Source organism: Streptomyces sp. NPDC001796 (assembly GCF_042892355.1).
Taxonomy (GTDB): Bacteria; Actinomycetota; Actinomycetes; order Streptomycetales; family Streptomycetaceae; genus Streptomyces.
In genome coordinates this window covers 1-56,019 of record NZ_JBIAUC010000019.1, presented here as the reverse complement: position 1 = coordinate 56,019, position 56,019 = coordinate 1, and the positions used below count along the sequence as shown (strand labels likewise).

Sequence of the window (56,019 nt, the reverse complement as noted above, 5' to 3'; positions counted from 1 at the left end):
CCCCGGCCGCAGAAGCCGTACCCCTCCAGAGAGAGGAGGACCAGCGGCGTGAACGCGTCGTAGATCTGCGCGACGTCGACGTCGTCGGGGGTGAAGTCGGCGTGCTTCCACAGGTGCCGGGCGGCGGTCCAGGCGGGGCCGGTGAGCGGGTCGTCGTTCCAGTAGTTGACCATGCCGTGGTGCTGGGCGGGCAGCCCCTGGGCGGCGGCGTGGACGTAGACGGGCCGCTGCCGGCAGTCACGGGCACGCTCGCGGGAGACGACCACACAGGCCAACGCCCCGTCCGTCTCCAGGCAGTTGTCGAAGAGGCAGAGCGGCTCGCTGATCCAGCGGGAGCTCATGTACATGTCCCTGGTCAGTGGCCGCTCGTACATCATGGCGGTGGGATTCTGGTTGGCCCTGTTCCGGCAGGCGAGGGCGACGTTGAAGAGGTGGTCCCTGGTGGCCCCGTACCGGTGCATGTACCGGCGCGCGAGCATCCCGATCTCGTCGACGGGCCTGAGGAGCCCGAAGGGCCGGGTCCACTGGGCGGGAGTGGGAAGTTGCACCGCCGTGTTCTTCCACGGCCGGGGCCCGCTGCCACGCTTGCGGGACCGCCAGGCGACGCCGACGGTGGCCTGTCCGGTGGCGACGGCGGCGGCGAGATGGGCGACGGTCGCGCAGGAGCCGCCGCCCCCGTACCCGACCTTGCTGAAGAAGGTGAGATCCCCGAGGCCGAGGGCCTTCGCGACCTCCACCTCGTCGGTCTCCTCCATGGTGTACGAGGCCAGCGCGTCGACCTCGCCGGGCGCGATCCCGGCGTCGTCGAGGGCGGCGAGGACGGCACGGCAGGCCAGGGCCTTCTCGGACTCCGGGAGCCGCTTGGCGAACTCGGTCTGTCCGATGCCGACGACGGCGGTCGCGTCCTTGAACCCTGCCATGGCTGCACCTCCGCGGAAGTCGTGCGACGGCTGACAGGCCGTCAGGTTACAGCTAATCTGACGGTCAGTCAGCTATGGCGATCGGCTGCGCGTACCGTGGGGAGGACGCCGTGCGCGGTGACCTGGAGTGGGGCGGCATTCCGGAGCTGGTGCGGAGCGCGGCCCGTCGCTACGACGACACGGAGGCGGTCGTCGAGGGCCGTACCCGGATTTCGTACGCCGAACTGGGCGCCCGCGTCGAACGCGCGGCGGCGGCCTGCATCGCGAACGGCGTCGGCGTCGGCGACCGCGTCGGGATCTGGGCGCCGAACACGCTCGACTGGATCGTTTCCTCTCTGGGCGCCGTGTCGGCGGGCGCGGTCCTGGTGCCGCTCAACACCCGCTTCAAGGGCTCGGAGGCGGCCTACGTCCTGCACCGCGTCCGGGCGAAACTGCTGTTCGTGACCGGCGCGTTCCTCGGGACGTCGTATGTGGCGTCGCTGCGGAGGGCGGCGGGGGAGGGGCCCGGGGACGGTCCGCTGCCGGGCCTGCCGCACCTGGACCAGGTGGTGGTCCTCGCGGACGACGCCCCGGCGGACTTCCGCACCTGGAAGGACTTCCTGGCGAGCGGGGAGGGGGTGGGGGAGCCGGAGGTGCGGCGCAGGTCGTCGGCAGTGACGGGCGACCGGCCCTCGGACATCGTGTTCACCTCGGGCACGACGGGCCGCCCCAAGGGCGCGGTGATCACGCACGCGCAGACCCTGAGGGCCTACGAGACGTGGGCGGACCTGACGGGTCTGCGGCAGGGCGACCGCTACCTGATCGTCAACCCCTTCTTCCACACGTTCGGCTACAAGGCCGGGGTGCTGGCCTGCCTGATGCGGGGCGCCACGATGATCCCGCAGCCGGTGTTCACCGTGGACACGGCACTGGCGAACACGGCGGCGGAGCGGGTGACGGTCCTGCCGGGCCCGCCCACCTTGCACCAGGCGCTGCTGGACCACCCGTCACGGGCGTCCTACGACCTCGCCGCACTGCGCCTGGTGGTGACGGGGGCCGCGGTGGTGCCGCTGCGCCTGGTGGAACGGCTACGGGACGAACTCGGCGTCGAGACGGTCCTGACGGCGTACGGCCTGTCGGAGGCGAGCGGTTTCGTGACGATGTGCCGCAGGAACGACGCGCCCGAGGTGATCGGGACGACCTCGGGCCGCCCGATCCCGGGAGTGGAGGTACGGGTGGTGGACGTCCAGGGCGAACCGCTCGGCGCGGGGGTCCCCGGAGAGATCCTGGTCCGTGGCTTCAACGTCATGCAGGGCTACTTCGAGGACGAGACGGCCACGGCGGAGGCCCTGACGGCGGACGGCTGGCTGCGCACAGGAGATGTGGGCGTCCTGGACCCGGCGGGCAACCTCCGCATCACGGACCGCACCAAGGACATGTTCATCGTGGGCGGCTTCAACGCCTACCCGGCGGAGATAGAGCAACTGCTGGCCCTGCACCCGGATGTGACGGAGGCAGCGGTGATCGGGGTACCGGACGCGAGGCTGGGGGAGGTGGGGAAGGCGTACGTGGTACGCCGCCCGGGGGCGGTGCTGACGTCCGACGACCTGATCGCCTGGTCCCGTCGCGAGATGGCGAACTACAAGGTCCCGAGGGAGGTGGAGTTCGTCGAGGCCCTTCCGAGGAACGCGAGCGGGAAGGTGATGAAGGGAGAGCTGCGCGGGCGTACGCGACAGGGCCTTCGGACGACGTAGGCCCGATGGAGGGGAGAGTCTCGATCCGGGGCCTGATGATGAACGGCCGTTGCGCGCTTACCGTCAGGTCTCATGGACATCGACGGCACACTCGACGAGGCGTACGAACGGCTGCACCGGACGGGACCGGAGTTCGAAGGCTGGCTGAGCAATCACGGCCCCATGGCGGTGGAGTCCATGGTCAGACGTGGTCACGCCCGCCAGGTCCACCGCTGGTTGGACGTCTACGCCCGTCGGCTCGACGATCTGCCGCGCGGCACCTCACGCCTCACGGCCGACGACTGGCGCGCGGCGCTCGGGGATCCGCGTCGCCTCGGCGACTGGCTGGCGTTCTTCGCCCGCGAGGTGACGGAACAGCCCTGGCGTACCGTGCTGGAGACATGGTGGCCACGGCTGCTGCCGGGCATCGCGGCCGGCGCCACCCACGGCGTGATCCGCACCGGCCACGCGGTCCACGCCCTGCTGGACCACGAGGACGGGCCGCGCCTGACCGAATTGGGCCAAGCCCTCGGCTACTGGGCGGCGCGCTGGCAGCCGGTTCCGTTCACGAGCCCGTCCGGAACCGCCGATCCGGCGTCCGCGCTCGCCGCCGTCCCCCGGGTGCCCGACCAGAGCGCGGGCATCAACCACCGGCTCGACCAGCTCACCGACCTGCCCGACTGGCCCACCGCGCTGGCCGCACTGCGACCCGCCACCGAGGCCGACCAGGCCCGGGACCGGCTGGCCGACCTGACGACCGCGGCGGCCCTGCACTACCTCCCCAACGCCCACGGCTCCGCCGTCATGCTGGTCCACGCCGCGACCGCCCCGATGGCCGTCCTGCGCACCCTGCCCGCACTGCCGCCCACCCAGTGGGCGCTCAGCCTCCACGCGGCCTGGGCGGCGAGCGCCGCCGTGACCGCGGCCTACACCCCCGCCGCCCCCGCGCCCCGGCACAGCCTCCCCACGGCCCCCGAGTCGGCGGAGGAGGTGTTCGCCCTGGCCGTCCACCACGGCGACGAACACGTCATCAAACTGGCCGACACCTGCCTCGAGGTCCACCAACGCACGGGCGAAGCGGATGCGTTGGCGGCGGTGCTCCGCGCAACCGGGCTGATCGAGGAGCTGTGAGGACTGGGTGGGCCGGGGTGGGGTGGGCTGGGTTGCCCGGGGGTGGGCTGGGTTGCCCGGGGGTTGGTCTGGGGCGGCTCGGGGGTGGGCTGGGTTGCCCGGGGGTTGGTCTGGGGCGGCTCGGGGGTGGGCTGGGTTGCCCGGGAGTTGGCCTGAGCGGGCCCGGGGGTGGGGAAGTGGCTGTTGCCGAGTCAAGGGCGCTCCACTCCGCTGCGCTGCGTTCCGCGTCGGCTGCGCCGATCGACCTCCGGCCGAGCCTTGGCTCGGCCCGCGGAAGCACGACCCTGGCAAAGAAGCGGGCGGTCCGACAGCCACTTCCCCACCTCCGGGCCGTTCAGGCCGACCTCCGGGCCGTTCAGGCCGACCGAGGAAGTCGAGGATGACACGGCGGCCGGCGGGAGTGAGGAGTTCGGCCTGTGACTCCGGCGGGCCGGTGGGTGAGCTGGGGGTCGATGAACTCCAGCGACGCACCGGTCGACCAAGTGAACGTCTCGATGAGCCACAGAACGGCCGCCGAACGGTGGCTCACGACGAGCCGGGGATTGAGGAGCTGCACCGCGCGGAGCCGCATGCGGAGGTCCGGAGTGCGCCCCGGCTCCGCCCAGACGCCGTTCCGTACGTGGAGCCAGCCCTCGCTCCGAAGCACCCGCACAAGACTCCGCCGAGGCCAACCGGCTTCAACAGCATGCGAAGTGAGGAGGAGTCCCTCCTCGGCCAGTTCCTTCAGCGCCCTTCGCTCCACCCGGCCGAGATCGCAAAGTCTTGGCAGCCCCGCTGGCCCCTGTGGATAACCGCGTGGCCACGATCCGCCAACCGGTTCCGGGGGCTGGGTCCGCGTTTCAGGGCGAAGAGGAAGGCGGCCCCAGACGGAGGGGTGGAAGAGGAGTACGGGGCCCTCCTCCGGACGCTGCGAGTCGTGGACGGGGGCTACGCCGGGGAAACGGTGTGGTGCGAGTTGGGCGGTCGAAGCAATGCCAGGTGCGGGGGCGGAGGCGCGACAACGGGGCCGGGCGTGCACCCGACCCCCGTTTCCTGCGCATCCGCCACTGATTGTCCTGAACCGGATGCCGGACACGCTTCGGCCGCGACGGCTCCCCCTCCGCGCCGCCGCGGCCGATCCCCGTGTGTGAGGAAGGTCTGGTCAGGCCTTCTCGTCCGTGACGTGGACGTTGTCCGGCGTGGCGGTACCGGTGTTGGTGCCGGCCGCCGTGAGCGGTTCGCCCGTGACGTGGACGTTGTCCGGCGTGACGGTGTCGTCGCCGGCCGCCGTGAGCGGTTCGTCCGTCACGTGGACGTTGTCGGTGGTGATCTTGTCGCTCATCTCGCTGGCTCCCCTGGCAGTGTTGTGCGATGGATGGGCAGATCCGCCCGGCAACTCCCCCGAGGGCTGCCGGACGGATCTGGCTGGGCCGGTTCACCTTAGAGGGCCGACCGTTCGCCGTTCCGTCTGCCCTCCGACGCGACGGCTTGACACAGTTGAGAGTGCCAAGTGGCGATAAACGAATGATGAACGCCTGCACCCGGGCGGCGCGCCGCTGGTCAGACCACGGCGGCCGGCGTCAGCAATCCCCTGACTTCGTCTGCTTCCGGCGCGCCCAACGACTCGAAGATCTGGAGTGCCTCCGTCCAGCACACCTGGGCGCGGTCGAGCTGGCCGATGGCGTTGAGGGCCCGTCCGAGGACCGTGAGGACATTGCCACGGCGCCATTCCCCGCCGATGCCTCGCAGCAGCGTCAGCGCTGTCTCCGCGTTGGCCGCGGCCTGTGCGGGGCGTCGGGCCGCCAGGTCGAGTTCGGCCAGGCGGAACAGCGTCATGCCTTCCCACAGGCGCTGGCGGCTGTCCCGGAACACCTGCAGGGCTTGGTGCAGACACTCGGTGGCCTCGGGGAACCTTCCGCTCTGCGTGAGGGCGAGGCCCAGCGCATACCGGCCGTTGGCCCCCCTCAGGGCATGCCCCATGTCGTCGTACATCTCGGTGCCCTGCTGGGCCAGGGCCACTGCGCTTTCCGTACGGGCGGTGGCCAGATGGGTTCGGGACAGGTTGCACAGAGCACTCGCCTCGCCCGGGCGGTCTCCCACGGCGCGGAAGTTCTCGATGGCGCGTGTGAAGTGCACCTCGCTGTCCTCGTACCTGCTCTGGTACATCGCGATCGCGCCGCTGATGTTCGACGACCAGCAACTGGTGAGCGGATCGTCAGCCGCTTCGGCCAACTCCGTGGCCCGCTCGGCCTCCTGGACGGCCGCGTCGAACTTGGTGCCGGAGATGTGATGCACGAAGGCCAGGGCCATGAGCGCTCGCGCCTCGCAACGCGGGTCTCCCGCCTCCTGCGCCACATCCCGCAGGCGTGAGGCAACGGCCTCGTACTCCCTGGAGTTGGCGCCGGACTCCGCAAGGTCGACCGCCGCCCACAGGACGTCCACGGCGCGCCGTAGCATTCCTGACCGTTGCGCGGACTGCCGTACGCACGCGAGCAGCGAGACCGCCTCGGAGTACAGCCAGTCCTGTGCCGCGCGCCGGTCCGCGAACGTCAGCCCCGGGCCCTCGGCGCGCTCCAAGTGGTCCACCAGCCGGTCACCGGGCCGTTCGATCAGGTAGACCCCCGCGACAGTGGACAGATAGAAGTCCAGCAACCGCGACATCGCCGCATCCCGCTCGCTCGGCGGATGTTCGTCCCGTTCCGCGCACGCACGCGCGTAGAGACGGACCAGGTCGTGGTAGCGGTAGCGGCCCGGGGCCGCCGACTCCAGCAGGGACGTGTCCACCAGGGACTCCAGCAGGTCCTCCGTCTCCTCCAGCGGGAGGTCCAGGACCGCCGCGGCGGCCGCCAGGGAGATGTCCGGGCCGTCCGCCAGGCCCAGCAAGCGGAACGCTCGCGCCTGCGCGGGCTCCAGTTGGCCGTAGCCCAGTTCGAACGTGGCCTTCACGGCCAGGTCGCCGGCCTGGAGTTCGTCGAGGCGGCGTCGCTCGTCCGCCAGCTTCGCGGCCAGCACGGACACCGTCCAGGTCCTCCGCGCCGCCAACCGCGACGCCGCGATGCGGATCGCCAGCGGCAGGAAGCCGCACGCCGCCACCACGTCCAGCGCCGCCTCCCGCTCCGAGGCCACCCTTTCCTCGCCCACGATCTTCGTGAACAGCGCCAGCGCCTCGTCGGGCGACATCACGTCCAGGTCCACCAGGTGCGCGCCCGCCAGGTCGACCATACGGACCCGTGACGTCACCAGGGCCGCGCAGCCCTCCGTGCCGGGCAGCAGCGGGCGTACCTGGGCGGCGTCGCGCGCGTTGTCCAGCAGGACCAGCACCCGGCGGCCGTCCAGCACCGAGCGGTACAGGGCCGAGCGTTCCTCCAGCGAGTCCGGGATCGCCGAGTCCGCCGTGCCCAGGGCGCGCAGGAAGGAGCCGAGGACCGTCTCCGGTTCCGCGGCCCGCGGGCCCGCGCCCTGCAGGTCCACGTAGAGCTGGCCGTCCGGGAAGGCCGACCGGGCCTGGTGGGCCACGTGGACCGCCAGCGTCGTCTTGCCGACGCCTCCGATGCCCGCCAGCGCCGACACCGCCATCACCCGGCCCTCGGCCGACGCCAGCACCTCGCTCAGTTCGGCGACGAAGGCGGCACGGCCCGTGAAGTCCGGGACGGTGGCCGGGAGCTGCGCCGGGCGTACGGGAGCGGCGGCGGGCTCCGGCGCCGGTGCCGAGGGTTCCGCCAGGGTCGGGTCCGCCTGGAGGATGCGCTGCTGGAGTTCTTTCAGGCCGGGGCGGGGGTCCACCCCGAGTTCGTCGGCCAGCAGGCGGCGCGTGTCCGCGTAGACCGCGAGGGCCTCGGCCTGGCGGCCGGAGCGGTACAGCGCCAGCATCAGCAGTTCCCGCAGGCGCTCGCGCAGGGGGTGCGCGGCCGTCAGGGCCGTGAGTTCGGAGACCGCCTCCGCGTGGCACCCCTGTTCCAGGTCCATGTCGAGGCGGGATTCGAGGAGTTGCAGCCGCCATTCCTCCAGACGGGCCCGCTGCGCCTCCGCGTACGGGCCGGGCACCCCGGCCAGCGGCTCCCCGTCCCACAGCGCGAGCGCCTCGTTCAGGACGTGTCGGGCATGGCGCAGGTCCCCGGAGTTCTTCGCCTTCTCCGCCTCCGCGGCCAGCTCCTGGGCGGCGGCCAGGTCCAGGGAGCGGGGCTCGCCGAGCCGTACCGCGTAGCCGCCCGACTCGCTGAGCAGGACACCCGGTGAGAGCACCTTGCGCAGACGGGAGGCGTACGTGCGGACCGCGGCCAGCGCCCGCGGGGGCGGGTCGTCGCCCCACAGCGCGTCGATCAGTTCGGACGCCGTCGCCGTACGGCCCTCCCGCATCAGCAACGCGGCCAGCAGGGCGCGCTGCTGCGGCGAGCCCGTGGCCAGCAGCTCCTCCCCGCGCCAGGCGCGCACCGGTCCGAGCACCCCGAAGCGCAGTGTCGCCGAATCCTCGGGACCCCGCTGCTCAGGTACTCGCGGCACACCGTCCATCGCTGCCCCCTGGCCCCCTGCCGAAGCGTCCACAACCAAGAGGCCAGTTTGCCTTGTTCATGGCGGATGCGTCAGCCGTGGGAGACTGCGATCACAGGCCACCGTGCGGTGCGTCACAAAGTTCCCACACGCTCTCCCCATATCCCGGGCGCGGCGTCTCCCCGTATGCAGGAGCGCCCCGTCTCCCCCTGTCCGGAGCGCCCTCTGTCCGCAGTAGCTGACGTACCGTCAGATCGGCGCTACTTTGGCCGGCATGGAGACCTCAGCGACCGGCAGCGCCTTTCCGGAGATCATCTCCGTCGACGACCACACCGTGGAGCCCCCGAACGTCTGGCAGGACCGCCTCCCGGCGAAGTACCGGGGCATCGGTCCGCGCATCGTCCGCGCGCCCCTGAAGGAGATGACGTTCCTGGGCGGCAGGTTCGCCCCGGTCATGGGCGCTCCCGGCGACGAGGGTCCGCTCGGCGACTGGTGGGTGTACGAGGACCTGCACCGGCCCCTCACCCGTCTCGACACCGCCGTCGGGCACAGCAGGGACGAGATCAGGCTCGAGGTGATCACCTACGAGCAGATGCGCCCGGGCTCGTACGACGTCCCGCAGCGCCTCGCCGACATGGACGTCAACCACGTCCAGTCCGCCCTCTGCTTCCCCACCTTCCCGCGATTCTGCGGACAGACCTTCACCGAGGCCAAGGACCGCGAGCTCGGGCTGCTGTCCATCAGGGCGTACAACGACTGGATGGTGGAGGAGTGGTGCGGGCCCGAGGCGCGCGGGCGCCTCATACCCCTCACCCTCATCCCCCTCTGGGACGCCGGACTCGCCGCCGCCGAGGTGCGCCGCAACGCCGAACGCGGCGTCCGCGCCGTCGCGTTCTCCGAGATCCCGCCCCGCCTCGGCCTGCCGTCCGTCCACACCGACGACTGGGACCCCTTCCTCGCCGCCTGCGACGAGACGGGAACGGTCATCGCGATGCACATCGGGTCGAGCAGCAGGATGCCGTCCACGTCCGCAGACGCCCCGCCCGCCGTGGGCTCCACGATCACCTTCGCCAACTGCTGCTTCTCGATGGTGGACTGGCTGATGAGCGGCAAGTTCGAGCGGTTCCCGAACCTGAGGGTGATGTACGCGGAAGGGCAGATCGGCTGGATCCCGTACATCCTCGAGCGCGCGGACGTGGTCTGGGAGGAGAACCGCGGCTGGGGCGGCGTCGCCGACAAGGTCCACCGCCCGCCGTCCGAGCTGTTCGCCGAGCACGTCCACGGCTGCTTCTTCGACGACGCCTTCGGCTTGCGGAACCTGGACGCCATCGGGGTCGGCAACGTCCTGTACGAGACCGACTACCCCCACTCCGACTCCACCTGGCCCAAGTCGCGGGAGGTCGGCGAGGCGCAGATGGGGCATCTGGAGCCGGACGTCGTCGAGCGGATCGTCCGGCGCAACGCCATCGAGCTGCTGGGGCTGACGCAGGACGGTCTGTGGCCGGGCGGCAGGCGTTGAGCGGGCCCCTGCGGTACGGGCGCCTCCGGTACGGGATGCAGCTTCCCGTCCAGTCGCAGTCCACGCTCTACGCCGAGCCCTGGGAAGCCGGGGCCGGTCCGGAAGACCTGGTCGCGGTCGCCCGGGCCGCCGACGCCGCCGGGTTCGACTACGTCGCCTGCTGCGACCACGTCGCCGTCCCGCGCCGGCTGGCCCCCGCCATGGGCACGGTCTGGTACGACCCGGTGGCCACCCTCGCCCACCTGGCCGCCGTCACCGGGCGGGCGCGGCTGCTCAGCCATGTCGCGGTCGTCGGACTGCGGCATCCGCTCGTCACCGCCAAGCAGTACGCGACCCTCGACCACCTCTCCGGCGGACGGCTCGTCCTCGGGGTGGGGGCCGGGCATGTGCGGGAGGAGTTCCAGGCGCTTGGGGTGGACTTCGGGCGGCGCGGACCCCTGCTCGACGAGGCGATCGACGCGCTGCGAGCCGCCCTCGGGCCCGAGGAGTTCCCGGTCCACCACGGGAAGAAGTACGACTTCGAAGGGCTCGGGCAGCGGCCCCGGCCCGCCCAGCCGCGCATCCCCTTCTGGGTGGGCGGCTCCTCGCCCGCCGCCGTCCGCCGGGCCGCGCTCAAGGGGGACGGCTGGCTGCCGCAGGGGGATCCGCGCGAGCGGCTGCCCGCGCAGATCGCCCGGATCGGGCGGCTCCGGGAACAGGCGGGGCTCGACGGCCCCTTCACCGTCGGCGCCATCACCGAGCCCCTGTATGTCGGTGAGCCGCGTTGGGACGTCGGGTCGCGCACGATCACCGGCGCCCCGGAGGCGATCGCCGAGTCCCTGAGGGCGTACCGCGCGATGGGCGTGGACCAGATCCAGGTGCGGTTCCGCAGCCGGAGCCGCGCCGAGCTCACCGATCAGATCGCGGCGTTCGGGGCCGAGGCGGCACCCCGCCTGGACTGAGGAGGAAGCCGCATGGGCAAGCTGGACGGGCGCGTCGTCATCGTCACCGGGGCGGCGCGCGGGCAGGGCGAGCAGGAGGCGCGGCTGTTCGCGGCGGAGGGCGCACGGGTCGTCCTCGCCGACGTGCTCGACGACCGGGGGGAGGCGCTCGCCAAGGAGCTGGGGCAGTCGTACGTCCACCTGGACGTGGGGCGGGAGGCCGACTGGGCCGCCGCCGTGGCCGCCGCGAAGGGGGCGTACGGGCATATCGACGGGCTGGTCAACAACGCGGGGATCCTGCGGTTCAACGCGCTGGTCGACACGCCCCTGGACGAGTTCATGAGCGTCGTCCAGGTCAACCAGGTCGGCTGCTTCCTCGGCATCCGGGCCGTCGCTCCAGAGATCGCGGCGGCCGGCGGCGGCACCATCGTCAACACCGCCTCCTACACCGCGATGACCGGTATGGCAGCCGTGGGGGCGTACGCGGCGACCAAGCACGCCGTGCTCGGGCTCACCCGGGTCGCCGCGATCGAGCTGGCGCCGCGGGGGATACGGGTGAACGCCGTGTGCCCGGGGGCCGTCGACACCCCGATGTCCAATCCGTCCCGGCTGGACCCGGAGGCGGATCCGCAGGAGACGTCCCGCGCCCTGGACGAGCTGTACCGCCGGCTCGTACCGCTCGGCCGCGTCGGCAGGCCCGAGGAGGTGGCGCGGCTCGCGCTCTTCCTGACCTCGGAGGACTCCTCGTACGTCACCGGGCAGCCGTTCGTGATCGACGGCGGGTGGCTGGCCGGGCTCTCGATCGTCTGAGCAACTACCTGACTGACCGTCAGCTATTGACGGTCCAACGGGGCGGTGCGACAGTCGGCGGCAAACCAATCTGACGGTATGTCAGATAGATACTCGTGGGGACGGTGACCTCCGTGGAATTCGGGCTCTTCGTACAGGGATACGTCGGCAAGCGGGCCGAGACCGACCCGCTGGCCGAGCACAAGGCGCTGATGGAGGAGACCGAGTACGTCATCCAGGCGGACAGGTCCGGCTTCAAGTACGCCTGGGCGTCCGAGCACCACTTCCTGGAGGAGTACTCGCACCTCTCCGCCAACGACGTCTTCCTCGGCTACCTCGCCCACGCCACCGAGCGCATCCACCTCGGCTCCGGGATCTTCAACCCGCTCGCCCAGGTCAACCACCCGGTGAAGGTCGCCGAGAAGGTCGCGATGCTCGACCACCTCAGCGAGGGCCGCTTCGAGTTCGGCAGCGGCCGCGGCGCCGGCTCCCACGAGATCCTCGGCTTCCTGCCCGGCATCACCGACATGAACTTCACCAGGGAGATCTGGGAGGAGACCATCGCGGAATTCCCGAAGATGTGGCTCCAGGACGAGTACGCGGGCTTCCAGGGCAAGCACTGGTCGCTGCCGCCCCGCAAGGTGCTGCCCAAGCCGTACGGGAAGTCGCACCCCGCGATGTGGTACGCCGCCGGGTCCCCGTCCTCGTACGCCATGGCCGCGAAGAAGGGTCTCGGGGTGCTCGGCTTCAGTGTGCAGAAGGTGTCCGACATGGAGTGGGTGCTGGAGCAGTACAAGCGGGCGGTGGTGGACGCCGAGCCCGTCGGGGACTTCGTCAACGACAACGTGATGGTGACGAGCACCGCGATCTGCGCGCCCACGCACGAGGAGGCGATCCGCATCGCGGTCAACGGCGGACTGCACTACCTGCCGTCGCTCGTCTTCCGCTACCACGACACCTTCCCCCGCCCCGAGGGCTTCCCCGTGTGGCCGGAGACGCTCCCCGAGTACACCGAGGAATTCCTCGAACTGCTCATCGAGGAGGAGCTGCTCGTCTGCGGGGACCCGGACGAGGTGCTGCGGCAGTGCAAGAGGTGGGAGCAGGCGGGCGCCGACCAGCTCAGCTTCGGGCTGCCGGTCGGGATACCGAAGGAGGAGACGCTCCAGACGATCCGGCTGATCGGCGAGCACGTGATCCCGAAGATCGACACGGATCCGGTTCACCGGACCAGCCGATTCCGTCAGGCTGCCTGAGGGGTGCGGCGGATGCTCGATCACGTCATCAAGGGTGCGACCGTCGTGGACGGGACGGGCGCGCCCGCGTACACCGCGGACGTCGGCATACGCGACGGCCGCATCGCCACCGTCGGCACGGTCACCGAGGGCGCCCGCAGCAGCGAGGACGCCACCGGCCTGGTCCTCGCCCCCGGCTTCGTCGACCCGCACACCCACTACGACGCCCAGCTGTTCTGGGACCCTTACGCGACCCCGTCCCTGAACCACGGGGTCACCACGGTCGCGGCCGGCAACTGCGGTTTCACCCTCGCCCCGCTGAATCCGGCGCGCCCCGAGGACGCCGACTACACCCGGCGGATGATGTCGAAGGTGGAGGGCATGTCCCTGGTCGCCCTGGAGGAGGGGGCGCCCTGGAGCTGGCACTCCTTCGGGGAGTACCTGGACGCGCTCGAAGGGCGGATCGCGGTCAACGCCGGTTTCATGGCGGGGCACTGCGCGCTGCGGCGGTACGTGATGGGCCCGGACGCGATCGGCGGGCAGCCGACGGACGAGCAGCTGGGCGCCATGCTGCGGCTGTTCCACGAGGCCATGGACGCGGGCGCCTGGGGGCTGTCCACCACGCAGTCCTCCACCCACTCCGACGGTGACGGAAAGCCGGTCGCCTCCCGGCACGCACGGCCGGCGGAGCTGCTGGCGCTCGCCAAGGCGGTCGGCGAGCACGAGGGAACCCAGATCGAGGCGATCGTCGCGGGCTGCCTGGACCAGTTCAGCGACCCGGAGATCGACCTGCTGGCGGAGATGAGCGCGACGGCCGGACGGCCCCTGAACTGGAACGTCCTCACCATCGACGCGGCCGTCCCCGAACGCGTACCCCGCCAGCTCTCGGCGAGCGAGCGGGCCCGCAAGGTGGGCGGCCGGGTGGTCGCCCTCACCATGCCCGTCCTCACGCCGATGAACATGTCCCTGGGCACCTTCTGCGCCCTCAACCTGATCCCCGGCTGGGGACCGATCCTCGCCCTGCCCGTGCCCGAGCGGATCGCGAAACTGCGCGACCCCGAGGTCCGGGACGGGATGCTGCGCCGCGCCCACTCCAAGGAGGCCGGCGTCTTCCGCCGCCTCACCGACTTCGGGCGGTACGTCATCGGCGACACCTACAGCTCGCGCAACGAGGGCCTGACGGGGCGCGTCGTGAAGGACGTCGCGGCCGAGCGCCGCCAGGACCCCTTCGCGTGCCTGGTCGAGATCTGCGCGAACGACGAGCTGCGCACGGTGCTGTGGCCCATGCCCACCGACAACGACCCCGGCTCCTGGGCCCTGAGGGCCGACACCTGGCGGCACGAGGACGTCCTGCTCGGCGGCTCCGACGCGGGCGCCCACCTGGACCGGATGTGCGGGGCACCGTACACGACCCGGTTCCTCGGGGACTGTCTGCGCGGCCGGAAGCTGGTGCCGCTGGAGCAGGCCGTGAAGATGCTGTCGGACGACCCCGCGCAGCTGTTCGGGCTCCGGGAGCGCGGCCGGGTGCGGGAGGGCTTCCATGCAGACCTGGTCCTCTTCGAACCGGAGCGGATCGACGCCGGACAGGCCACCCTGGTGCACGACCTGCCGGGTGACAGCCCGCGGCTGGACTCACGGGCGATCGGGATACGGGCCGTGTGGGTCAACGGCGTCGAGGCGATCCGGGACGACGTGGTGACCGGGACCGTACCGGGGAAGGTGCTGCGCTCCGGGCGGGACACCAGGACGGTGAGCACCACGTGACCGACCGGCAGCGGCTGTTCGTCGGCGGCGCCTGGGTGGAGCCGGACGACGGCCACCACCAGGTGACCGACCCGGCGACCGAGGGGATCGTCGGGTGGGCGCCGCAGGCCTCGCGGGACCAGGTGCGGGCGGCCTGCGCCGCTGCCCGCGAGGCGTTCGGGCCGTGGTCGCTGACGCCGCCCGAGGAGCGGGCGGCGGTGCTGGCGCGGGCGGCCGACCTCATCCAGGGCCGCCTGGGGTCGTACGCCGAGCTGGCGCAGGCGGAGAGCGGCGCGACGACCGGGACGGCGCGCGGGATGCAGGTCGGGGTCGCGGTGGCGCGTTTCCGGAGGTACGCGCGGGTGGAACCGGTGGAGCAGCCGCTGCCGCCGCAGATCAACGAGGCGGGGCCGTTCGGCCCGGCGACCGTCATGGGTGCCCTGGCCGTGCGCCGGCCGGTCGGCGTGGTCGCCTGCGTCACCTCGTACAACAACCCCTGGGCGAACCCGGCCGGCAAGGTCGCGCCCGCGCTCGCGATGGGCAACACGGTGGTCGTGAAGCCGGCCCCGCAGGACCCGCTGTCGGTGTACCGCATGGCGGAGGCACTCCAGGAGGCGGGCGCGCCGCCGGGCGTGGTGAACGTGGTCGGCGGCGCGCGCCCGGAGGTGGGCGAGGCGGTCGTGGACTGCCCGGACGTCGACATGGTGAGCTTCACCGGCTCCACGGCCGTGGGGCAGCGCATCGCCGAGGTGTGCGGCCGGTCCATGAAACGGCAGCTGATGGAGCTGGGCGGCAAGGGGGCGGCGCTCGTCTTCGACGACGCGGACCTGGACGCGGCGGTGGCCGGGATCGGCACCACGTTCTCCTTCTACAGCGGCCAGATCTGCACGGCACCGACGCGGGTGCTCGCGCAACGGGGCGTGTACGACCGGCTGGTCGACCGGCTGGCGGCGTACGCCCGCCACCTGAAGGTCGGTGATCCGCGTGAGAGGGACACCGTGGTCGGCCCGCTGATCTCGGCGGCGCACCGGGACCGTGTGGAGGCGTACGTGGAGCTGGGCCGCAAGGAGGGCGCCCGGCTGGTCACCGGCGGCGAACGGCCTCCGCACGACCGCGGCTTCTACGTCGCCCCCACTCTCCTCGCGGACTGCACACCCGACATGCGGGTGGTCCGGGAGGAGATCTTCGGCCCGGTGGTCGTGGTGGTGCCCTTCGAGGGCGAGGAGGAGGGCGTCGACCTGGCCAACGCCTCCGACTACGGCCTGATCGACTACGTCTGGTCGGGCGACGTGGCCCGCGCCTTCCGCGTGGCGCGCCGGCTGCGCGCGGGCGGCGTCGGAGTGAACACGGTCGGCCGCAACATGGAGGCGCCGTTCGGCGGCTTCAAGAAGAGCGGGGTGGGGCGCGACGTGGGCTCCTACGCCCTGCACGCCTACAGCGAGTTGCAGGCGATCGTGTGGCCGGGCTGATCAGGGGTGCCCGGCGATTCCCCACCGCCTGGGGTGTTTCTGGATCAGGCCCCGCGAGCCCGGCATGATCCAAACGAGAGGCCCTAGCCGTCCAGGTCCACCCGGACCGTGAGCAGCTGCGCCCCCAAGGCCCGTACCGCCACGCTGTTCATGCGCGGCAGTTGCTTCAGGCGGGCCCGGGGGTCGTCGTCCGGGAGCAGGTGGGCCGTGCCCGTGTGCCAGCGTCCCAGGATGCGGACACGGACGCGCGGGTTCGCCCGGATGTTGCGGACGTACTGGGACTTCTCACCGTATTCCGACACCAGCCAGAAGGAGTTTCCGACGCGGCGGCCGCCCACCGGGGTCTGGCGCGGCAGCCCGGACACGCGGCCCGTCGTCTCCAGCACCGTCTGGAGCGGCAGGCGGCGCAGCACCGGGTTCATCCGGCGCTGGAACGCCGTGACGGCGCGGTACTTGCGATCGACGAAGTCCGACATCGTCCCTCGCTCTCCTTGACGGCGGGAAGGTGCTGGGCACTCCGCGCAGTCTCGCAGACCGGGGCGCAGGGCGCGCGTAGAACGGCCGCGCGCCCTACGGATGCCTCTACGCCCCGCCCAGGAAGATCGGATTGGTGAACGCGGCCAGCGCCCCCGGTACCGGTCCCGCCGCCGCCTCGTGCCGCAGCTCGGCCCGCACGTAGGCCGCGTAGGCCGGTGTCGTACGCCATTCGGCCGTGCCCGAGCCGGACACCGGCAGCGGGTCGCTCGTGAACAGCACGCCCTGGTCGGTGACGAAGCGGACCGTGCAGCGCGGGGCGCCCCGCACCTCCAGGCGGACCGTGACAGGAGTGTCGCCGTCCACCCGCAGCCGTTCGCCGATGCCCGCGTGCTCGCCGCGGCTGCCCGAGGCGGTGAAGGTCAGGGAGACGTTCTTCGACTCGGCGACGTACGAGCGGCCCGCACGGATGCCCTCCTGGATGGCCTCGCGGGTCAGGTCGTCGGCGAGGACCACCGTCTGCGGGCTGCCCACCGCGTCCGGGTCGCGGTGCGCGTCGCTGTTGCCCATCGCGGGCAGCCACCGGCCGTGGCCCTCCCGGACCGACGCCACCAGCGTGTTGTCCCACTCCGCGAGCGTCACCTCGTCGTCCGGGGTGTAGGGGCCGTTCCACACCTCCACCGCGTCCGCCTCGCCGAATCCGAACTTCCAGCCGCAGCCGACGCAGGTGGCGTGCGGATGGGCCGGGACGACCAGGCCGCCCGCCCGGCGGATCTGCTGGGCGAAGCGGGCCCAGCGGTTGTCGCGGGCCCGGTAGCGCCAGTCGACGAACGTGCCCGGGTCGGTGCCGAGCGCGACCACGTGGCCGTTGCGGGTCGTCACCTCCTCGCCCGTCATGATCAGCAGGTCGTCGCCCGCCTGGTCGGCCCAGTGGGCGTGCGAGGAGTGCGTGTTGTGGTCGGAGCTGTTGATGAAGTCCAGGCCGGCCGCCCGGGCCAGCGCCGCGATCTCGGCGGGCGTGCGGCGGCCGTCGGAGTACCAGGAGTGCAGATGGCAGTCTCCGCGGTACCAGGCGCGGCCCCGGCCCTTCGCCCGGGACGGCGGGTACACGGGCTTCGGGGTCTCGCTCTGCGCGCCGCGGGTGAGCGTGATCGTGATCTCGTATGTGAGGCCCTGCGGCGCCACCGTGTACGGGCCCAGCACGATGTGCCAGGTGCCGGGGCGGATACGCCCCGGGATGTAGCCGGGGGTCGCGTCGTCCGCGCGGACGAAGAACTCGCTGCGCGCGCCGCCGGACCAGCCGCGGAAGCCCTTGCCGCCCAGCTCGGTGCCGCGCTCGTCGAAGATGCCGACGTCCAGGCCGTTGCCCTGGGTGCCGGCCGGGACGGACGGCCTGTCGTACGTGTAGGCGACCCTGATCTCACGGACGCCCTCGGGGACGTCGACGGGCAGGTACACGAAGTCGGGGGAGCCGGTGGGCAGCGTGCCGCGCACCGTCCTCGTCTCCTGGTTGTCGGCCGCCTCGGCGGCGGGGCCCTCGGAGAAGCTCACGGTTCCCAACGTAAGCGCGGCGGCCGCACCCGTCACGAACAGTGCGCGTCTTCCCATGCCGTTGCCGTTGCCGTTGCCGTGGTCGTCCTCGCACATGCTGCTGCTCCCGACGTGTCCGATGACAGGGGTGGTGCAGGATTGGCGCACACCACTGTGGTGTTCGCCCGTGAACTCCGGTGCACCGGAAGCCGATCGGCAGCCAGGGGGCGGCGTAACAGCGGATGGCCACGGCAACCAGTGACACCCTGTGAGCGGGGAACCGCCCCACCGGTGCACGTACGCTCTGTATGACCTGATCAACGCATACGTATGCTCGAGGGATGACGACTTCCGCGACCTCCGGAACCGGCCCCACCGAGAACTCCATGCGTCGCGCCCTCAAACGCGCCCGAGACGGTGTCGCGCTCGACGTCACCGAAGCCGCGGTGCTGCTCCAGGCCCGTGGCGCGGACCTCGAGGACCTGGCGGCGTCCGCCGCCCGGGTGCGCGACGCGGGCCTCGAGGCCGCCGGCCGGCCCGGCGTCATCACCTACTCGAAGAGCGTCTTCATCCCCCTGACCCGCCTGTGCCGCGACAAGTGCCACTACTGCACCTTCGTCACCGTGCCGGGCAAGCTGCGCCGCGCCGGGCACGGGATGTTCATGTCCCCGGACGAGGTCCTCGACATCGCCCGCAAGGGCGCCGCCCTGGGCTGCAAGGAAGCCCTGATCACCCTCGGCGACAAGCCGGAGGACCGCTGGCCCGAGGCGCGCGAGTGGCTGGACGCGCACGGCTACGACGACACGATCGCCTACGTACGGGCCATCTCCATCCGGATCCTGGAGGAGACGGGCCTGCTGCCGCACCTCAACCCCGGTGTGATGTCCTGGACCGACTTCCAGCGGCTCAAGCCGGTCGCCCCGTCGATGGGCATGATGCTGGAGACGACGGCGACCCGGCTGTGGTCGGAGCCGGGCGGCCCCCACTACGGCTCCCCCGACAAGGAACCGGCGGTCCGCCTGCGGGTGCTGGAGGACGCCGGCCGCTCCTCCGTCCCCTTCACCTCCGGTCTCCTCATCGGCATCGGCGAGACCTACGAGGAGCGCGCCGAGTCGCTGTTCGCGCTGCGGAAGGTGTCCCGCGCCTACCACGGCATCCAGGAGCTGATCATCCAGAACTTCCGCGCCAAGCCGGACACGGCGATGCGCGGTATGCCGGACGCGGAACTGGACGAGCTGGTCGCCGCGGTGGCCGTGGCCCGGCACATCATGGGCCCCTCCGCCTGTCTGCAGGCACCGCCGAACCTGGTCGACGGGGAGTACGAGCGGCTCATCGGCGCCGGCATCGACGACTGGGGCGGGGTGTCGCCGCTGACCATCGACCATGTGAACCCCGAGCGGCCCTGGCCGCAGATCGAGCGGCTGCGGGAGCGTTCCGCGGCGGCGGGTTTCGTACTACGCGAACGCCTGTGCGTGTACCCGGAGTTCGTGCGGCGCGGGGAGCCCTGGCTGGACCCGCGGCTGCGCCCGCACGTGGCGGCACTGGCGGACCCGGAGACGGGCCTGGCGCGTGAGGACGCCGTGGTCGAGGGGCACCCCTGGCAGGAGCCCGAGGAGGTGTTCGTCGCGGCCGGACGCACCGACCTGCACCGCACGATCGACAGCGACGGCCGTACGGGCGACCGGCGGGACGACTTCGACGAGGTGTACGGCGACTGGGAGGCGCTGCGGGAGGCGGCGGCGCCCGGTATGGCACCGCAGCGCATCGACGCCGACGTACGGACGGCGCTGCGCACGGCCGCCGACGACCCGACGCGGCTCACCGACGACGAGGCCCTGGCGCTGCTGCACGCGGACGGCCCGGCGCTGGACGCGCTCACCCGCATCGCGGACGACGTGCGCAAGTCGGCGGTCGGCGACGACGTGACGTACATCGTCACCCGGAACATCAACTTCACGAACGTCTGCTACACCGGCTGCCGTTTCTGCGCGTTCGCGCAGCGCCGCACGGACGCCGACGCCTACACGCTCTCCCTGGAGCAGGTCGCGGACCGCGCCCAGCAGGCCTGGGACGTGGGCGCGGTCGAGGTCTGCATGCAGGGCGGCATCCACCCGGACCTGCCCGGGACGGCGTACTTCGACATCGCGAAGGCGGTGAAGTCCCGTGTCCCCGGCATGCATGTGCACGCCTTCTCCCCGATGGAGGTGGTCAACGGGGCGACCCGCACCGGCATGTCGATCCGCGAGTGGCTGACGGCGGCGAAGGAAGCGGGCCTCGACACGATCCCCGGCACGGCGGCGGAGATCCTGGACGACGAGGTCCGCTGGATCCTGACGAAGGGCAAGCTGCCGACGGCGACCTGGATCGAGGTGGTCACGACGGCGCACGAACTGGGCATCCGCTCCTCGTCGACGATGATGTACGGCCACGTCGACCAGCCCCGCCACTGGCTGGGCCATCTGCGCACCCTCGCCGGCATCCAGCAGCGGACGGGCGGCTTCACGGAGTTCGTCACCCTGCCCTTCATCCACACCAACGCCCCGGTGTACCTGGCGGGCATCTCCCGCCCCGGCCCGACGATGCGGGACAACCGCGCGGTCACGGCGATGGCACGTCTGCTGCTGCACCCGCACATCCCCAACATCCAGACGAGCTGGGTCAAGTTGGGCACGGAGGGTGCGGCGGAGATGCTCCGCTCCGGCGCGAACGACCTGGGCGGCACCCTGATGGAGGAGACGATCTCCCGCATGGCGGGCTCCTCCTACGGCTCGTACAAGTCGATCAGGGATCTGGTGGCGGTCGCGGAGGCCGCGGGTCGCCCGGCCAGGCCGCGCACGACGGTCTACGGCGAGGTCCCGGAGGAGCGGCAGCGGGCGGCGGAGGCATCCGACGGGCATCTGCCGGAGTTGCTGCCGGTGCTGGAGAACTGAGCGCCCCGGCACGTCACGTGCCGGGGGCCTCGCCGACGACCGCTCAGTCCGCGTCCCGAGTCGCCCCCGGCAGGTGCGTCACCAGCAGCACCACCCCGGTCAGGACGATGACCCGGATGGCCGCGTCCAGGCCGTTCCAGGTCTTGGACTGCCACATCGCGAACCACTCGCCGCCTATCGCGACGAACCCGGCGCCGAAGAGCAGCAGGAGCATCAGCAGGCCGACGTCCGAGAACCACCGGGCGCGGGGGTGGTGGCGGGCCCACAGGCAGGTCGCGGCGATCAGGACCAGGGCGGCGGCCGTCTCCCAGGCGATGATCGCCACGTACGCGGTGTCCTCCCAGGCGTGCGAGGTGATGGCACGCCACATCAGGTCGTCGTCCTTGAAGGTGGTGTCCATTGCGAGGACGTGCCGGACGAACTGCTGGTTGGTGCCGAAGTCGGTGATGTTCCCGAACGCGACGAGCGCGATGTAGAGGGCGACCGTGCCGGTGAGGAGGGTCGCGGCGAGGGGGAGCGCGGACCGGGTGCGGGGGCTTCTCGTTGTTTCGGCCATGATCCAACTATGGAGACGGCTTTCGGCCGCTCACAGAGGATTTTCGGGCGGTCACGGAAGTGTGGTGTGCATGACGTTGCGCAGCCCTGAGCCGGGCGCTCCCGCTCGATTACAGTGCTGCGCGTCTGAGGTGCGTGTGATGCCGTGAGGAGGTCTGGGGTGGGTGCGACAGCCGGTGCCGTCTGGGGGCGCACCGAGCAGCAGGACTTCCGCAGCCGGGTGCGCGGCACGCTGCTCGGTGTGGCCGTCGCCGACGCCCTGGGGGCGCCGGTCGACGGGCTCACCCTGGAGGAGATCCGGCAGGCCCACGGGCCGCAGGGGCTGACGGACCTGGCGTTCGGGCACGGCCGGCGTGGCGCGATCACCCACCACACTCAGCTCACCCTGTTCTCCGTCGACGGGCTCATCCGCGCCCAGGTCCGCCGAGACACGGGTGCCTGGCATCCGCCGACCGATCTGCACCGGGCGTATCTGCGCTGGGCGGCCACCCAGCGGGACTGGGGGCCCGACGAGCGGCGCAAGGAGGACGGCTGGCTGGCCCGCGAGGAGTGGCTGTACGCCCGGCGCTCGCCGGCCCGGGCCTGTCTGCTCGGCCTCGGCGACGACACGATGGGCACGCTGGACGCGCCGAAGAATCCGGGCGACCAGGGGCCCGAAGCGGCGGTGCGCTCCGCGCCGTTCGGGCTGCTCGTCGGGTGGGAACCGCAACTGGTGCTGCAACTGGCGATCGAGTGCGCGGCGCAGACGCACGGGCATCCCACGGCCTACCTCGCGGCGGGTGCGTATGCCGTGATCCTGCACGCGCTGGCACGCGGGGAGAGCCCCGATGCGGGCGTGCAGCGGGCCCTGGCGCTGCTCGCCCCGCGGCCGGGGCAGCAGCAGGTCGCGGACGCCTTGCAGCACGCGCTGGGGGCGGTACGGCAGGGCATGCCGACGCCCGACCGGATCGAGGAGCTGGCCGGGGACGGTACGGCGGCCGGGGCGCTGGCGGTCGCCGTCTACTGCACGGTGGTGGGGGAGGACGTCCCGCACGCGCTGTGCCTCGCCGTGAACCAGGGGGGTCCCTCAGGAGCGGCGGGGGCTCTGACCGGTGGCCTGCTGGGGGCGCTGCACGGCGAGACGGCCCTCCCGCCGGCCTGGCTGGCCGAGTTGGAGGGCCGTCCCACGATGCTGGTACTGGCGGACGACTTCGCGATGGAGATGACGCAGGGCGCCGCGCTGCACAGCCCCACGGGGTCCGCGCCGGGGTGGCTGGAGCGGTACCCCCGGGCGTAGGGCGACTGTTGCGCCGGCCACCGCCCGGGGGCTCCGCCTCCGCACCCCCGTCGGCCGCGGCGTCCTCGCGCTCAGACCCCGGACGGGCTGGCAGTACCCGGAGCCGTCACCGTCGCCGTCGCCCCGTCGTCGGTGTTGATCTTCTCGATGATCGCGTCCCGCTCGGGTGTGTCCTCCGGCTTGACCAGGCCGAGCAGGATGTACAGGACCAGCGAGATCACCATCGGCAGCGCCACCTGGTACTCCAGCTTCACGTTCGTGCGCTGGGAGAAGTCCAGGTTGTAGTTGACGAAGAAGAAGGCCAGCAGCCCCGCGCCCCAGCTGACGAGCGCTGCCGTCGGGCCCGACCTGCGGAACGGGCGCAGCAGGCCGAGGATGAACGGGATCGCGATCGGGCCCATCAGGCCGGCCACCCACTTGATGACGACCGTGATGATGTCCTTGAAGGTGGGCGAGTTGACCTGCGTCGCCACCGCCATCGACAGACCGAGGAACGCGACGGTCGTGACACGGCCCGCGATGAGGCCCGTCCGCGTGTTCCACGAGCGCGCCGCCTTCGACAGCACCGGCACCACGTCCCGCGTGAACACGGCCGCGATCGCGTTCGCGTCGGAGGAGCACATGGCCATCGTGTGCGAGAAGAAGCCCACGACGACCAGGCCCAGCAGCCCGTGCGGCAGCAGCTGTTCGGTCATCAGGCCGTACGCGTCCGAGCCGTCCGGCTTCTTCGCGGTGACCAGGAGCGGGGAGAGCCACATCGGGATGAAGAGGATGACCGGCCAGACGAACCACAGGCCCGCCGACAGCAGGGCGGACCTCGTCGCCTGCTTCGCGCTGCCCGTCGCCATGTAGCGCTGGGCCTGGTTCCACATGCCGCCGTTGTACTCGAACAGCTTGATGAACAGGTAGGAGATGAAGAAGACCGTCATGTAGGGGCCCGCGAACCCGTGCCCGTGACCGTCCAGCTTCGGCGAGTCCAGCGCCTTGGACAGACCGCCCTGCTCGGAGATCTTGTGCAGCGCGATGACGAGCATGGCCAGACCCGCCAGCAACTGGATGACGAACTGGCCCAGTTCGGTCAGCGCGTCCGCCCACAGACCGCCGATCGTGCAGTACACCGCCGTGATGCCGCCGGTGATGACGATGCCCTGGGTGATCGTGACCCCGGTGAAGACGCTCAGCAGCGTCGCGATGGCCGCCCACTTCGCGCCCACGTCCACGATCTTCAGCAGGATGCCGGACCAGGCCAGCGCCTGCTGCGTGGGCACGTTGTAGCGGTCCTTCAGATACTCCAGCGGCGAGGCCACGCGCAGCCGTGAGCGCAGCCGGTTCAGGCGCGGCGCGAACAGCCTGGCGCCGATCAGCACGCCGATGGCGATGGGCAGGGCCCAGGTGACGTAGGAGGTGATGCCGTAGGTGTAGGCGATGCCGGCGTATCCCGTGAACATCACCGCGCTGTAGCCGGACATGTGGTGCGAGATGCCGGACAGCCACCACGGCATCCTGCCGCCCGCGGTGAAGAAGTCGCTGACGTCGTCCACGCGTTTGTGGGACCAGACGCCGATCGCGGTCATCACGCCGAAGTACGCGACCAGGACGGCCCAGTCGAACCCGTTCATGTGCCCCTCCCTCCCTGCCGAACTGCCCGCTCATGGTGGGTTCCGGCGCATGAGCACGACAACCGGCGTACTGGTCAAGGCGAGGTAAAATCGTTCTGTTGGCTGAGAGCCGTTCATGTATATGGTTGTTGAGGGCTATTTCCGGCCTGGTGCGTACATGCCCGTTCAGGATGCTGCTCAAGGCCGTGGGTCATCGCATCAGCTCACCCGCGTTCACCAGCAGGGACTGGCCAGTGATCGCGCGCGCCCGGTCGGAGGCCAGGAACACCGCGGCGTCCGCCACGTCGCCGTCCGTGGCCAGGTCGGGCAGCGCCATGCGGTCGGTGAGGCGTTTTCTCACCTCCGCCTCCGGCACGCCCTCGGTGTGGGCGGTGAAGCGCACGTACGCCTCGACGGGCGGACCCCACATCCAGCCGGGCAGGACCGTGTTGACCCGGATCCGGTACGGGCCGAGCTCCCGCGCCAGCGAGTACATCGCGCTGGTCAGTGCACCCTTCGACGCCGCGTACGCCGCCTGCCGCACCTGGGAGGGCGCGGCCACCGACGACTGTGTGCCGATGAAGACGACCGAGCCGCCGCACGTCCTGAGGCTCGGCAGGCAGGCCCGCGTCATCCGCAGCGACCCGAGCAGGTTCACGTCGATGACCGACTGCCAGGTGGCGAAATCCGCGTCCTCGAGGCCGCCGAAGTAGCTGTCCCAGGCGGCGACGTGGACCACCGCGTCGATCCTGCCGAACCGCTCCACCGCCAGCGCCGCGAGTGCCTCGCACTGTGCCTCGTCGGTGATGTCGGCCGCCCGGTACGCCGTGTGCGCCCCGTCAGGGTCGAGCGCGGCGGCGGTCTTGGCGAGGTGCGCCTCCGTGCGCGCCCCGAGCACGGCGTTCCCCCCGTCGCGCACGACGGCAGCGGAGACCTGGTGACCGAGCCCGGCACCGACTCCCGACACGACGACGGTCCTGCCCTGGAGCAGCGACATCGGGCACCTCCCCCTTTTTCATGGTCGTTCGCCTGCGGGGCGGCGGGGACACGCGCAGCGAGGTGTACGCCGAGCTGGCCGCCGTGGGGCCCTACGGCGTCCGCCCGGGCCATGCGCTGATCACCATGGTGGAACCGCACCCGGGGCACGAGTACGCGTACAACCGCTGGTACGAGGACGACCACTACTACGCCGGGGCGATGGCCATGCCGTGGATGTTCGCCGGCCGCCGCTGGGTCGCCACCCGCGATCTTCAACTCCTGCGCTACCCCGAGAAGTCGGCGGTCGCGCAGCCGGTGACGGCGGGCTGCTATCTGTCGACGTACTGGGTCACGGACGGCCGCTATGAGGACCACATGCGCTGGACGGTCGCCATCAACAAGCGCCTCAACCGTGACGCACGCGTCTACCAGGACCGTACCCACGTCTTCACGGCGTTCCAGGACCATGAGACGACGGTGTACCGGGACGGAGCGGCCGGGCCGCGCGACGTTCACGCGCTGGACCACCCGTACGCGGGCCTGGTCCTGCAGGTGGTCGACGCGGACGGTCCCGAGCGGCGTGCCGGCCTGCTGGAGTGGCTGCGCGTCCGGCATCTGCCGCGGCGCCTGGCGGGCTCCCCGGCGGCCATGGTGACCGTCTTCCGCCCGACGCCGCTGCCGGGCGACCGAATGACCTATGTCAAGCAGGTGGAGGGCGTGGACACGCGCCTGACCCTGCTGTGGTTCCTGGAGGAGGATCCCCGCGAGTGCTGGGAGGAACACTTCACGGGACTGGACGGGGCAGTCATGGAAAGCGGGCTGGGCAGGGTGGAGTTGGTGGCCCCGTTCATTCCGACGGTGCCGGGGACGGACCGGTACGTGGATCGACTCCGCTGAATCCTGAACGGAGGCGAACCGGGCCGCCGAAAGAAGCAGCCCCCTCGGCCGGGACGGCGGGCCAGTCGAGAGGGCTCTGTCGTGGGCGTGGTGGGGCCGCTCGGCACTACTTGATCGACGCCACGAACGTGTTCCAGGCGTCGGCGGGGAAGGCCAGGACGGGCCCTTCGGTGACCTTCGAGTCCCGCACGAACAGCGCCGACGGAAGGGGCGACTTGACCTCGACGCAGGCGCCGTTTCCGGCCGAGTACGACGACTTGGTCCACGTTGCCGTGGCCCCCTGAAGAACAGCCATGTTCACTCCGGTAGCGAGTTGCTGAGTTGCTGTGACCGCGCCGCGGACCCCTCACGGATTCCGCGATGCGAATCGCGCCAACTTGTTGACTGGTGGCGTGATCGACGCTACTCGGCAACATCCTCGTCCGGAGGGGTCGTTCACTCGACCGGGTGGCATATTCCAGTGGGGTCTTACGCCCGGATTATCCACGGGTGTAAGATCCGCCGCTCGCTGGCCCATCGGCTCAGGAGGCGTAGCTCTTGGCCGCGTCCTCGATGAACTTGCGGGACTGCTCCACATTGAGGGCCTGTGCCCGCAGGTGCTCGTACATCACGGCGTACTTCTGCACGTCCTGCGCCTTCTCCAGGTAAAGGTCGCTGGTGACGCCCTCGAGGTACACCACACTGGAGTCGGCCGCGTCGGCGAACTCCAGGATCGCGTACTGGCCGTTGAGGCCGGGATGCGCCCCCACCTCGAACGGCAGCACCTGCACGGTGACGTGCGGCAGCCGGGACATCTCCACGAGGTGCTCCAACTGCTCCCGCATCACCAGGTTGTTGCCCACGCGCCGGCTCAGCGCCGCCTCGTCGAGCACCACCCACAGGCGCAGCGGGTTGTTCTCCGCGGAGATACGTTCCTGGCGGCGCATCCGCACCTGGACGCGCTTCTCGATGTCGGCCGGCGAGGTCTCGGGCAGCGCGCCCTGGATGAGCGCCTCGGCGTACGAACGGGTCTGCAGCAGGCCGGTGATGATCTGCGGCTCGTAGACGCGCAGCGACTCGGCGTCCGTCTCCAGACCGATGTAGACGCTGTAGGGGATGTCCCCGAACGCGTGCCACCAGCCCTGCTGGCGGGAGTCACGGGCCATCTCCATCAGCGATTCGACGACACGCTGGTCCTCGACCTCGTAGACTCCGCACAGGTCCCGGACGTCACGCGGGCTGATGCTGCGGCGGCCGTTCTCGAGGCGGCTGATCTTCGACTGTGACACCAGCAGTCGCTCGGCCACCTCTTCCGCGGTCATGCCCTTCAGTTCCCGGAGCCTGCGCAGCTCCTGGCCCAGCCGGCGTCGCCGGACGGTGGGATTGACATTCGACGCCACGGACGTGCACCTCCGGCTGCGTGCCTCTACTTTGCGTATCTGCTGCTGAGCAGATTGCCACCAAGGTGCTTCCTACCGCTGGGAAACGGCGGATATGCGGCGACCACGGGTCTCTTGGGTGGTCCTTGGCCCCAAGTCGGGCCCACGGCGCCACGGATATCGAACAGTCCGGCGCCCCTCGCACGGAGTCCCGTACGCGCCGATCCAGCCGATCCCCTCGCCGCACGAGTGGCACGCATGCGGCCGCGCGGGGCGGTGAGGCCGTGTCGTCGCGAAGGACGTACGGTCCTACCGCCCCGCGCGGCCGGGCGGCTCCCGAACGGGTCTCGGGACTGCTCGCGGGTGCCTCATCGGGCGGTCCCGCTGTCCTGCCGTACCGATTTTGCTGGTTCGGCAGGGGCGTGCCGGTGCTGCTGAGCCGTGGGGCCTCGGCTCAGTGGGCCACGACGCGCGCCATGGATCCGTGGCGTGGCTGCATCGGAACACCGCGCGCTGGTTCCGCCGCGGGCCTGGCGCCGGCGGCAGAGTTGCGTCGCGGCTGTGCGCCCACGCCGTTCTGGACGTCCATCACGGCGTGCGCCACGAGGCCGCCCATGGGGTCGTGCCTGATCAGATCCCGCAGCCGGGAACGGGACGAGCGGCCCTCGTTGCCCGGATACAGGTGCTTGCCGAGACCGACCGCGTGGGCCAGTGCGGCGAGCGCCGCGGTCCGCGGGTCCGGCGGAACGCCGGTACGGATCGCGGAATCCAGCCGGGACCTGATCTCCCGGCTGATGGCCGTGTCCGTCGCCTGGTAGCGAGTCGTCGGCAGCACCCCGCACATCTGGCCCGGCACGGCGTGGACCATGCCGCACCGCTCCAGATGCGAGAGATAGATCTGGCGCAGCCCGAGACGCGGCCCGCCGATCCAGTGGACGGCCCGCACGGGAGCGCCGCGCCTGCGCAGCAACTCCAATGCGCTGTCCAAAGTTGGATCTCCAGTCGGCCGTGGCACCACCACGGCGATACGATCCCCGTCTGGGGCTATCCGTCCGGCCAGCGCCAGCTCCACTAGCTGTGCTCCGGCCAGACCGAGGTCGAGCGACTGCGGCTGTGCAGTGGTACCCGTGGCCGGGTCCAGTGCCAGCAGCAGAAGCTCCTCCGGAAGTGTTCTGCGGCTCCTGCCCATCCATGCCTCCCCGCGTGGATGAGAGACAGGGTGACCCCTCTCACATTGGTCTGTCGAGGGTGCGTGACCGGAATGTAGTGGAACCAGTAGGTATGTCGTTCTCGTCTAGCGCAGGGGTCAATCCCTCACACAGGACACTGGTACATGGTTCGGGCAGCAGTGTCCGGGCGGCGGTTCACGGTTGGGCAAGGCGCGTACGCGGGTGCGCGGCGCACGGAGGAGGCATCGGTGGCGGGCGAGTCCCCCGACAGGTCGAAGCAGCAGGGGTCGTCGGCGGAGACGACGTCGGGGAGCGGGGCTCCGGTTCCGGGGCCGGCCAAGGCCGGACGTGACCCGAGGCTCGCGCTGACCGGCGAGAAGGTGCGGGTCGACCAGGCTACGACGGTGCTCTCGACCAAGTCGCTGCGTGGCGGCTCCGCCGGTACGGCTGTTGAGGAGGCCGAGAAGGCCGAGAAGGCCGAGGAGGGCACGGGTCCCGCGGACACGGTGGACTCGGGTGCCGACGGTGCCGACGGTGCCGACAGCGAGGCGCGGGAACGTGCGGCGCTGACTTCCTGGGTGCGGAGCGCTGAGGAGAACGGGGCCGAGGGCGAGGGCGAGGGCGAGGAGAAGTCTGAGGCGGAGTCCGGGGGCAAGGCCGAGGAGAAGCCTGAGGCGGAGTCCGAGGGCAACGCCGAGGCGGAACCCGAGGGGGAGTCGCCGAAGGAGCCGAAGGAGCCGAAGGAGCCGGAGGAGCCGGAGCGCGGGTCTTCCGACGCCGACGCTTCCGAAGTGGAGCCGGAGGCCGAGGACACCGCCGAAGAGGGCGACGACTCCGACGGCGACGGTGGCTCCGACGGCGACGGCGACGGTGGCTCCGACGGCGACGGTGACACCGGCGACGACGTCGAGCCTGCGGCCTCCGAAGCCAAGAACGAGCCCGAAGACTCCCCCAAGTCCGAAGAAAAGCAGCCAAAGCAGGAAAAGCGGCAAGACGGCGAAAGCGCGGAAGAAAAGGGTAAAGGGGAAGGAGAGGGGGAGCCCGAGGGAGAGGGCGACTCCGACTCCGACTCCGACGGCAAGAAGGACCCCGAACCCGCCGTAGACCAGCCCACCGCCGTCTTCAAGGCGGCACGGCCGCCTGCCGTCGACCAGCCCACCACCATGCTCAAGGTGGCCGACGCGAAGCCCTCCGCCAAGTCCGGTCCTGCCTGGGCAGACAAGTCGGCCAAGTCGGACAAGTCCGAATCTGACGCCGAACGCACCAGCAAGTTCGTCCCGTTGAAGTCGCTGGACGAGCCCCGACCCACGCCGGCCGAGCGTTCGCAGGTCAAGCCCGCCCAGGCGAAGCCCGCGCAGTCGGCGTCCGCGCAGTCGGCGTCCACGGAGTCGGCGTCCACGGAGTCGAAGCCCGCCGCGGGCCCCGCCGACGCGACCACCGCCATGCCCCAGGTCGGCCCCGAGCGCACCGCCCAGCAGCCGATCCCGCCCAAGCCGCCGCTGGATCTGCTCGCGGAGCTGACGAACACCCCGCCGCCCCCGGAGACCCCGGTCCGCACCGTCCTGCGGCGCATCAAGATCTGGTCGCCGCTGGTCGTTCTGCTGGTGATCATCTTTGCGATCGTGCAGGCGGTCCGCCCGCTGCCGACGCCGACCCTCGCACTGACGGCCGACGAAACGTACACCTTCAAGGGCGGGAAGCTCGACCTGCCCTGGCCGGGTCAGGGCCAGTCGGCCATAGAGGTCGAGGGGGTGGGCGTGATCGGCGCCGAGGGTCAGCAGAGCCCGAAGCCGATAGCGAGCGTTGCCAAGATCATGACGGCGTACGTCACGCTCCAGACGCACCCGCTCACGGGCAACCAGGGCGGCCCGACCATCACCGCCGACCAGCAGGCCGAGGACGACTCGAAGAAGGAGGACGAGTCGACGGCGGCCATGAAGAAGGGCCAGAAGTTCACCGAGCGGCAGATGCTGCAGATGCTGATGATCCCGTCGGGGAACAACGTCGCACGGCTGCTGGCCCGCTGGGACTCCGACAGCCAGACCTTCGTCGGCAAGATGAACGCCGCTGCGAAGAAGCTGGGCATGACCCACACGACGTACACGGACCCGAGCGGCCTGGACAAGACGACCGTGAGCACGGCCGTCGACCAGCTGAAGCTGGCGAAGGCGGTCATGCAGAACGAGGTGTTCCGCAGCATCGTCGCGATGGCCAAGGCCGACATCCCCGGCCTGGACAAGCCGATATACAACAACAACGACCTGCTGGTGAGGCAGGTCGGCGTGATCGGCCTGAAGACGGGTTCGTCGACCCCGGCGGGCGGCAACCTCGTGTGGGCGGCGACGAAGGTGGTCGACGGCAGGACACGGACGATCTACGGCGCCGTCCTCAACCAGGACGCCCACACGGGCCGTGTCTGGGACAGCCTGCAACTCGCGCTGACCAACAGCCAGAAGCTGATCAACACCGTCCAGCAGAGCCTGACCACGGCCACCGTGGTGAAGAAGGGCGAGGTCGTCGGGTATGTGGACGACCAGCTCGGCGGGAAGACGCCGGTGGTCGCCACCGAGAACCTGACGGCGGTCGGCTGGCCGGGCCTGAGGACGAAGCTGTCGATCGGTGACGGCGGCACGGCGGTTCCGCACGAGGCGAAGGCCGGGAAGGTCGTCGGCAGCCTCACGGTCGGCGATGGCTCCAGTCACGCGGTGACGGTCCCGGTGGCTCTCCAGAAGGACCTGGCCGAGCCGGGCTTCACGGACAAACTGTCCCGCCTCGGCTGAACCGGGCGCACCCGGCACCAAGCGGCACCCAGCACCCCGTCGCGGAGCCCCACCCCGGGGCCCCTCGGCGGGGTGCGTGCTAGCGTCACGAATCGGGACAGGTCGCCGGTCGCGGAGACGCGGCCGTGAAGCGGGAGCGAACGGGACGCGGCCGAGAGCGGAAGACAGGACACGGGGAGTGCCTTCAGGTGGCCACAGCGGAGCCGACACACGCCGACGACGCCGACCGGCGACGTCACCCGGACGGGTCACCCCCCGGACCGCGAATACCGCTGCGCGCGCCCACCCCTGACTCCCCGGACGGGCCGGCTCCCCAGGCCCCGGCCCCCGTCCCGGCGGCACCGGCGGTTCCCGCGGCCCCGGCCACCGGCTCCGAGCCCTCCGCCGAGGACGCCCCGAAGCCCACGCGCCTGAGCGCCGCGGCCGCCAGGCTGCGCTCCTCACGCGCGGCCGACCTGGCCCGTCGTCATCCCGGCCTCGCCGTCACGGCCCTCGCCGGAGTGCTGCACCTCATCTGGTTCTTCACCTTCGCGAACAGTGGCGGGGACCTCGCGGCGCAGGACGCGTGGGCGGAGTTCGTCGGCCGGCACCCCGACTCGGCGTACAACCTCGCCTGGTACGGGGGCATGCACCCGGTGTCGTACAGCGTCGTGTCGCCGTATCTGATGTCGGTCCTCGGCGTCCGTACGACGATGATGATCGCCGGTACGGTCTCGGCCGGCCTGCTGACGCTGATCCTCGTCCGCAGCCGTGCCGTCCGCGAGCCGTGGTGGCCGGCCCTCGCCGGGGTGTTCGGACTCCTCTGCAACGCCATCTCGGGCCGCGTCACATTCGGCCTCGGCATGGTGTTCGCGCTGGGCGCGACCGCGGCCGTGTTCTGCTGGCCGTACCGCTGGCGTCACAAACGCTGGGCGAAGGCGTTGTCCGCGGCGTCGCTGGCCGCGCTGGCCACGATGTCGTCCCCGGTGGCGGGCCTGTTCGTGGGCCTGGTCGCGGTGGCGCTGTTCCTGCAGAAGCGCCGCCCCGGCGCCTGGGCGCTTGGCCTGGCCCCCACGGCCGTCGTGGCCCTGTCCGCGTGGCTGTTCCCGTTCTCCGGCACGCAGCCGATGACCTGGGCGTCGACGATCCTGCCGTTCGCCTTCGCGGCCCTGGCGTTCTACCTGGTCCCGGAGGAGTGGAAGACGGTACGGATCACGGCGGCGGTGTACGGGCTCTCCGTTCTCCTCGTCTGGCTGATCAGCTCCCAGATCGGCTCGAACATCACCCGCCTGGCGATGCTGTTCGCGGGGGTGGCGCTGGTCGCGGCGCTGCCGTTCACGGTGCCGCGCAGCCGGAAGTGGTACGCCCTCGTGGTGGCGCTCACCGGCTTCGTCGTCTGGATCGGTGTCAAGACGGTGGACGACATCATCCACACCACTCCGGCGGCGTCCTGGGCGCACGAGCTGGCGCCGCTGGTCCACCAGCTCCAGGTGGTCGGTGCGGAGAAGGGCCGCGTGGAGGTGGTGCCGGCGCGCTCGCACCGCGAGGCCTCCGCGCTTGCGCCGTACGTCAACCTGGCCCGCGGCTGGAACCGCCAGGCCGACATGGAACGCAACCCGCTCTTCTACGACGACACGCTGAACTCCGCGAACTACCACGCCTGGCTGCAGCGCTGGGCCGTGCACTACGTGGTGCTGCCGAAGGGCGAGCCGGACGGCGACGGCGGCGAACGCGAACGTGAGCTCGTGCAGCGCGGCATGCCGTACCTGAAGCAGATCTGGGGCGACGCCAACTGGCAGCTGTTCGCGGTCACGGACCCGACCCCGCTGGCGGATCCCCCGGCGGTCGTCGACCGCGCGGAGCAGGGCGAGCTGACGATCCAGGTGAATCAGGCGGGCCGCGTCCTCATCCGGGTCCCCTACTCGCCGTGGCTGGGCCTGGTCGACACCCAGGGCAAGGGCGTGAAGCCGCCCCAGGAGACGGATGCCTCCAAGCACCGTGCCCAGGGCGCCCCGAAGACCTACGAAAACGTCAACGGCTGCCTGATGGAAGCCCCCGAGGACATCTGGGGCGACAAGTGGACAGAACTCCTGGCCCCCCGCCCGGGCACCTACCGCCTGGCCGCGCCGTATCAGCTGCCGCGGGGGACCGCGTGCCCGGAGGAGCTGAAGGACAACGCCCAGCCGTCCGGCGACTGAGGGCGGGCCCGCCGACCGATGCGCATGCCTGAGTCACCGGGCGCCGTTCGCACGGTGACTCAGGACGCTCGGCCCCGCCCCAGGGGCAGGGCCGACCGGAGCCCGGACCCCGGCCTACGCGAGCTGCCCCTCGATGGCCGCCACGACCTCGGCCGCCTCCGGCTCCGTCTGCGGCGAGAAGCGGGCGACGACCTTGCCGTCCTTCCCGATCAGGAACTTCTCGAAGTTCCAGCGGATGTCGCCGCTGTGCCCCTGGGCATCCGCGTAGCCGACCAGGCGCTCGTACAGCGGGTGCCGTCCCTCCCCGTTCACCTCGATCTTCTCCGTCATCGGGAAGGTCACGCCGTACGTCGCCGAGCAGAACTCCGCGATCTCCTCGGCGCTGCCGGGCTCCTGCCCGAGGAACTGGTTGCAGGGCACACCGAGCACGGTGAAGCCCAGCGGTGCGTACCGCTCCTGGAGCCGCTCCAGACCCGCGTACTGCGGCGTCAGCCCGCACTTGGAGGCCACGTTCACCACGAGGACGGCCTTGCCCGCGTACTGGGACAGGTCCGCCGAGCCGCCCTGCAGCGCGCCGATCTCGACATCGAGGACAGAGGCACCCGCACTGTTGTCAGTAGTCGTCATGGGCGGATGCTAACTCCGCCGCCCCGCTACCAGGTGACGCGCCCGTCACCCCCGCTGCGCTGTGACGAGCACCTCACCGGCGGCCGTACGCGAATACAGCACCGACCGTCCCGCACGCCGCCGCTCCACCAGCCGCCCGTCCAGCAGCACCTTGAGGTGGCGCCCGACCGAGCCGAGCCCCTGCCCGGTGACGGCGACCAGCTGGCTGGTGCTCATCGGGGAGTCCAGCAGCACGAGCACCCGGGCCCGGGCGGGACCGAGCAGCGCGCCGAGACTCTCCGGCACCACCGTGCGCGTCCCGTCCGCCAGCACGCCCGCGCAGGGATAGACGAGGGCGTACCGGTCGGGTTCCTCCCAGGACACCCAGCCGGCCCGCTGCGGGGTGACGGGGACGAAGACGAGCTGGGCGCCGGAGATCTCGCGCGGCGGGTACTCGTGGAGGTTGACCTGGAGCCGGTTCCCGCCGAGCCAGCGGGTCCGGCCCGGCCGCAGGGTGTCCAGCGCGGCCGCCCAGCCGCCCCGGCTCAGCTGCGCGGTCCGGGCGACGACATCGGCCTCCAGGACGCGCCGCCGCCGGTCCCAGTACGGCCGTACGGTCTGCGTCCACACGTAGGTGAGCAGGTCGGCCGCGCGTTCGGGCAGGTCGTCGCGGTCGAGGGCGGCGGGGAGCGGTCCGCGCAGGGACACGGTCAGGTGGGCCCGGGCGTCGGCGGGGGAGGCGGAGCGCACCCGCTCCACGCCCTCCTCGAAGGTCTCCCCGTCCCTGGGCGTGGGCGTGAGGAAGTCGGCGATCCACTCCGGGCCGAGCCCGCTGCTGACGAGCAGCCCGGTGACGGGGTCGGCGGCCAGCCGCGTCCGGTACGCCGGCAGGTGGGTGTCCAGCCAGGAGCGTTCCCCTGGGTGGGAGGCGGTACCGGCGTGCAGCACCTTCAGAGCGGCGAACACCTCGGCGAGCGGCGAGAGCAGGAACCGGCTGCCGGCGAGCGTGTCGGCGCTGACGTACCAGAGGCCCATGGGCGCCTTCACACTCCGGAGCGGCGGACGTTTCGCACGTACGCGAAACAATAACGACCACCCGGGACTCCCCGCCCACACTCCACGCATGCGCAGTTACGCCGACCTGTTCCGCACGCGGGAGTTCACCCCCCTCTTCCTGTCCTCCGCCTCCCAGACGGCCGCCTCGACACTCGGCGGCCTGGCGCTCGGCACGCTGGTCTACCGGGCCACCGGCTCTCCCCTGCTGTCCGCGGTCAGCATGTTCGGCCCGCAACTCGCCCAGGTCGTGGGCGCGACGACCCTGCTGTCGGCGGCCGACCGGCTGCCCCCGCGCGCTACGACGGCGGGCATCGCGAGCGCCTTCGCGGTCGGCACGGCGGTGATGGCGACGCCCGGCCTTCCGATGGGGGCGGTCTTCGCGCTGGTTCTCCTCCTCGGCCTGATCCAGTCGCTCGGCGGCGGAGTCCTCTGGGGCCTGCTCAACGAGATCCTCGCCAAGGACGGCTACCTACTGGGCCGTTCGGCGTTCAACGTGGCGAACGGCCTGATGCAGATCACCGGTTACGCGGCGGGCGGCGTCCTGCTGGCGGTGCTGTCCCCGCGTACGACGCTGCTGACGGCGTCCGCGCTGTACCTGGCGGCGGCCGCGACGGCCCGCTGCGGTCTGACCCGCCGGGCGCCGCGCAGCTCGGGCCGCCCCTCCGTGGCGCAGACGTGGCGCACCAACGCGCTGCTGTGGTCGTCACCGGAGCGCCGGACGACCTACCTCCTGCTGTGGATCCCCAACGGCCTGGTGGTGGGCTGCGAATCGCTCTACGTCTCCTACGCACCGCAGCACGCGGGCGCGCTGTTCGCGTGCGCGGCGTTCGGCATGTTCGTCGGTGACGTGACGACGGGCCGTCTGCTCCCGCCCGCGCTGCGCCGCCGCCTCGGCATCCCGTTCCTGCTTCTCCTCGCCACCCCGTATCTGCTGTTCGCCCTGCACCCCTCGGTATCGGTGGCGGCGGCCTGCGCGGCCCTGGCGTCGGTCGGCTTCGCGGCGAGCCTCATCCAGCAGGAGCACCTGATGACGCTGACCCCACCGGACCTGAGCGGCCACGCCCTCGGCCTGCACTCGGCGGGCATGCTCACGATGCAGGGGGTGAGCGCGACGCTGGCGGGGGCGGTGGCTCAACTGACGTCACCGGGACCCGCGATGGCGATGATGGCGGGGGCGTCCCTGATGGTGACGCTGACCCTGGCGACGACCCGCCGCCGACGGTCCTCTGCGACGCCGGAACCCGACGTCAGCTCTGCCGCGCGAGAGCCAGGAAGCCGGCCCAGGAGTCTCGGGGGACGGTGAGGGTGGGACCGGGGGACTGCTTGGAGTCGCGGACGTGGACGGCGTCCGGTGTGGGGGCGACTTCCAGGCAGGCGCCGCCCTGCTCACTGCTGTAGCTGGACTTGAACCAATGAAGTTCGGTGTTCACGGCTCTCCTAGTCGCCGGTCCAACAGGCCCCTGGTCTCACGTGGGTTGAGTGCCTGTGTCCGCAGCATTGCATACTTGCGCTCCAGGACGGAGACCTCGTCAGGATCGGCGATCAACCAGCCACGGCGCTGTCCTTCGACGTAGGCGATGCGCTGGTGGTCGGGTGTCTCGATGAGGATGAACGGTCCGGCGAGCCCGGCGTGGAAGTCACGCCCTACAGGCATCACCTGCACCGTGATCCCGGGCAGGTCGCTCCACTCGCGCAGTTGCCGAACCTGCTCGCGGTAGACCCCATCTCCGCCGAGTCGATCCATCAGGACCGACTCGGAGATGATGAAGCTGATGCTGGGCGGCACCGCGCGCTGGAGGACCTTCTGTCGTGCGATGCGTGCCGCGACCCGCTGCTCGATCTCACCCTCGGTGAGTGCGGGAACCTCATTCAGGAACACCGACCGGGCATACGCCGGAGTCTGCAATAGCCCGGGCAAGACCTGGTTGTCGTACCACGACAGCGCAAGCGCCTCGCGCTCCAGATCGATGTACTCCTCCGCCCACCGCGGAAACAGATCCACCTCTGGCATATGGGTTACCGCGACTGCCAAGGCGCCCTTCGTTTCCAGCACGTTGTCCAACGTGTGGGCCAGATCTTCCTTCAGCATGCGCCGACCCTGCTCGATGGACGCGATGGTCTCCTCGTCCACGAGTACCTCATGGGCGAGGGACCGTTGGGTGTAACCGGCGGCCTTCCGAAACGTACCGAGGAGGCCGCCGATCATCTTCATGGCCGAGGCGTTCTTCCTGCGACGGTTGCCATCGACGCTCATTCTCCCCCTGCACCACGTACGTTCGCCAAATCACGCTGCGCCCATGATGAACACGAACTGTCACCGCCGCCCTGCGAACGCTGTGACGTCACCGGTGGTACGGAGGTGTGGAGGGGGCGCGCGGGACGCCGGGTCTCAGGCGACTGCTCGTCGTGCGGTCAGCACGCGGTCGAAGACCTCGGAGGCACAAGCAAGCCGGTGACTGGGACCCGGTGCTTCAGCCGCCGGTGGCCCTCCAGCAGGATGTCGAGGCCTTTGTCCGGGCCGAGTGCGCCCACGTGCGACTGCGACGAGCGGTCGCCCGGCGTCACTCCTCCGCAGGCGGCTCCCCTTCCACCAGCCGCTCCGCGATGTCGTCCGCCCACTGCTGGGCCCAGCGGTGGAGTTCGGCGATCGCGGGCTCGTCGAGGCCGTACGCGGCGAACTGCGCGTCGTCGAGCCACTCCGCGCCGGTCAGGCGGGCCTGCAGATCGGTCAGGTCGAAGGTGTCACCGGCGTGGCGGCGGGCCAGTTCCTCGAGTTCCGGGTGGCTGAAGCGGTCGGAGGCGGCGTGGACGTCGATGAGGTCGCGGGCGAAACCGCGGTCGGCCAGTGCACGCACCTTTATGCCGACGACGTCTTCGAGGGAGACGGTCAGGCCGAGTTCGGTGACGACCGGCGGATGCCAGAGCGCTTCCTTCAGCACCTGCAGCTCGCACTCCTCACCGGTGGACGGATCGGTGACGACGAGCCGCGCGGCGAGGGGGTCCGTCCCCAGTGGGCGCACGGCCCAGCCTCGCTCCTCCAGACCGGCACCGACGGCGGATGCGATCTCCTCCATCGGGACGGCGCTCTCCGTGGCGACGTCCACGTCGCGGCTGGGCCGGTCCACCAACCCATGCGCCCGTACCGCGTCCCCACCGGCGAGCGCCAAGGCGTACGGCGTACCGACGGCGAGGACGTCGGCCACCAGCCGTCGATGCGGTTCAGCTAGCTTCACGCAGTCTCAACCAGGAGCAGTCGGGGAGGGTACGCCCCCGATTATGTCCGTCATTCCAGCCGGGAGCGGGTCGGCTCGGAGCCGTGGGCGTGTCCGGGCGCGGCTCGAAGCGAGAACTCAGTAGCGGGTCGGGGCCGTCACAGACCACCATGCGACGCATGACTGACCAACCCGCGCGATGGACCCAGGCAACCGTCTACCCCGACATGTGGGCCGATCCGGACGACGACCCCCGCAACAGCGAAGGCCCCAGTCCGGACGGCGAACTCGCGACGCTGCAGGACTTCCTGACCAACTACCGCATGACCCTGCGCATGAAGTGCGAGGGTCTGGATGCGGAGCAACTGGCCCGTCGATCGGTTCCGCCGTCGACGATGTCGCTGCTCGGCCTGGTCCGGCACCTCGCCGAGGTGGAACGGGACTGGCGCAACTGGATCACCGACGGTGACCCGCTGCCGAAGCTGTACGGCGAACGTGACGCGGACTTCGACGGAGCTGTCGCCGAGCAGGCCGTGGTCGACGCCGCGTACGCCGATCTGGAGCGTGAGCAGGCCGCGACCGACGCCGCGCTGGCCGCGCACCCGGATCTGGGCGAGCGTCTGGGGAAGGACGGGATCGCGGTTCGGGAGCTGATGGTGCACAGGATCGAGGAGTACGCCCGTCACTGCGGGCACGCCGATCTGCTGCGCGAGTGCGTCGACGGAAGGGTGGGCCAGTGACGAGGGCCGTGGCTCGCACCCGGTCCCACCAGTTCCTCTGCCGGAAGGCGTCCTCCTGAGCAGTGAGGTCGGCCGTCACGGCCGAGCGCCGGGGCCGCCCACCTCCGTCGCACCTCCGTCGCGGTCCCGGCTGCGGAGGTGCGCCCTCCGTGCACCCCGAGTCTCGGCAAGGCCCCCCTCCGATCCACGCGACCTGGCACGGCCCTCGCGCAACTGCCCCCTCGAATATCGTCCAGGTCCGTAACGCGCCACCACCCCCACCGCGTGTAAGAGGTGACGTCCGACCACGAAAGGACACACGGTGAGGGAAGCACCCGCGGACTACCTGGAGTTCGCAGCCGCCCGCAGCGGCCCTCTGTTCCGGACCGCCTGCCTGCTCACGGGCGACTGGCACCTCGCCGAGGACCTGGTTCAGGAGACACTCGCCAAGATGTACCGCTCCTGGCGGCGGATCAGCCGGGTGGACTCCCCGGTGGCCTACGCCGACACCGTGCTCGTGCGGACCTTCCTCTCCCAGCGCCGCCGCCGCAGCTCCACCGAGCGCCCCAGCGACCGGCTGCCCGACGCGGCCGGCCCCGCGCAGGACGCGGAGCTGCGGATAGCACTGCTGGACGGCTTGGCCCGGATGACGGCCAAGGACCGTGCCGTGCTGGTGCTCCGCTACTGGGATGACCGTTCGGTGGAGGAGACCGCACAGGTGCTCCAGCTGTCGCCGGGAGCCGTGCGCGCCCGGAGCATGCGCGCCCTGCAGCGGCTGCGCGCCCTGCTCGGCGACCAGTTGGCCGACCTGGCCGCATGACGAGCATGGCCCGGCGGTGCGGCGCTCTCCTCGCCCCGGGCCCGAACGACGCTTCAGACGAACGGAGACCCCCATGTCACCCAACGAGGACTTCGAGGAACGGCTGACCCGCGCCATGAGCCGCGCCAGCAGCGAGTTCCCGCCCCACTCCGCCGACCTGGTGCGGCGTTCCGTCGCCCGGGGCCGGCGGATGCGGCTGATCCGCGCCACCCAGGTCGCCGCCGCCACGGCCGCCTTCGCGGTGGTCGCCACGGGCGGAACCCTGATGGTCACGAACGCCTTCGGCAGCGGGGGCGGCGGCTCGCCCGAGCAGTTGAGGCCCGGCGGCCCCGCGCACTCCACCGAGCAGTCGCCCTCCCCGGCACCGGCGTCGATCAGCGGGGAGGAGATGGTCCGCACGCTGAAGAGCCTGCTGCCGCCCGGCGGTACCGTCTCCGCCGCCTCGGGGAGGGGTTCCGAGGGGGACGGTTCGGTCGTCTGGCCGTACGCCAAACTCACCTACTCCACCGCCAACGGGTCCTCCGGCATCGACATCGCCATCGCGCGGGTCGACTCCGGAGCAGCCGCCGGCCAGCAGGGTCAGGGCGGCTGCCTTCCGGTGGAGGTGCGCCCTTACGACAAGTGCACCACCCAGAAGCTCCCGGGCGGGGCGGTGCTCAACACCACCGAGTCGTTCACCTACCCGAGCAGCGACACCGGGCAGAGGCGCTGGTACGTCGTGTTCACCACCCGCGAGGGGGCCCAGCTGACGGTGCAGGAGTTCGGCGGTGGCGGGGAGAAGGGCTCGGCCTCCGGAGCCGACCCGCTGCTGTCGATCGCTCAGCTGACCTCCATCGTGCGCAGCCCGGCCTGGAACAAGGCGATCGCCGCGCTGCCGGCCCCGGAGGAGGCCCCCTCCACGACTCCCTCCACCGGCGTCAAGCGGGTACCGGGCGCACGTCTGACCGAGGTGCTGAAGTCACACCTGCCCCGGGGCGGGACCGTGTCCGACGTGAACGCCGACGAAGAGCTGGTCCAGCTGGTCTACGACGACGGCCACGGGAAGAACATGGTGGAGGTCGACGTGCAGTACGACCAGACGAAAGACCTGGCCGGGCTCATGGGTTGCGCCGGGGTCTCCGGTGAGTGCGAGGCCGTCACCCTGGCCGACGGCACCAAGGTGAAGAAGGTCAAGGGGTCCTCGGAGAAGGGTGGTTCGGCCGCGGTGTGGCTGGTCGACACTCTGCGGAAGGACGGTCGCCGGGTGGCGGTGCGGGAGGTCAACTCGTACGCCGAGAGCGCTCCGGTGACGCGACCGCAGCCGGCGCTGAGCATGGACCGGCTGGTTGCCATAGCGCTCGACAAGAAGTTCTTCACCGGCTGAGTCGGGGCACGCCTCGGCCCCCTGGGCGCCCCACCGGGCTCGTTCCGCCTGTCGAGAGCTTCACGACTCCCGCAGCGCAGGGGCGGGGCACTCGCCCGAGCCCCGGACGATCAGCCGGGTGGGGACGGTGATGGTGCGGGCGCGGGAGCGGTCGCCGTCGAGTCGTGCCAGGGCGGTGGCCGCGGCCGCCCTGCCGATTTCCTCCGGGTCCTGGGCGACGACGGTGAGGGCCGGCTCCAGTGCCTCGGCGAGCGGCAGGTCGTCGAAGGCGACGACCGCCACGTCCTTCCTCTTGCCTCGGGAGAGTTCCGCGACGATCCCCAGGGCGGCGAAGTTGTTGCCGGCGAACAGGGCCGTGGGCGGGTCAGCCAGGTCGAGCAGCTGCGAGGTCGCGGTGGCGGCCGCCTGGGGGTCGTGCGCGCTGGTGACCAGCGCACGGTCGTAGGCGAGGTCGGCTTCCCGCAGGGCCGAGCGGTATCCGGCCAGGCGTTCGCGGCGTGTGTACAACTTGACGGGCAGGTCGCCGATGAAGCCGATGCGCCGGTGGCCGTGGGCGATCAGATGGGTGACGCCCTCCTGGGCGCCTGCACGGTTGGAGCTGACGACGCTGTCCGTGGCCAGGCCCGCCCCCGGACGGTCGACGAAGACCACGGGCAGCCCCGCGGCACGGTGGGCCTTGAGGTGGGAGTGGTCGGCGCCGACGGACGGCACCACCATCAGGACGCTGACGCGCCGGGCGAGGAACTGGTCCGTCAACGCGTGCTCGCGGTCGGGATCGTCAGCGGAGGAACCCATCAGCAGGGTCAGACCGCGGTCGCGCACCGTGTCCTCTATGCCGCCGGCCACGGCCCCGAAGAACGGGTTGCCCAGGTCCGGGACGACCAGTCCGATGGTGGTGTCGGGTCCGCCGATGCGGATGTTGCGTGCCATGAGGTTCGGCTGGAAGCCGAGCCTGGCCACGGCGGCGAGCACCTGCTGCCTGGTCCGGTCCGAGACGGGTCCGTCCTCGTTGAGGACGCGGGAGACCGTCTTGGCGCTGACGCCGACTTCTCGGGCGACGTCGGCCAGGGTGGGTCGGCGGTTCACTGCCATGGAGGACCGTTCCGTGTGGGCTCGTCGGTTCCGGCCGCTCGGGCGGCCGGAACCGACGAGACTGTCAAGTCAGTTGGCCTGGACCCCGGCGGCCTTGGCCGCCTCGGAGTCCGCTACGACCGTACCGCCGGCCTCATCGAGGGTGAGCGCGCCGGTCATGATGGCGACGACCTCCGCCATGGAGTAGTCGGAGGGCTTGATCAGGGCGGCCCGCCTGCCCAGCCGGTGGACGTGGATCCGGTCGGCGATCTCGAAGACATGGGGCATGTTGTGGCTGATCAGGACGACCGGCATGCCCTTGTCGCGGACGCGGCGGATGAGGTCCAGGACCTGGCCGGACTCCTTGACGCCGAGAGCGGCGGTGGGTTCGTCCATGACGACGACCGTACGGGCCCAGGCGACCGCCCGGGCGACGGCCACGGCCTGGCGCTGGCCGCCGGAGAGGGTCTCGACCGCCTGGGTGAGCGACCGCAGCCCGATCTTCAGGTCGGCCATGTGCTCGGCGGCCTCCTGGCGCATCCGCTTCTTGTCGAGCATGCGGAACGCGCTGCCGAGGAGGCCGGGGCGGCGCAGTTCGCGGCCGAGGAACATGTTGGAGGCGATGTCCATGGAGGCGGCCACGGCGAGGTCCTGGTAGACGGTCTCGATGCCGTGGGCGCGTGCGCTCTGCGGACCGGCGAAGGTGACGGGTTCGCCGTTCAGGCGTATCTCGCCCGCGTCCGGGATCACCGCACCGGTGAGGGCCTTGATGAGGCTGGTCTTGCCGGCGCCGTTGTCGCCGATGACCGCGAGGACCTCGCCGGGCAGCAGGTCGAAGTCGGCGCCGTCGATGGCGGTGACGTGGCCGTAGCGCTTGACCAGGCCGCGGGCCTGCAGAACGGGGGTGGGAGAGGTGGCGGTCATCGGGCCTTCTTCCGGGAGATCTGGTCGACGGTCACCGCGAGGATCACCAGGACTCCGGTGATCAGGGTCTGGTAGATGGAGGCGACGCCCATCAGCTGCAGGCCGTTGCGGAAGACGCCGACGATGAGGACGCCGATGAACGTGCCGAGCACCGAACCGCGTCCACCGAAGAGGCTGGTGCCGCCGAGGACCACGGCGGTGATGCTGTCCAGGTTGTCGGTCTGCCCTGCCTGGGGGTCCCCGACTCCGGTGCGGGAGATCAGCAGCAGCGCCGCGACCCCGTACAGCAGGCCGGCCACGGTGTAGATGCCGACGGTCAGCCGGGAGTTGCGGATGCCGTTGAGCCGGGCGGCCTCGGAGCTGTTGCCGAGGGCGTAGACGTGCCGGCCCCACGCCGTGCTGCTCAGCGCGTAGGCGAGCAGCAGGAACAGCGCGATGGTGACCAGGGAGCCGTAGGTGATGTCGGTCTTGCCGAGCGGGAAGGTCTGCCCGAGGGCCGTCAGCGGTCCGGGCAGGCTGGTGACGGTCTGCTCCTCGGAGTAGATGTGGGTCAGTGCGAACGCCACGTTGAGCATGCCGAGGGTCACGATGAACGGCGGCAGCGGGATCTTCTGCACCAGCAGCCCGTTCACCAGGCCGAACCCGCCGCAGACGGCGACGCCCAGAGCGATGGCGAGGAGAGGTGGCAGGGTGCCCTGGGCCGCCATCTTGGCGATCAGGATGCTGCCGAACGCCATCACGGCCCCGCACGACAGATCGATGCCCGCCGTGAGGATGATCAGGGTCTGCCCGATGGCGAGGGTGCCGACGACCATCACTTGCTGGACGATCAGTGAGAAGTTCCCCCCGGAGAGGAACTGGTCAGTCGTCAGGGAGAAGAAGACACAGGCCAGGATGAGAGCGGCCAGCGGGCCGGTGGTCGGTGCCGTCAGCACTCTGCGGGCCGTCGTCGGTCCTTTGAGCTCGGCGTACGGCGTGGTGGTGGACGTGGCGGTCATGCGAAGTCCTTGTCGGAAGACAAGGGGGCGGCCGTCCCACGGTCGGGGAGGTGTGGGGCCGGCCGCCCCGCTGAGGGAAGAGGCGGTGTCGAACGGTCCTCGGGGGCGGCTCAGCCCCAGCAGTTCTGCAGGCCGAACCCGGTGTCCTTGGACGTGACCCCGGCCTGCGGCTTGTCGGTGATCAGGGTGACGCCGGTGTCGGTGTAGCCGGACGCCTTCGTGCCGTCCTTGGCGTACGTCGCGACCGCCTTGACGCCGTCGGCGGCCATCTTCAGCGGGTACTGCTGCGAGGTCGCGGCGATCTTGCCGTCCTTGACCGCCTGGGTGCCGGTGCAGCCGCCGTCGACGGAGACGATCAGGACGTCCTTCTCCCGGCCCTTGGCCTTCAGCGCGGTGTACGCGCCAAGGGCCGCGGGTTCGTTGATGGTGTAGACGACGTTGATGGCGGGCGCCTTCTGGAGGCAGTTCTCCATGGCGGTCTGGCCCTTGGCCTGGTCGCCGCCGGTGTCCTGGGAGCAGACGACGTCCTTGTCCGCGGCGCCGAAGCCCTTCAGGAAGCCGTCGTGCCGCTGGACGCCGACGGAGACGCCCGGCGCGAGGTCGAGCGTGGCTATCTTGGCCGTCTTGCCCTTCATGGCCGACTTGGCGTACTCGCCGATCAGCTGGCCGGCGTTGAAGTTGTTGGTCGCGAAGAGGGCGTCGACCGCGCTCTGCGGCTCGGGCGGGGTGTCCAGGGCGATCACCAGGACGCCCTTGGCGCGGGCCTTCTGGATCGCGGGCACGATCGCCTTGGAGTCGCTCGGGGTGATCAGGATTCCCTTGACCCCGGAGGCGACCATGTTCTCGATGGCAGTCACCTGACCGGCGTTGTCCCCGTCGAACTTGCCTGCCGCGGTGACCAGTTGGACGCCGTCCTCCTTGGCGGCCTTCTCCGCGCCCTCCTTCATCTTCACGAAGAACGGGTTGGTGTCGGTCTTGGTGATCAGACCGACCTTGACGCCCTTGCCCGAGCCGGAGCCCGCGCTCACCGAGCCGGAACCGGAGCCGGAGCCGCAGGCCGTCAGGGTGAGGGCTGCGATGCCGGTGCACGCGGCGGCTCTGAGGAGGGAGGGGGACAGACGAGTGGTGCGAGACATGAACGACTCCTGCGGGATTGCGGGCGGCGTGGCCGGCATCGAAACATGCCGTCCCGAGGTGTCATCGTTGACATATGTCATCGTTGACACTGCTTGCTTGCCGAGGATGATGGACTCCGCTCCCGGCAACGTCAATGCCTTGTGCTCGTCACAAATCGGCAACGTCCACGGGGGCCGCCGAACCCGTTGACGCGTGGGCCGTGTTGGCACATCATCGTCGGGCCCCCTCGATGTCATCGATGACATAAGTCAGCGATGACATGCCGGGGTGGCGTGTGCCGCCACCACTCCGGCTCCGGTGACGTGGGGGCGTCCGTGACGTCGTGATGTCCATGGCGTCCATGGCGTCCATGGCGTGCGCGCGCACGTCTGCCGTCTGCGGGTGGAGGACGGCATGATCCGGAACCAGTGGGCCCCAGGTGCCGTTGAACGGCCGCACCGACGACGCGAGGACGCGACATCGTGAAGAAGACCCTGTTCGCCGAGTTCACCGCCCGCGAGGGCGCGGAGGCCGACGTGGCCGGCCTGCTCGGGGAGTACGCCCGGAAGGTGCGCGAAGAGGACGGCAACCTCGCCTTCGACGTCTACACCAAGGCGTCCGCCCCGCGTGCCTTCTGGATCTTCGAGGTGTACCGGGACGAGGACGCCTTCCAGGCACACCTGAAGGCTCCGTACGGCGCCCCGTTCAACGCCGCCCTCGCCCCGCTGATCGAGGAGGACGCCTCCGTGCTGACGTTCCTGGATCCGATGCCCTGAGCGGGCCGGGGCCGCCTCGGGGCGGCCGACGCCCCGCCCGCCTCGGCGTCCCCGGCCTCGCTCATGCCGGGTGCGGCGGCCCCGGGAAATCCGTGTCAGCTGAGCGGGTCAAGGGTCAGGTACGCCTGTTGCGGACTGCCGTCGTGGACCAGTGACTCCTGGTTGCCGACGTCGTCGAAGGCGAACGCGTAGGCCTTGCCGTCGGCCATCTGGGCGTGGATCTTGCGGGCGTAGTGGTTGGTCACCGGGTCCTGGTAGAAGTTCGCCGTGCTCGTGTCCGGCTGGTTGGGGTTGACCAGGAGGGTGGAGCGGTTGAATCCCGCACAGAGGGTGCGTGAAATCGGCCCGCGCACCTGGTCGTTGGGCGCGTCGAGGAGCTTGTGGCAGCCGAAGATGCTGTCTGCGTCCGGCTTCTGGAAGCTGGTGACGATCGCCCCGGAGGCGTTGGTGAAGTTCATGACGTTTCCTGACACGCGGCCGTAGTACTTCGTGTTCGGCTGGTCGGCGAACGGCGTGACGGTGAGGGTCGTCGTCGCGTACTTCTGCCAGACGCGGCCCACGTAGTCGTCCATGACGGACGCCGGCAGGGCACCGGTCTCCAGCCCGTGCCCTGGGGACAGGGCTCGCAGCACGGTGCCGTCGGACCGGGTCTGGACGAGGTTGGCCCAGCCGCCCGGCTGTCCACGCAGGGCGTTGAAGAAGCCGTTGTAGCCGCCCGGCTTGAGATGCCCGGTACTGGCCGTGCTCCCGTCGGCGCGCTTCACTCCGACCGCGTAGGGCGCCGAGAACATGTCCACCTGGGTGCTGTTGAGCCACAGGCCGGAGTCGTTGAGCGTGTACTCGGACCAGTTGAACAGGATGTCGCGGTTGGGATCGCTCGGGTTCTGCACGGCCGGCTGTACCAGACCGCCCGTGGTCAGCTTGAAGACCAGCTTCTGGCCGTAGGAGAAGTAGATGCGGCCGGAGAACTTGGGGATCCGGATGGTCTTCGACTGCCCGGCCGCGGGACCTGGGATGGACGCGTCGGGCGCGGGTGTCGGCGGATTGCCGCCGGCGGGCCAGGCGTGGAAGGTGCCGTTCGCGTCCGACCAGCCCTGCTGTCCCGTCGAGAGCAGGGTGCCGATGTCGTAGACGTAGACCGGCTCGCTCCGGCCCGAGTTGTTGGTCAGCGTCAGGGGGATGGTGTCGGGGACCGCCGCGGCGGCGGACGGGGCCGAGTGCAGCGCGAGGAATGCCGCGAGCAGCGTGGCCGCCGCTGTCGGCGCCAGGAGTCGGTGAGTGAGCCTGCTGAGCACGCTCCACCTCCGTGGGGGGTTGTGCGGGGAGATTGGTCCGTACCTTGTTGAGAGCGCTCTCAACGTGGCACTGAGGCGCGTCCATGTCAATAAGTTGAACGTCGTCCCCGCCCGTTACACCGCGGCCGACAAGGCGACCGGCAAACCGATCGACGTCCGCGTCGCTTCACCCCCCGCCGGCCGCGCCGCCACCGCGGTCGGATTCGGCAACTCCGGCCGCGCCCCGCTGCTGCCGGAACGGCCGACCACATCGTGCCGGCGGCGGCCCACCACTTCGTCGTACGCGGCGGCCTGATCGTCCGCTTCGAGCAATTCGTCGACACCGCGCTCGTCCGCGACGCGATGACCGACTGACTCCCGGCCGCCCAGAGAGGCCCAGGGGAGGCGGCTCCCTGCCTCCCCGGCCCGGAGAATGCTCAGTCGATACAGAATTCGTTGCCCTCGATGTCCAGCATGGGGATGCACGACTCGTTTTCCCCATCGGCATACAGCGTTTGCACGTGGGTCGCACCGAGCGCCACCAGTCGTGCGCACTCGGCTTCGAGCCTGGCGAGGCGCTCGTCCCCCACGAGCCCGGTGCCGACCCGGACGTCGAGATGCACCCGGTTTTTGACGATCTTGCCTTCGGGGACGCGCTGGAAGTACAGGCGCGGGCCCACACCTGAGGGATCACTGCAGGCGAACCATGAACCCCGCTTCTCAGGGGGCAGGGTGCGGTTGAAGTCCTCCCAGGTCGTGAATCCCTCCGGTGGCGGCGGTGTGACGTACCCCAACACCTCGCACCAGAAGCGAGCGAGGCGCTCAGGTTCTGCGCAGTCGAAGGTGACTTGGAACTTCTTGATCGCTGACATCGGCGCACCGTACCGCCTACAAAGGGGATCCTGCCGCTCATTTCCTCAGGCGGATCGCCCGCCACCCGTCGCACCCAGGACTGCCTTGGACACCCAAGTGACCAAACCGGACATTCCATGAGAACGGCATCGGCCAGGGTGACCAGTCGTGGGTCGTGCCGGCAGACCTCGAAGGCAACGAGTTCTGTGTCCTTGGCCGGCTGTGTCAGTGAATCCAGCCGTGCACACCTCAGGGCCAGGGTTCACATGCGCTCACTTTGTCCCGAACCATCGGCTGGACGGCCATTGCTGTCCGGATCGCCGGTCACGGGCTCTTCACAGGCCTTCCATCGAGGCCGTACGCCGCGAGCCGGTCGGCTGTCGTTGCGGTGGTTGCTGCATCCGCGGATGTGCAGCAACCACCGGCGGATGCTCGTGAACTGCTGTTCAGCCGCAGATGCAACCCGCTGACGCGGAGGCCGGTTCAGCGGCCGGGGAGGTGCAGCAGCCGTCGCCGGTGGTGTCGGGGTCGGCGCTCTTGCCGAGGGTGTCGGCGTCGGCCTTCACGACGTACACCTCCCAGGGCTCCTTGCCGGGGCCGTGCACCCAGACCTTGTCCTGGAGGGCGTAGCAGCAGGAGGTGTCGTTCTCCTCGAACGTGGCCAGGCCGGCGTCCTTGAGGCGGGTGGTGGCGGCGTCAACCTGGTCGGTGGACTCGACCTCCACGCCGAGGTGGTCGAGCCGGGTCTCCTCGCCGGGCTCGCCCTCGATCAGGACGAGCTTGAGCGGGGGCTCGGTGATGGCGAAGTTGGCGTAGCCCTCACGCCGCTTGGCCGGTTCGGTGCCGAACAGCTTCGAGTAGAAGCTGATCGACGCCTCCAGGTCGCTGACGCGCAGGGCGAGCTGAGCACGGGACATGGCAGGGCTCCCAACGGCTTGCATTGATGTTTGTCGATTCAAGCTTGCCGACTTGTATCGAAGGATGTCAACATAGACGCATGTCGAAGCAAGAGCTTGTGGTGCTCGGACAGAGCGACGAGAACGGCGCGTGCTGCCCAGGGCTGGTGTCCGCGCCCCTGGACGAGGACCAGGCGGCGGAACTGGCGAAGCTGTTCAAGGCGCTGGGTGACCCGGTACGCCTGCGCCTGCTGTCGATGATCGCCTCGCGGGCGGGCGGCGAGGTGTGCGTCTGTGACCTGACCCCGGCCTTCGACCTGGCCCAGCCGACGATCTCGCACCACCTCAAACTGCTGCGTCAGGCCGGTCTGATCGACTGCGAACGGCGGGGCACCTGGGTCTATTACTGGGCACTGCCCGCCACCCTCGACCGGCTCGCCGCCTTCCTGACGACGTCGCAGAAGGCCGAGGCAACCGCGTGAACGCCTCGCTGGGCCGCCGGGCCGTCGCCGAAGCCGTGGGCTCGGCCGCACTGGTGGCGGTGGTCGTCGGCTCAGGCATCCAGGCCACCGAGCTGACCAGGGACGTGGGCGTGCAACTGCTGGCCAACTCGCTGGCCACGGTGTTCGGCCTGGGCACGCTCATCGCGCTTCTGGGGCCGGTCTCCGGTGCGTACTTCAACCCCGTCGTCACCCTCGCGGCCTGGCTCGCCGGCCGCCACAGCGAGGACGGACCGACCGCGCGGGACGTCACCGTGTACGTACCGGCTCAGATCGCCGGAGCCGTCGTCGGTGCCCTGGTGGCCGACGCGATGTTCGGCAAACCGCTCGTCCAGTGGTCCACTCACGACCGCTTCGCCGGTCACCTGTGGCTGGGCGAAGTGGTCGCGACCGCCGGGCTGGTCCTGCTGGTCGTCGGCTTGGCCCGCACCGACCGCTCCCACTTCGGACCTGTGGCCGTGGCGTCGTACATCGGCGCGGCGTACTGGTTCACGTCCTCCACCTCGTTCGCGAACCCGGCGGTCACCATCGGCCGGACCTTCACCGACAGCTTCACCGGTATCGCCCCCGGCTCGCTCGGCCCGTTCATCGTGGCCCAACTGGTGGGCGCCGGGCTGGGGCTGGGGCTGGTGCTCGCGGTCTTCGGGCGCACGGCGCCCGCACAGAACACCCCCGCCCCCTTCCCGGGCGAACCCGAATTCGCCCACACCCCCTGACCGTCCTCCGCCCAGAAAGACACACCGGCCATGCACACCCCGGCTGAACGTCCCTCCGTGCTGTTCGTCTGCGTCCACAACGCCGGGCGCTCCCAGATGGCCGCAGCGTTCCTCACCCACCTTGCGGGCGACCGCGTACAGGTCCGCTCTGCCGGGTCCGCGCCCGCCGAGGCGGTCAACCCGTCCGTTGTCGAAGCGATGTCGGAGGCAGGCATCGACATCTCCGCCGAGGTGCCCAAGGTGCTCACGGCCGAAGCCGTCCAGGCGTCCGATGTGGTGATCACGATGGGCTGCGGCGACACCTGCCCCGTCTTCCCCGGTAAGCGTTACCTCGACTGGGCGCTCCCCGACCCGGCCGGACAGGGCGTCGACGCCGTCCGACCCATCCGCGACGAGATCGAGAAGCGCATCCGCGGACTGCTCGACGAGATCGCGCCGGCGAGCCAAACATGACCACCGCGACCCCGGCGCGCTGCCAGGCGGACGGAAAGTCGGTCGAACAACGGGCTCACGGAGGCGCCATGGCGACCGGCCCCACCCACGGAGGGCTTTCCGCCCGCTGTCGACCGTGCCCGTCAGCCCTCGTGGGTGAGCAGCTTCCCTCCCCCGACCCGGTCAGCTGTCCCGTTTGATCCACTCGCTGCCGCCCAGCGGGTAGTCGTAGCCCGGGCGGTTCACGTCGGCGCTGGTGCGGAACGCGGTGCCGGCGTTGTCGATGTGGACGGTGCCGCGGCGGCCGCCGCTGGACCAGTCCAGGGTGAGGTCCCAGCGAACGTCGTGGGCCTTGGTGTGGGCGGTGACGTAGAAGACCTCCGGGTCGGACTCGGTGACCTTGTACGGGAAGTCCCGTTGGCCCCCCTTGACGGTGACCGTGGGACTGCCGTTGTCGAGGTCGATGTCGAACGACTTCGTGTCGACACCGCCGCCGCAGCCGACGCCCATCGAGTAGTCGTTCCAGGCGAGCGGCGCGCCCTTGGCGAGGACGCGCACGTGCAACGCCTCCAGTACGACGGTGTCCTCGCCGGTGCCCTGGACGGTGAGAGCGATCTCCTGCGCGTCCGAGGACACCGCCCCGTACGCGGCGGCCCAGCGCGGGGCGTCCTGCTCGTTCGCCGGCGGGCCCACCTGCTCTGGTTCGCTGTTGACGAGGAAATGCTGGCTGCACGGGTCGTCGTAGACGTAGGGACGGGTGCCGACGGTGAGCGGGACGGCGCCGGTGGCGCTGCCGTCGTTGCGCTGGGCCCCGCCCTGCTTGCCGCCGTCCTTCGAGGTGCCGGATCCGGCACCCCCGGACGCGGTGGTGGGGGCGGAGGCCGATGCGGACGGCGTGTGCCCCTTCGCGCTCGGGGACGGGGACGAGGACGGGGACGGCTTCCCGGCGTCCACCGTGCCGGTGGTCGTGGCGGTGGTACCGGCCGCCTGCTGGTCGCCGGCGTCGTTCCCGCCGCCGAACGGAAGCACGCTGAGCACGACGGCTCCCAGCACGGCGACCGTCGCGGCGGAGGCGATCAGCGCGGTACGGCGACGACGTGGCGGCGCGAACTCGCGCGGCACGTCGACGACGACCTGCTCGCCGTGGTCGTCGCCGTCGCCGTGGCCGTCGCCGTGGTCGTCGCCGTCGCCGTTGCCCTCGCCCCGTCCGTGCGGTGCCGGTGATCCTGGATCCGCCGTTTCGATGGTCTCCCGCACATCGGCCGCATCGGCAGCATCGGCGGCATCGGGGGCATCGGCAGCATCGGTCACATCCTTCGCATCAGCGGAACCGGCTCCCTGCACCGAACCCGTCGCCGTGGCCTGCTCCGCCCTGCTCCCTCGCGCCGCGTCCGCCAGGATCCAGCGCCGGTGCAACTCCACCAGCTCGTCCGGCGTTGCCCGGCAGACCCTTGCGAGGCGCTCCACCGGTGCGTACTCGATGGGCACCGCTGTGCCGTTGCAGTAGCGGTGCAGCGTCGACGTGCTCATGTGCAGCCGCTTGGCAAGCGCCCCGTAGCTCAGTCCCGAGCGGTCCTTGAGTTCCCGCAGCAGCCGCGCGAACGCCTCCGCTCCGCCGGCCCCTGTTGCCCCCGACACCCGTTCCCCCATCCCCTCGTGTTCCAGTCCCGCGTTCCAGGGCCACTGCCTTCTCCCTGGTCAGAGCGCGTTTCACTGTTCCAGCGTCCCCAACTGCCCGCTGTGCGTGGCGGTTGGGACAGAACGCCGCACAAGCTTCGGACATCCAATCACCACCCCGACCCGAACACCGAAGGGGAACGGCCGCATGTCCAACCTCCGCACCTCCCGCACTCGTCTCGTCGGCGCCGCCGCGACCGTCGTTCTCGCGGCGCTCTCCCTGACCGCGTGCAACGACGGCACAGGCGTCCGCAACGAGGGCGCCTCGGCGGCCACCGCGTCGACCGAGACCCCCTCCTCCGGCGCTTCTTCATCCGGAGCTTCGTCTTCCAACTCCAACTCCAACTCCAGCTCCGGCTCCGGCTCGTCCTCCCCGGCGGCCAGGCCCGCCACCGGCAGCACCAGGCCGGCCGCCGGCGCCTCTGCGTCGAAGGCGCCCGTCTCGTCCGGTAGGCCCGTCACCTGCGAGGGGTCCAACACCAAGACGGTCGCGGCCCCGCTGAACCGCCCCGTGAACCACATGCTGCTCACGGTGACCAACACCGGTAGCAAGACCTGCTTCCTCTACGGCTACCCGGCCGTCCGTTTCGGCGAGGCCCAGGCCGTGCCCCCGGTCATCCGGGACTCGCAGCCGCAGGCAGTCGTCACGCTCGAGCCGGGCCAGTCCGGCTACGCCTCGGTGAACCTGTCCGCCACCGACGGCAGCGGCTCGAACGGCCACACGGTGAACTCGCTGACCGTCTATTTCCGCGGCCGCTCCGGCAACGAGAGCGTCGGCGCGGGCGCTCACCCGTCGCTGCCCGCGAAGGGCGTCTACGTCGACGACTCGCTCAAGGTCACGTACTGGCAGCAGTCGATGGACGACGCCGTCAACTGGTGACGCCGACCTGGTGACGCCGAGCGCGCACTCGAAGAACCAGCCCACAGACCCGAGCAGGCAGGTGACCCACCATGCGCAGCACCCACAGGATCTCCCGCTTCGTGACCGCCTACGTCGGCGCCGCATTCCAGGTGATCGTCCTGGGCGGCACAGGCCACCTGCCGAAGGAGGCGGGAGTCCGCCGACGCCGCCCCACGGTCTGAACACGCCGACCGTGGGGGCGCGCAGCTGATCACGCCGGACGGCAAGAAGGCCCGGGTCTCCGACCCGGGCCTTGGCCGTGGAGCGGGCGCCGGGAACGGTGGTGGCCTGGTCGGCACCCGGCACCCGGCACTCGGCACCCGGCACCGGGCAGCCGGAAAGCCCCGCCATCGCCACCGGGTAACTGCGTTGCCCGGTCCGGGGAGTTGGTGTCTAGTGACCTCGCACACCATCATCCGAACAGGGGGAAGAGAGTGATCAGACTCAGACGTCTACTGGCGTCGATGACCGCCGCCGGAGTCGCGTGCATGCTGGGCGCGGCCCCCGGCGCTGCCGCAGCGCAGCACCACGAGGTGGCGCCGGGCGCCGCCTCCGCAATGGGCGTGAGCTGCCCCGAGTTTCGTGGAGTCCGGTGATCTTGTTTTAGGCGGACTGGGGGGTGGCTTCCTGTTGTCGCCACCACTCGCGTTCGTACTCGGCGGGCGGTACGTAGTCGAGGGCGGAGTGGAGCCGTTCCTCGTTGTACCAGGTGACCCATTGGAAGATCGCCCGCTCGACCTGGTCAACGTCCCGCCACGGTCCTTGCATCTCGATCAGCTCGGCCTTGAAGGTGCCGTTCAGCGCCTCTGCCATCGCGTTGTCGTAGCTGTCCGCGACCGAGCCGACCGAGGCTGAAGCCCCGATCTCGGACAGCCTCTCGGTGTACCGAATTGATACGTATTGGGCGAGTTCAATCGGTCGTTGCAACACCGGGCTGTTGTAGTGAGCGTAGCTGCTCGGCGAAGACCTCGGCGGGGGTCTTCCAACCGAGGACCTTGCGTGGCCGGTTATTGATCGCGAAGGCGACGGCTTCGAGGTCCTCGGCCGACCACCGGGACAGGTCGGTGCCTTTCGGGAAGTACTGACGCAGCAGGCCATTGGTGTTCTCGTTCGTAGGTCGCTGCCAGGGCGAATGCGGGTCAGCGAAGAACACTCTCGTGCCGGTTTCGAATGTGAACTGGGCATGCCCGGAGAGTTCTTTCCCTCGGTCCCAGGTGAGGGACCTGCGTAGCTGCTCGGGCAGCTTCGTCATCGACGCCATCAGCGCGGCGTTCATCGCGACAGCGCCGTAGCCGCCGAGCGAGGGACCGTTCTTCACGGGGGATTTCTCGCCCCAACCCTCCAGCCGAGGCAGATGCACCAGGAGCGTGGACCGGCTGCTGCGCTCAACGAGCGTGCCGATCGCGGACCGGCCAGTCCCGATGATCAGACCCCCCTCCCAGTGCCCGGGGACCGCTCGGTCCGCGGCTTCAGCGGGCCGTTCGCTGAGGACGACGTCGGCGGTGACATGCCCCTGCGCCTTGTTGCGTGACCGAGCCCGCGGTTCCCGCAGTGCCCGACCGGTCCGCAGACACGCCACCAGCTCCCGTTTGAGCGCACCACGCCCCTGGATGAACAGCGACTGATAGATCGCCTCATGGCTGATGCGCATGGACTCATCATCGGGGAAGTCGCTTCTCAGCCGGTGGGAAATCTGCTCCGGACTCCACGCCGTCGCCCATCTCCTGTCCTGCCGATGCGGCTTGTTCAGGCCCTTCCACGCGGGCGTCTCGGGGCCTGTGACGGTCGTGCCATCGGGTCGGCGGACGCTCCCCTCAAGCCGCTCTTGCACGTACTCACGCAACCTGTCGTTGCCCACGAGCTTCGCCGTCTTCGGGCGTTTCGCAGCTTGCTGCGCTTTCCACTGCGCCACCAACGCGCGGTAGACCTGCTTCCCGCTCCTGGTCGCCGCGTTGCGGCGCAACTCGCGAGAAACAGTCCCCGGGTCGCGTCCGATCCGGCGCGCGATCTCACGCACGCCTACCTCCTGAGCACGAAGCAGCGCAATCTCCTCCCGCTCGGCGAACGACAAGTATCGGCCCGTGGGCTCGTCCAGGCTGAGCGGCGGCATCCCGCCAGCGTGACGGAACCACCGCGACCCGACCGGCCACGACACACCCACCTCGCCCGCGGCCTCAACCGTCGTCACCCCCGACGCGATCAGACGCCAGAACTCCCGCTGCACCGCGCGAGATGGCTCCGGCCGCCCCGGGGAACGCATCGGTGGCCGGAGTGCCCGATCCGCTGCCCACTGCCGCCGGGCACCCGCCGGCGCCTCCAGCATCCGTCGCCTGCTCCGTGCCATCGCACACCTCCGTGATCGAGGTGTTGCGACGACCAGTTGAATCCACCTTGCGACCCGCGGTCGCTGTGATGAATGAGGCCGGAGTCCTTCTTGATCCGGCGTCTCCACAACGCCATCTCCAGTGCATCCAGCGGGAGTTCAG

The 56,019-nt window shown here is 70.6% G+C and carries 49 protein-coding genes and 1 pseudogene (1 of these 50 only partly in view); 24 read left to right on the top strand and 26 right to left on the bottom strand.

Translation table 11 applies throughout. The features are described from left to right. A protein-coding gene (locus ACFYZE_RS29140) for a lipid-transfer protein (protein ID WP_389000293.1) crosses the window boundary here: on the bottom strand, positions 1 to 920 show its 5' portion. It extends 229 nt beyond the left edge of the window; 920 of the gene's 1,149 nt are visible here — the first part of the coding sequence; its start codon is at positions 918 to 920; its stop codon lies beyond the left edge, outside the window. 74 nt (positions 921 to 994) lie between these two features. Between ACFYZE_RS29140 and ACFYZE_RS29135 the strand changes: the two genes are divergently transcribed. Further along, on the top strand, positions 995 to 2,653 hold the full coding sequence (locus tag ACFYZE_RS29135; RefSeq protein ID WP_389000290.1) for a FadD3 family acyl-CoA ligase: 1,659 nt from the start codon (positions 995 to 997) through the stop codon (positions 2,651 to 2,653). A gap of 72 nt (positions 2,654 to 2,725) precedes the next feature. Beyond that, complete coding sequence (locus ACFYZE_RS29130) at positions 2,726 to 3,763, top strand: questin oxidase family protein (RefSeq protein ID WP_389000287.1); 1,038 nt, start codon at positions 2,726 to 2,728, stop codon at positions 3,761 to 3,763. A gap of 1,141 nt (positions 3,764 to 4,904) precedes the next feature. Here the strand turns inward: ACFYZE_RS29130 and ACFYZE_RS29125 are convergent. Both ACFYZE_RS29125 and ACFYZE_RS29120 read right to left on the bottom strand, forming a co-directional pair. Continuing rightward, positions 4,905 to 5,084, bottom strand: coding sequence for a hypothetical protein (locus ACFYZE_RS29125; RefSeq protein WP_389000284.1), 180 nt, complete (start codon positions 5,082 to 5,084; stop codon positions 4,905 to 4,907). A 218-nt stretch (positions 5,085 to 5,302) separates the two neighbouring features. Beyond that, positions 5,303 to 8,251 (bottom strand): BTAD domain-containing putative transcriptional regulator, encoded by a 2,949-nt coding sequence (locus ACFYZE_RS29120; protein ID WP_389000282.1) that lies wholly within the window; start codon positions 8,249 to 8,251, stop codon positions 5,303 to 5,305. 253 nt (positions 8,252 to 8,504) lie between these two features. Between ACFYZE_RS29120 and ACFYZE_RS29115 the strand changes: the two genes are divergently transcribed. From ACFYZE_RS29115 to ACFYZE_RS29090, 6 genes are all read left to right on the top strand, one after another. Continuing rightward, positions 8,505 to 9,749, top strand: coding sequence for an amidohydrolase family protein (locus ACFYZE_RS29115; RefSeq protein WP_389000279.1), 1,245 nt, complete (start codon positions 8,505 to 8,507; stop codon positions 9,747 to 9,749). Positions 9,750 to 9,784: 35 nt separating this feature from the next. Further along, positions 9,785 to 10,690, top strand: a complete 906-nt coding sequence (locus tag ACFYZE_RS29110; protein ID WP_389000276.1) for a TIGR03619 family F420-dependent LLM class oxidoreductase — start codon at positions 9,785 to 9,787, stop codon at positions 10,688 to 10,690. 12 nt (positions 10,691 to 10,702) lie between these two features. Next, a complete protein-coding gene (locus ACFYZE_RS29105) occupies positions 10,703 to 11,479 on the top strand; it encodes an SDR family NAD(P)-dependent oxidoreductase (RefSeq protein ID WP_389000274.1) in 777 nt (258 codons plus the stop codon). 113 nt (positions 11,480 to 11,592) lie between these two features. Next, positions 11,593 to 12,711: an LLM class flavin-dependent oxidoreductase gene (locus ACFYZE_RS29100; RefSeq protein WP_389000271.1), complete on the top strand. Its 1,119-nt coding sequence runs from the start codon at positions 11,593 to 11,595 to the stop codon at positions 12,709 to 12,711. 12 nt (positions 12,712 to 12,723) lie between these two features. Then, positions 12,724 to 14,454 (top strand): amidohydrolase family protein, encoded by a 1,731-nt coding sequence (locus tag ACFYZE_RS29095; RefSeq protein ID WP_389000268.1) that lies wholly within the window; start codon positions 12,724 to 12,726, stop codon positions 14,452 to 14,454. Beyond that, entirely contained in the window at positions 14,451 to 15,902 is a 1,452-nt protein-coding gene (locus ACFYZE_RS29090; protein ID WP_389000266.1) for an aldehyde dehydrogenase family protein, read from the top strand. Before ACFYZE_RS29095 ends, ACFYZE_RS29090 begins: the two co-directional genes overlap by 4 nt. Before the next feature lie 83 nt (positions 15,903 to 15,985). On the opposite strand, the gene ACFYZE_RS29085 is transcribed toward ACFYZE_RS29090, so the two are convergent. Together ACFYZE_RS29085 and ACFYZE_RS29080 are read right to left on the bottom strand one after the other, a co-directional pair. Then, on the bottom strand, positions 15,986 to 16,378 hold the full coding sequence (locus ACFYZE_RS29085; protein WP_389000263.1) for a nitroreductase/quinone reductase family protein: 393 nt from the start codon (positions 16,376 to 16,378) through the stop codon (positions 15,986 to 15,988). A gap of 106 nt (positions 16,379 to 16,484) precedes the next feature. After that, positions 16,485 to 18,023: a CehA/McbA family metallohydrolase gene (locus ACFYZE_RS29080; RefSeq protein WP_389000260.1), complete on the bottom strand. Its 1,539-nt coding sequence runs from the start codon at positions 18,021 to 18,023 to the stop codon at positions 16,485 to 16,487. Between the two features lie 224 nt (positions 18,024 to 18,247). Here ACFYZE_RS29080 and ACFYZE_RS29075 point away from each other — a divergent pair, with 224 nt between their 5' ends. Next, entirely contained in the window at positions 18,248 to 20,836 is a 2,589-nt protein-coding gene (locus ACFYZE_RS29075; protein ID WP_389000257.1) for a bifunctional FO biosynthesis protein CofGH, read from the top strand. 43 nt (positions 20,837 to 20,879) lie between these two features. Here ACFYZE_RS29075 and ACFYZE_RS29070 read toward each other — a convergent pair whose 3' ends face one another. Further along, positions 20,880 to 21,392: a DUF2165 domain-containing protein gene (locus ACFYZE_RS29070; RefSeq protein WP_389000254.1), complete on the bottom strand. Its 513-nt coding sequence runs from the start codon at positions 21,390 to 21,392 to the stop codon at positions 20,880 to 20,882. Between the two features lie 159 nt (positions 21,393 to 21,551). On the opposite strand from ACFYZE_RS29070, the gene ACFYZE_RS29065 reads away from it, so the two are divergent. After that, on the top strand, positions 21,552 to 22,667 hold the full coding sequence (locus tag ACFYZE_RS29065) for an ADP-ribosylglycohydrolase family protein (protein WP_389000251.1): 1,116 nt from the start codon (positions 21,552 to 21,554) through the stop codon (positions 22,665 to 22,667). A 71-nt stretch (positions 22,668 to 22,738) separates the two neighbouring features. Here ACFYZE_RS29065 and ACFYZE_RS29060 read toward each other — a convergent pair whose 3' ends face one another. After that, a complete protein-coding gene (locus tag ACFYZE_RS29060) occupies positions 22,739 to 24,286 on the bottom strand; it encodes a sodium:solute symporter family protein (protein WP_389000248.1) in 1,548 nt (515 codons plus the stop codon). 190 nt (positions 24,287 to 24,476) lie between these two features. After that, positions 24,477 to 25,262, bottom strand: a complete 786-nt coding sequence (locus ACFYZE_RS29055) for an SDR family oxidoreductase (protein WP_389000245.1) — start codon at positions 25,260 to 25,262, stop codon at positions 24,477 to 24,479. 20 nt (positions 25,263 to 25,282) lie between these two features. Between ACFYZE_RS29055 and ACFYZE_RS29050 the strand changes: the two genes are divergently transcribed. Continuing rightward, positions 25,283 to 26,140, top strand: a complete 858-nt coding sequence (locus ACFYZE_RS29050) for a hypothetical protein (protein WP_389000241.1) — start codon at positions 25,283 to 25,285, stop codon at positions 26,138 to 26,140. Between the two features lie 106 nt (positions 26,141 to 26,246). Here the strand turns inward: ACFYZE_RS29050 and ACFYZE_RS29045 are convergent, their stop codons facing one another. From ACFYZE_RS29045 to ACFYZE_RS29035, 3 genes are all read right to left on the bottom strand, one after another. Further along, positions 26,247 to 26,435, bottom strand: a complete 189-nt coding sequence (locus tag ACFYZE_RS29045; RefSeq protein ID WP_200420833.1) for a DUF397 domain-containing protein — start codon at positions 26,433 to 26,435, stop codon at positions 26,247 to 26,249. A gap of 226 nt (positions 26,436 to 26,661) precedes the next feature. Then, complete coding sequence (locus ACFYZE_RS29040) at positions 26,662 to 27,519, bottom strand: helix-turn-helix domain-containing protein (RefSeq protein ID WP_389000238.1); 858 nt, start codon at positions 27,517 to 27,519, stop codon at positions 26,662 to 26,664. Between the two features lie 433 nt (positions 27,520 to 27,952). Further along, entirely contained in the window at positions 27,953 to 28,687 is a 735-nt protein-coding gene (locus ACFYZE_RS29035) for a GPP34 family phosphoprotein (protein WP_389000235.1), read from the bottom strand. 228 nt (positions 28,688 to 28,915) lie between these two features. Here ACFYZE_RS29035 and ACFYZE_RS29030 point away from each other — a divergent pair, with 228 nt between their 5' ends. Both ACFYZE_RS29030 and ACFYZE_RS29025 read left to right on the top strand, forming a co-directional pair. After that, positions 28,916 to 31,447, top strand: a complete 2,532-nt coding sequence (locus ACFYZE_RS29030; protein WP_389000233.1) for a D-alanyl-D-alanine carboxypeptidase family protein — start codon at positions 28,916 to 28,918, stop codon at positions 31,445 to 31,447. Positions 31,448 to 31,635: 188 nt separating this feature from the next. Continuing rightward, positions 31,636 to 33,624 carry an MFS transporter gene (locus tag ACFYZE_RS29025; RefSeq protein ID WP_389000230.1) on the top strand — a complete coding sequence of 663 codons (1,989 nt, stop codon included), beginning with the start codon at positions 31,636 to 31,638 and terminating at the stop codon, positions 33,622 to 33,624. A gap of 114 nt (positions 33,625 to 33,738) precedes the next feature. Here the strand turns inward: ACFYZE_RS29025 and ACFYZE_RS29020 are convergent, their stop codons facing one another. After that, positions 33,739 to 34,251 (bottom strand): glutathione peroxidase, encoded by a 513-nt coding sequence (locus ACFYZE_RS29020; protein WP_389000228.1) that lies wholly within the window; start codon positions 34,249 to 34,251, stop codon positions 33,739 to 33,741. 45 nt (positions 34,252 to 34,296) lie between these two features. Further along, positions 34,297 to 35,265, bottom strand: coding sequence for an ArsR/SmtB family transcription factor (locus ACFYZE_RS29015; RefSeq protein WP_389000225.1), 969 nt, complete (start codon positions 35,263 to 35,265; stop codon positions 34,297 to 34,299). An 88-nt stretch (positions 35,266 to 35,353) separates the two neighbouring features. On the opposite strand from ACFYZE_RS29015, the gene ACFYZE_RS29010 reads away from it, so the two are divergent. Next, positions 35,354 to 36,589 carry an MFS transporter gene (locus ACFYZE_RS29010; RefSeq protein WP_389000223.1) on the top strand — a complete coding sequence of 412 codons (1,236 nt, stop codon included), beginning with the start codon at positions 35,354 to 35,356 and terminating at the stop codon, positions 36,587 to 36,589. Here ACFYZE_RS29010 and ACFYZE_RS29005 read toward each other — a convergent pair. The 3 genes from ACFYZE_RS29005 to ACFYZE_RS28995 form a co-directional block, all read right to left on the bottom strand. Further along, a complete protein-coding gene (locus ACFYZE_RS29005) occupies positions 36,534 to 36,716 on the bottom strand; it encodes a DUF397 domain-containing protein (protein ID WP_389000220.1) in 183 nt (60 codons plus the stop codon). The genes ACFYZE_RS29010 and ACFYZE_RS29005 overlap by 56 nt on opposite strands. Next, positions 36,713 to 37,540, bottom strand: coding sequence for a Scr1 family TA system antitoxin-like transcriptional regulator (locus ACFYZE_RS29000; protein ID WP_389000217.1), 828 nt, complete (start codon positions 37,538 to 37,540; stop codon positions 36,713 to 36,715). Before ACFYZE_RS29000 ends, ACFYZE_RS29005 begins: the two co-directional genes overlap by 4 nt. A 307-nt stretch (positions 37,541 to 37,847) precedes the next feature. Further along, entirely contained in the window at positions 37,848 to 38,519 is a 672-nt protein-coding gene (locus tag ACFYZE_RS28995) for a nucleotidyl transferase AbiEii/AbiGii toxin family protein (RefSeq protein ID WP_389000214.1), read from the bottom strand. Positions 38,520 to 38,668: 149 nt separating this feature from the next. Here ACFYZE_RS28995 and ACFYZE_RS28990 point away from each other — a divergent pair, with 149 nt between their 5' ends. From ACFYZE_RS28990 to ACFYZE_RS28980, 3 genes are all read left to right on the top strand, one after another. Next, positions 38,669 to 39,238 (top strand): DUF664 domain-containing protein, encoded by a 570-nt coding sequence (locus ACFYZE_RS28990; protein WP_389000211.1) that lies wholly within the window; start codon positions 38,669 to 38,671, stop codon positions 39,236 to 39,238. Between the two features lie 301 nt (positions 39,239 to 39,539). Continuing rightward, positions 39,540 to 40,037, top strand: a complete 498-nt coding sequence (locus tag ACFYZE_RS28985) for a SigE family RNA polymerase sigma factor (protein WP_389000208.1) — start codon at positions 39,540 to 39,542, stop codon at positions 40,035 to 40,037. Between the two features lie 73 nt (positions 40,038 to 40,110). Beyond that, complete coding sequence (locus tag ACFYZE_RS28980) at positions 40,111 to 41,400, top strand: hypothetical protein (RefSeq protein WP_389000205.1); 1,290 nt, start codon at positions 40,111 to 40,113, stop codon at positions 41,398 to 41,400. Between the two features lie 60 nt (positions 41,401 to 41,460). Here the strand turns inward: ACFYZE_RS28980 and ACFYZE_RS28975 are convergent, their stop codons facing one another. From ACFYZE_RS28975 to ACFYZE_RS28960, 4 genes are all read right to left on the bottom strand, one after another. Continuing rightward, entirely contained in the window at positions 41,461 to 42,492 is a 1,032-nt protein-coding gene (locus ACFYZE_RS28975; RefSeq protein ID WP_389000202.1) for a LacI family DNA-binding transcriptional regulator, read from the bottom strand. 69 nt (positions 42,493 to 42,561) lie between these two features. Beyond that, positions 42,562 to 43,395: an ATP-binding cassette domain-containing protein gene (locus ACFYZE_RS28970; RefSeq protein WP_389000200.1), complete on the bottom strand. Its 834-nt coding sequence runs from the start codon at positions 43,393 to 43,395 to the stop codon at positions 42,562 to 42,564. Beyond that, positions 43,392 to 44,393: an ABC transporter permease gene (locus tag ACFYZE_RS28965; protein ID WP_389000197.1), complete on the bottom strand. Its 1,002-nt coding sequence runs from the start codon at positions 44,391 to 44,393 to the stop codon at positions 43,392 to 43,394. Before ACFYZE_RS28965 ends, ACFYZE_RS28970 begins: the two co-directional genes overlap by 4 nt. A gap of 110 nt (positions 44,394 to 44,503) precedes the next feature. Continuing rightward, entirely contained in the window at positions 44,504 to 45,529 is a 1,026-nt protein-coding gene (locus tag ACFYZE_RS28960) for a sugar ABC transporter substrate-binding protein (RefSeq protein WP_389000194.1), read from the bottom strand. A gap of 462 nt (positions 45,530 to 45,991) precedes the next feature. On the opposite strand from ACFYZE_RS28960, the gene ACFYZE_RS28955 reads away from it, so the two are divergent. Continuing rightward, positions 45,992 to 46,285 (top strand): putative quinol monooxygenase, encoded by a 294-nt coding sequence (locus ACFYZE_RS28955; protein ID WP_389000191.1) that lies wholly within the window; start codon positions 45,992 to 45,994, stop codon positions 46,283 to 46,285. Between the two features lie 95 nt (positions 46,286 to 46,380). On the opposite strand, the gene ACFYZE_RS28950 is transcribed toward ACFYZE_RS28955, so the two are convergent. Next, positions 46,381 to 47,580: a glycoside hydrolase family 64 protein gene (locus ACFYZE_RS28950; protein ID WP_389000188.1), complete on the bottom strand. Its 1,200-nt coding sequence runs from the start codon at positions 47,578 to 47,580 to the stop codon at positions 46,381 to 46,383. Between the two features lie 100 nt (positions 47,581 to 47,680). Between ACFYZE_RS28950 and ACFYZE_RS28945 the strand changes: the two are divergent. Then, positions 47,681 to 47,934, top strand: a pseudogene (locus ACFYZE_RS28945) (hypothetical protein); the annotation flags it as partial. A 62-nt stretch (positions 47,935 to 47,996) separates the two neighbouring features. Here the strand turns inward: ACFYZE_RS28945 and ACFYZE_RS28940 are convergent. Then, positions 47,997 to 48,431 (bottom strand): VOC family protein, encoded by a 435-nt coding sequence (locus tag ACFYZE_RS28940; RefSeq protein WP_389000186.1) that lies wholly within the window; start codon positions 48,429 to 48,431, stop codon positions 47,997 to 47,999. Positions 48,432 to 48,857: 426 nt separating this feature from the next. Then, on the bottom strand, positions 48,858 to 49,328 hold the full coding sequence (locus ACFYZE_RS28935; RefSeq protein WP_389000183.1) for an ArsI/CadI family heavy metal resistance metalloenzyme: 471 nt from the start codon (positions 49,326 to 49,328) through the stop codon (positions 48,858 to 48,860). An 80-nt stretch (positions 49,329 to 49,408) separates the two neighbouring features. Here ACFYZE_RS28935 and ACFYZE_RS28930 point away from each other — a divergent pair, with 80 nt between their 5' ends. The 3 genes from ACFYZE_RS28930 to ACFYZE_RS28920 are packed head-to-tail and all read left to right on the top strand — an operon-like array spanning position 49,409 to position 50,976. Further along, positions 49,409 to 49,789 (top strand): ArsR/SmtB family transcription factor, encoded by a 381-nt coding sequence (locus ACFYZE_RS28930; RefSeq protein WP_389000180.1) that lies wholly within the window; start codon positions 49,409 to 49,411, stop codon positions 49,787 to 49,789. Then, positions 49,786 to 50,523 (top strand): aquaporin, encoded by a 738-nt coding sequence (locus ACFYZE_RS28925; protein ID WP_389000177.1) that lies wholly within the window; start codon positions 49,786 to 49,788, stop codon positions 50,521 to 50,523. The genes ACFYZE_RS28930 and ACFYZE_RS28925 overlap by 4 nt, the downstream gene beginning before the upstream one ends. Positions 50,524 to 50,553: 30 nt before the next feature. After that, positions 50,554 to 50,976, top strand: coding sequence for an arsenate reductase ArsC (locus ACFYZE_RS28920; RefSeq protein WP_389000174.1), 423 nt, complete (start codon positions 50,554 to 50,556; stop codon positions 50,974 to 50,976). A 162-nt stretch (positions 50,977 to 51,138) separates the two neighbouring features. Here ACFYZE_RS28920 and ACFYZE_RS28915 read toward each other — a convergent pair whose 3' ends face one another. Then, complete coding sequence (locus tag ACFYZE_RS28915) at positions 51,139 to 52,593, bottom strand: helix-turn-helix domain-containing protein (RefSeq protein WP_389000171.1); 1,455 nt, start codon at positions 52,591 to 52,593, stop codon at positions 51,139 to 51,141. 187 nt (positions 52,594 to 52,780) lie between these two features. Between ACFYZE_RS28915 and ACFYZE_RS28910 the strand changes: the two genes are divergently transcribed. Both ACFYZE_RS28910 and ACFYZE_RS28905 read left to right on the top strand, forming a co-directional pair. After that, positions 52,781 to 53,512, top strand: a complete 732-nt coding sequence (locus ACFYZE_RS28910) for a DUF4232 domain-containing protein (protein ID WP_389000168.1) — start codon at positions 52,781 to 52,783, stop codon at positions 53,510 to 53,512. Positions 53,513 to 53,583: 71 nt separating this feature from the next. Further along, positions 53,584 to 53,715, top strand: a complete 132-nt coding sequence (locus tag ACFYZE_RS28905; RefSeq protein WP_389000166.1) for a hypothetical protein — start codon at positions 53,584 to 53,586, stop codon at positions 53,713 to 53,715. A 421-nt stretch (positions 53,716 to 54,136) separates the two neighbouring features. Here ACFYZE_RS28905 and ACFYZE_RS28900 read toward each other — a convergent pair whose 3' ends face one another. Further along, positions 54,137 to 54,346, bottom strand: coding sequence for an integrase core domain-containing protein (locus tag ACFYZE_RS28900; protein ID WP_389000164.1), 210 nt, complete (start codon positions 54,344 to 54,346; stop codon positions 54,137 to 54,139). 97 nt (positions 54,347 to 54,443) lie between these two features. Then, positions 54,444 to 55,856 (bottom strand): IS30 family transposase, encoded by a 1,413-nt coding sequence (locus ACFYZE_RS28895; RefSeq protein ID WP_389000161.1) that lies wholly within the window; start codon positions 55,854 to 55,856, stop codon positions 54,444 to 54,446. Positions 55,857 to 56,019: the final 163 nt, after the last annotated feature.

What these genes read in the sequence shown, in the direction of transcription:
- ACFYZE_RS29135 (WP_389000290.1), top strand. Translation starts at nt 995, where the DNA reads ATGGCGATCGGCTGCGCGTACCGTGGGGAGGACGCCGTGCGCGGTGAC.
- ACFYZE_RS29130 (WP_389000287.1), top strand. Translation starts at nt 2,726, where the DNA reads ATGGACATCGACGGCACACTCGACGAGGCGTACGAACGGCTGCACCGG.
- ACFYZE_RS29125 (WP_389000284.1), bottom strand. Translation starts at nt 5,084, where the DNA reads ATGAGCGACAAGATCACCACCGACAACGTCCACGTGACGGACGAACCG.
- ACFYZE_RS29120 (WP_389000282.1), bottom strand. Translation starts at nt 8,251, where the DNA reads ATGGACGGTGTGCCGCGAGTACCTGAGCAGCGGGGTCCCGAGGATTCG.
- ACFYZE_RS29115 (WP_389000279.1), top strand. Translation starts at nt 8,505, where the DNA reads ATGGAGACCTCAGCGACCGGCAGCGCCTTTCCGGAGATCATCTCCGTC.
- ACFYZE_RS29110 (WP_389000276.1), top strand. Translation starts at nt 9,785, where the DNA reads ATGCAGCTTCCCGTCCAGTCGCAGTCCACGCTCTACGCCGAGCCCTGG.
- ACFYZE_RS29105 (WP_389000274.1), top strand. Translation starts at nt 10,703, where the DNA reads ATGGGCAAGCTGGACGGGCGCGTCGTCATCGTCACCGGGGCGGCGCGC.
- ACFYZE_RS29095 (WP_389000268.1), top strand. Translation starts at nt 12,724, where the DNA reads ATGCTCGATCACGTCATCAAGGGTGCGACCGTCGTGGACGGGACGGGC.
- ACFYZE_RS29085 (WP_389000263.1), bottom strand. Translation starts at nt 16,378, where the DNA reads ATGTCGGACTTCGTCGATCGCAAGTACCGCGCCGTCACGGCGTTCCAG.
- ACFYZE_RS29080 (WP_389000260.1), bottom strand. Translation starts at nt 18,023, where the DNA reads ATGTGCGAGGACGACCACGGCAACGGCAACGGCAACGGCATGGGAAGA.
- ACFYZE_RS29075 (WP_389000257.1), top strand. Translation starts at nt 18,248, where the DNA reads ATGACGACTTCCGCGACCTCCGGAACCGGCCCCACCGAGAACTCCATG.
- ACFYZE_RS29070 (WP_389000254.1), bottom strand. Translation starts at nt 21,392, where the DNA reads ATGGCCGAAACAACGAGAAGCCCCCGCACCCGGTCCGCGCTCCCCCTC.
- ACFYZE_RS29060 (WP_389000248.1), bottom strand. Translation starts at nt 24,286, where the DNA reads ATGAACGGGTTCGACTGGGCCGTCCTGGTCGCGTACTTCGGCGTGATG.
- ACFYZE_RS29055 (WP_389000245.1), bottom strand. Translation starts at nt 25,262, where the DNA reads ATGTCGCTGCTCCAGGGCAGGACCGTCGTCGTGTCGGGAGTCGGTGCC.
- ACFYZE_RS29050 (WP_389000241.1), top strand. Translation starts at nt 25,283, where the DNA reads ATGGTCGTTCGCCTGCGGGGCGGCGGGGACACGCGCAGCGAGGTGTAC.
- ACFYZE_RS29045 (WP_200420833.1), bottom strand. Translation starts at nt 26,435, where the DNA reads ATGGCTGTTCTTCAGGGGGCCACGGCAACGTGGACCAAGTCGTCGTAC.
- ACFYZE_RS29035 (WP_389000235.1), bottom strand. Translation starts at nt 28,687, where the DNA reads ATGGGCAGGAGCCGCAGAACACTTCCGGAGGAGCTTCTGCTGCTGGCA.
- ACFYZE_RS29020 (WP_389000228.1), bottom strand. Translation starts at nt 34,251, where the DNA reads ATGACGACTACTGACAACAGTGCGGGTGCCTCTGTCCTCGATGTCGAG.
- ACFYZE_RS29015 (WP_389000225.1), bottom strand. Translation starts at nt 35,265, where the DNA reads ATGGGCCTCTGGTACGTCAGCGCCGACACGCTCGCCGGCAGCCGGTTC.
- ACFYZE_RS29010 (WP_389000223.1), top strand. Translation starts at nt 35,354, where the DNA reads ATGCGCAGTTACGCCGACCTGTTCCGCACGCGGGAGTTCACCCCCCTC.
- ACFYZE_RS29000 (WP_389000217.1), bottom strand. Translation starts at nt 37,540, where the DNA reads ATGAGCGTCGATGGCAACCGTCGCAGGAAGAACGCCTCGGCCATGAAG.
- ACFYZE_RS28990 (WP_389000211.1), top strand. Translation starts at nt 38,669, where the DNA reads ATGCGACGCATGACTGACCAACCCGCGCGATGGACCCAGGCAACCGTC.
- ACFYZE_RS28980 (WP_389000205.1), top strand. Translation starts at nt 40,111, where the DNA reads ATGTCACCCAACGAGGACTTCGAGGAACGGCTGACCCGCGCCATGAGC.
- ACFYZE_RS28975 (WP_389000202.1), bottom strand. Translation starts at nt 42,492, where the DNA reads ATGGCAGTGAACCGCCGACCCACCCTGGCCGACGTCGCCCGAGAAGTC.
- ACFYZE_RS28970 (WP_389000200.1), bottom strand. Translation starts at nt 43,395, where the DNA reads ATGACCGCCACCTCTCCCACCCCCGTTCTGCAGGCCCGCGGCCTGGTC.
- ACFYZE_RS28965 (WP_389000197.1), bottom strand. Translation starts at nt 44,393, where the DNA reads ATGACCGCCACGTCCACCACCACGCCGTACGCCGAGCTCAAAGGACCG.
- ACFYZE_RS28960 (WP_389000194.1), bottom strand. Translation starts at nt 45,529, where the DNA reads ATGTCTCGCACCACTCGTCTGTCCCCCTCCCTCCTCAGAGCCGCCGCG.
- ACFYZE_RS28940 (WP_389000186.1), bottom strand. Translation starts at nt 48,431, where the DNA reads ATGTCAGCGATCAAGAAGTTCCAAGTCACCTTCGACTGCGCAGAACCT.
- ACFYZE_RS28935 (WP_389000183.1), bottom strand. Translation starts at nt 49,328, where the DNA reads ATGTCCCGTGCTCAGCTCGCCCTGCGCGTCAGCGACCTGGAGGCGTCG.
- ACFYZE_RS28930 (WP_389000180.1), top strand. Translation starts at nt 49,409, where the DNA reads ATGTCGAAGCAAGAGCTTGTGGTGCTCGGACAGAGCGACGAGAACGGC.
- ACFYZE_RS28920 (WP_389000174.1), top strand. Translation starts at nt 50,554, where the DNA reads ATGCACACCCCGGCTGAACGTCCCTCCGTGCTGTTCGTCTGCGTCCAC.
- ACFYZE_RS28910 (WP_389000168.1), top strand. Translation starts at nt 52,781, where the DNA reads ATGTCCAACCTCCGCACCTCCCGCACTCGTCTCGTCGGCGCCGCCGCG.
- ACFYZE_RS28905 (WP_389000166.1), top strand. Translation starts at nt 53,584, where the DNA reads ATGCGCAGCACCCACAGGATCTCCCGCTTCGTGACCGCCTACGTCGGC.
- ACFYZE_RS28900 (WP_389000164.1), bottom strand. Translation starts at nt 54,346, where the DNA reads ATGGCAGAGGCGCTGAACGGCACCTTCAAGGCCGAGCTGATCGAGATG.
- ACFYZE_RS28895 (WP_389000161.1), bottom strand. Translation starts at nt 55,856, where the DNA reads ATGCTGGAGGCGCCGGCGGGTGCCCGGCGGCAGTGGGCAGCGGATCGG.